56 protein-coding genes, 3 tRNA genes and 1 riboswitch (1 of these 60 only partly in view) are annotated in these 55,140 nt (G+C 77.4%); of the genes, 22 read left to right on the top strand and 37 right to left on the bottom strand.

Annotated features, from left to right (window positions below; genetic code table 11):
- Positions 1-72: 72 nt before the first annotated feature.
- The 5 genes from Q0789_RS13365 to Q0789_RS13385 form a co-directional block, all read right to left on the bottom strand.
- Complete coding sequence (locus Q0789_RS13365) at positions 73-459, bottom strand: CrcB family protein (RefSeq protein ID WP_298806012.1); 387 nt, start codon at positions 457-459, stop codon at positions 73-75.
- A complete protein-coding gene (locus Q0789_RS13370; RefSeq protein ID WP_298806014.1) occupies positions 456-890 on the bottom strand; it encodes a CrcB family protein in 435 nt (144 codons plus the stop codon). The genes Q0789_RS13365 and Q0789_RS13370 overlap by 4 nt, the downstream gene beginning before the upstream one ends.
- A gap of 38 nt (positions 891-928) precedes the next feature.
- Positions 929-1,414 (bottom strand): hypothetical protein, encoded by a 486-nt coding sequence (locus Q0789_RS13375; protein ID WP_298806016.1) that lies wholly within the window; start codon positions 1,412-1,414, stop codon positions 929-931.
- A gap of 128 nt (positions 1,415-1,542) precedes the next feature.
- Positions 1,543-2,295 (bottom strand): hypothetical protein, encoded by a 753-nt coding sequence (locus tag Q0789_RS13380; RefSeq protein WP_298806018.1) that lies wholly within the window; start codon positions 2,293-2,295, stop codon positions 1,543-1,545.
- Between the two features lie 360 nt (positions 2,296-2,655).
- On the bottom strand, positions 2,656-3,597 hold the full coding sequence (locus Q0789_RS13385) for a LysR family transcriptional regulator (protein WP_298806020.1): 942 nt from the start codon (positions 3,595-3,597) through the stop codon (positions 2,656-2,658).
- A gap of 103 nt (positions 3,598-3,700) precedes the next feature.
- On the opposite strand from Q0789_RS13385, the gene Q0789_RS13390 reads away from it, so the two are divergent.
- The gene (locus Q0789_RS13390) at positions 3,701-4,876 is read left to right on the top strand and encodes a hypothetical protein (RefSeq protein ID WP_298806022.1); all 1,176 of its coding nucleotides are present in this window, start codon (positions 3,701-3,703) and stop codon (positions 4,874-4,876) included.
- 149 nt (positions 4,877-5,025) lie between these two features.
- Entirely contained in the window at positions 5,026-5,916 is an 891-nt protein-coding gene (locus tag Q0789_RS13395) for a siderophore-interacting protein (RefSeq protein ID WP_298806024.1), read from the top strand.
- Between the two features lie 30 nt (positions 5,917-5,946).
- Here Q0789_RS13395 and cobA read toward each other — a convergent pair whose 3' ends face one another.
- The 3 genes from cobA to Q0789_RS13410 are packed head-to-tail and all read right to left on the bottom strand — an operon-like array spanning position 5,947 to position 9,906.
- A complete protein-coding gene (cobA, locus tag Q0789_RS13400) occupies positions 5,947-7,257 on the bottom strand; it encodes a uroporphyrinogen-III C-methyltransferase (RefSeq protein ID WP_298806026.1) in 1,311 nt (436 codons plus the stop codon).
- 40 nt (positions 7,258-7,297) lie between these two features.
- Complete coding sequence (locus Q0789_RS13405; RefSeq protein WP_298806028.1) at positions 7,298-8,185, bottom strand: phosphoadenylyl-sulfate reductase; 888 nt, start codon at positions 8,183-8,185, stop codon at positions 7,298-7,300.
- The gene (locus Q0789_RS13410; RefSeq protein ID WP_298806030.1) at positions 8,182-9,906 is read right to left on the bottom strand and encodes a nitrite/sulfite reductase; all 1,725 of its coding nucleotides are present in this window, start codon (positions 9,904-9,906) and stop codon (positions 8,182-8,184) included. Before Q0789_RS13410 ends, Q0789_RS13405 begins: the two co-directional genes overlap by 4 nt.
- A 171-nt stretch (positions 9,907-10,077) precedes the next feature.
- Here Q0789_RS13410 and Q0789_RS13415 point away from each other — a divergent pair, with 171 nt between their 5' ends.
- Entirely contained in the window at positions 10,078-11,157 is a 1,080-nt protein-coding gene (locus tag Q0789_RS13415; RefSeq protein ID WP_298806032.1) for a DNA topoisomerase IB, read from the top strand.
- Between the two features lie 22 nt (positions 11,158-11,179).
- Here Q0789_RS13415 and Q0789_RS13420 read toward each other — a convergent pair whose 3' ends face one another.
- On the bottom strand, positions 11,180-11,572 hold the full coding sequence (locus tag Q0789_RS13420) for a metallopeptidase family protein (protein ID WP_298806143.1): 393 nt from the start codon (positions 11,570-11,572) through the stop codon (positions 11,180-11,182).
- Positions 11,573-11,804: 232 nt separating this feature from the next.
- Here Q0789_RS13420 and Q0789_RS13425 point away from each other — a divergent pair.
- From Q0789_RS13425 to Q0789_RS13435, 3 genes are all read left to right on the top strand, one after another.
- Positions 11,805-11,877, top strand: a tRNA-Glu gene (locus Q0789_RS13425).
- Between the two features lie 53 nt (positions 11,878-11,930).
- Positions 11,931-12,007, top strand: a tRNA-Asp gene (locus Q0789_RS13430).
- 52 nt (positions 12,008-12,059) lie between these two features.
- Positions 12,060-12,135: transfer RNA gene (locus Q0789_RS13435), tRNA-Phe, on the top strand.
- 196 nt (positions 12,136-12,331) lie between these two features.
- On the opposite strand, the gene Q0789_RS13440 is transcribed toward Q0789_RS13435, so the two are convergent.
- Positions 12,332-12,817 (bottom strand): C40 family peptidase, encoded by a 486-nt coding sequence (locus tag Q0789_RS13440; protein WP_298806035.1) that lies wholly within the window; start codon positions 12,815-12,817, stop codon positions 12,332-12,334.
- 30 nt (positions 12,818-12,847) lie between these two features.
- Positions 12,848-12,919, bottom strand: a riboswitch (cyclic di-AMP (ydaO/yuaA leader).
- Between the two features lie 346 nt (positions 12,920-13,265).
- On the opposite strand from Q0789_RS13440, the gene Q0789_RS13445 reads away from it, so the two are divergent.
- Both Q0789_RS13445 and Q0789_RS13450 read left to right on the top strand, forming a co-directional pair.
- Entirely contained in the window at positions 13,266-13,580 is a 315-nt protein-coding gene (locus Q0789_RS13445; RefSeq protein WP_298806037.1) for a hypothetical protein, read from the top strand.
- 2 nt (positions 13,581-13,582) lie between these two features.
- Positions 13,583-14,263: a haloacid dehalogenase type II gene (locus Q0789_RS13450; protein ID WP_298806039.1), complete on the top strand. Its 681-nt coding sequence runs from the start codon at positions 13,583-13,585 to the stop codon at positions 14,261-14,263.
- On the opposite strand, the gene Q0789_RS13455 is transcribed toward Q0789_RS13450, so the two are convergent.
- The 5 genes from Q0789_RS13455 to Q0789_RS13475 all read right to left on the bottom strand — a co-directional run bounded on the left by Q0789_RS13455 (position 14,217) and on the right by Q0789_RS13475 (position 18,037).
- Positions 14,217-15,074: a precorrin-6A/cobalt-precorrin-6A reductase gene (locus Q0789_RS13455; protein ID WP_298806041.1), complete on the bottom strand. Its 858-nt coding sequence runs from the start codon at positions 15,072-15,074 to the stop codon at positions 14,217-14,219. The genes Q0789_RS13450 and Q0789_RS13455 overlap by 47 nt on opposite strands.
- Before the next feature lie 93 nt (positions 15,075-15,167).
- Positions 15,168-15,404 carry an antitoxin gene (locus Q0789_RS13460; RefSeq protein WP_298806043.1) on the bottom strand — a complete coding sequence of 79 codons (237 nt, stop codon included), beginning with the start codon at positions 15,402-15,404 and terminating at the stop codon, positions 15,168-15,170.
- Between the two features lie 139 nt (positions 15,405-15,543).
- Positions 15,544-16,920, bottom strand: coding sequence for an ATP-dependent 6-phosphofructokinase (locus tag Q0789_RS13465; protein ID WP_298806045.1), 1,377 nt, complete (start codon positions 16,918-16,920; stop codon positions 15,544-15,546).
- Between the two features lie 152 nt (positions 16,921-17,072).
- Positions 17,073-17,576 (bottom strand): peptide deformylase, encoded by a 504-nt coding sequence (gene def, locus Q0789_RS13470; RefSeq protein ID WP_363325938.1) that lies wholly within the window; start codon positions 17,574-17,576, stop codon positions 17,073-17,075.
- Positions 17,577-17,824: 248 nt separating this feature from the next.
- Entirely contained in the window at positions 17,825-18,037 is a 213-nt protein-coding gene (locus Q0789_RS13475; RefSeq protein ID WP_298806053.1) for a BldC family transcriptional regulator, read from the bottom strand.
- Between the two features lie 539 nt (positions 18,038-18,576).
- On the opposite strand from Q0789_RS13475, the gene Q0789_RS13480 reads away from it, so the two are divergent.
- Entirely contained in the window at positions 18,577-18,771 is a 195-nt protein-coding gene (locus tag Q0789_RS13480) for a DUF3073 domain-containing protein (RefSeq protein WP_298806055.1), read from the top strand.
- 159 nt (positions 18,772-18,930) lie between these two features.
- Here Q0789_RS13480 and purM read toward each other — a convergent pair whose 3' ends face one another.
- On the bottom strand, positions 18,931-20,049 hold the full coding sequence (gene purM / locus Q0789_RS13485) for a phosphoribosylformylglycinamidine cyclo-ligase (RefSeq protein ID WP_298806057.1): 1,119 nt from the start codon (positions 20,047-20,049) through the stop codon (positions 18,931-18,933).
- A complete protein-coding gene (gene purF / locus Q0789_RS13490) occupies positions 20,046-21,620 on the bottom strand; it encodes an amidophosphoribosyltransferase (RefSeq protein ID WP_298806058.1) in 1,575 nt (524 codons plus the stop codon). Before purF ends, purM begins: the two co-directional genes overlap by 4 nt.
- Positions 21,621-21,792: 172 nt before the next feature.
- Here purF and Q0789_RS13495 point away from each other — a divergent pair, with 172 nt between their 5' ends.
- Positions 21,793-22,083: a hypothetical protein gene (locus Q0789_RS13495; protein WP_298806060.1), complete on the top strand. Its 291-nt coding sequence runs from the start codon at positions 21,793-21,795 to the stop codon at positions 22,081-22,083.
- Positions 22,084-22,125: 42 nt separating this feature from the next.
- Here Q0789_RS13495 and Q0789_RS13500 read toward each other — a convergent pair whose 3' ends face one another.
- The 4 genes from Q0789_RS13500 to purL all read right to left on the bottom strand — a co-directional run bounded on the left by Q0789_RS13500 (position 22,126) and on the right by purL (position 26,581).
- Positions 22,126-23,319 carry an RtcB family protein gene (locus Q0789_RS13500; protein WP_298806062.1) on the bottom strand — a complete coding sequence of 398 codons (1,194 nt, stop codon included), beginning with the start codon at positions 23,317-23,319 and terminating at the stop codon, positions 22,126-22,128.
- Positions 23,320-23,455: 136 nt separating this feature from the next.
- A complete protein-coding gene (locus Q0789_RS13505; RefSeq protein WP_298806064.1) occupies positions 23,456-23,785 on the bottom strand; it encodes a hypothetical protein in 330 nt (109 codons plus the stop codon).
- An 82-nt stretch (positions 23,786-23,867) separates the two neighbouring features.
- Positions 23,868-24,242 carry a sterol carrier family protein gene (locus Q0789_RS13510; RefSeq protein ID WP_298806066.1) on the bottom strand — a complete coding sequence of 125 codons (375 nt, stop codon included), beginning with the start codon at positions 24,240-24,242 and terminating at the stop codon, positions 23,868-23,870.
- Entirely contained in the window at positions 24,242-26,581 is a 2,340-nt protein-coding gene (purL, locus tag Q0789_RS13515) for a phosphoribosylformylglycinamidine synthase subunit PurL (RefSeq protein WP_298806068.1), read from the bottom strand. Before purL ends, Q0789_RS13510 begins: the two co-directional genes overlap by 1 nt.
- Positions 26,582-26,695: 114 nt before the next feature.
- Here purL and Q0789_RS13520 point away from each other — a divergent pair, with 114 nt between their 5' ends.
- Positions 26,696-27,577 carry a M15 family metallopeptidase gene (locus tag Q0789_RS13520; RefSeq protein ID WP_298806069.1) on the top strand — a complete coding sequence of 294 codons (882 nt, stop codon included), beginning with the start codon at positions 26,696-26,698 and terminating at the stop codon, positions 27,575-27,577.
- A gap of 197 nt (positions 27,578-27,774) precedes the next feature.
- On the opposite strand, the gene purQ is transcribed toward Q0789_RS13520, so the two are convergent.
- The 4 genes from purQ to Q0789_RS13540 form a co-directional block, all read right to left on the bottom strand.
- On the bottom strand, positions 27,775-28,479 hold the full coding sequence (gene purQ / locus Q0789_RS13525) for a phosphoribosylformylglycinamidine synthase subunit PurQ (protein ID WP_171202975.1): 705 nt from the start codon (positions 28,477-28,479) through the stop codon (positions 27,775-27,777).
- Positions 28,479-28,766, bottom strand: coding sequence for a phosphoribosylformylglycinamidine synthase subunit PurS (gene purS, locus Q0789_RS13530; protein ID WP_298806071.1), 288 nt, complete (start codon positions 28,764-28,766; stop codon positions 28,479-28,481). The genes purQ and purS overlap by 1 nt, the downstream gene beginning before the upstream one ends.
- 98 nt (positions 28,767-28,864) lie before the next feature.
- The gene (locus tag Q0789_RS13535; protein WP_298806073.1) at positions 28,865-29,479 is read right to left on the bottom strand and encodes a DUF305 domain-containing protein; all 615 of its coding nucleotides are present in this window, start codon (positions 29,477-29,479) and stop codon (positions 28,865-28,867) included.
- 164 nt (positions 29,480-29,643) lie between these two features.
- Complete coding sequence (locus Q0789_RS13540) at positions 29,644-30,276, bottom strand: DUF3105 domain-containing protein (RefSeq protein WP_298806075.1); 633 nt, start codon at positions 30,274-30,276, stop codon at positions 29,644-29,646.
- A 165-nt stretch (positions 30,277-30,441) separates the two neighbouring features.
- Here Q0789_RS13540 and Q0789_RS13545 point away from each other — a divergent pair, with 165 nt between their 5' ends.
- Both Q0789_RS13545 and Q0789_RS13550 read left to right on the top strand, forming a co-directional pair.
- The gene (locus tag Q0789_RS13545) at positions 30,442-31,104 is read left to right on the top strand and encodes an MBL fold metallo-hydrolase (protein WP_298806077.1); all 663 of its coding nucleotides are present in this window, start codon (positions 30,442-30,444) and stop codon (positions 31,102-31,104) included.
- Complete coding sequence (locus tag Q0789_RS13550; protein ID WP_298806079.1) at positions 31,101-31,628, top strand: DUF1990 domain-containing protein; 528 nt, start codon at positions 31,101-31,103, stop codon at positions 31,626-31,628. Before Q0789_RS13545 ends, Q0789_RS13550 begins: the two co-directional genes overlap by 4 nt.
- 58 nt (positions 31,629-31,686) lie before the next feature.
- Here Q0789_RS13550 and Q0789_RS13555 read toward each other — a convergent pair whose 3' ends face one another.
- The 4 genes from Q0789_RS13555 to purD form a co-directional block, all read right to left on the bottom strand.
- The gene (locus tag Q0789_RS13555) at positions 31,687-33,138 is read right to left on the bottom strand and encodes an NAD(P)/FAD-dependent oxidoreductase (RefSeq protein WP_298806081.1); all 1,452 of its coding nucleotides are present in this window, start codon (positions 33,136-33,138) and stop codon (positions 31,687-31,689) included.
- A 106-nt stretch (positions 33,139-33,244) separates the two neighbouring features.
- Positions 33,245-34,285: a DUF3500 domain-containing protein gene (locus tag Q0789_RS13560; RefSeq protein WP_298806083.1), complete on the bottom strand. Its 1,041-nt coding sequence runs from the start codon at positions 34,283-34,285 to the stop codon at positions 33,245-33,247.
- Between the two features lie 70 nt (positions 34,286-34,355).
- Positions 34,356-35,327: a phosphoribosylaminoimidazolesuccinocarboxamide synthase gene (locus Q0789_RS13565; RefSeq protein ID WP_298806085.1), complete on the bottom strand. Its 972-nt coding sequence runs from the start codon at positions 35,325-35,327 to the stop codon at positions 34,356-34,358.
- On the bottom strand, positions 35,324-36,607 hold the full coding sequence (purD, locus tag Q0789_RS13570; protein ID WP_298806087.1) for a phosphoribosylamine--glycine ligase: 1,284 nt from the start codon (positions 36,605-36,607) through the stop codon (positions 35,324-35,326). The genes Q0789_RS13565 and purD overlap by 4 nt, the downstream gene beginning before the upstream one ends.
- A 268-nt stretch (positions 36,608-36,875) precedes the next feature.
- On the opposite strand from purD, the gene Q0789_RS13575 reads away from it, so the two are divergent.
- From Q0789_RS13575 to Q0789_RS13595, 5 genes are all read left to right on the top strand, one after another.
- Entirely contained in the window at positions 36,876-38,246 is a 1,371-nt protein-coding gene (locus Q0789_RS13575; protein WP_298806089.1) for a sugar ABC transporter substrate-binding protein, read from the top strand.
- 317 nt (positions 38,247-38,563) lie between these two features.
- Positions 38,564-39,415, top strand: a complete 852-nt coding sequence (locus Q0789_RS13580) for a sugar ABC transporter permease (RefSeq protein WP_366917740.1) — start codon at positions 38,564-38,566, stop codon at positions 39,413-39,415.
- Complete coding sequence (locus tag Q0789_RS13585) at positions 39,415-40,377, top strand: carbohydrate ABC transporter permease (protein ID WP_298806093.1); 963 nt, start codon at positions 39,415-39,417, stop codon at positions 40,375-40,377. Before Q0789_RS13580 ends, Q0789_RS13585 begins: the two co-directional genes overlap by 1 nt.
- Before the next feature lie 94 nt (positions 40,378-40,471).
- Positions 40,472-41,980, top strand: a complete 1,509-nt coding sequence (locus tag Q0789_RS13590; RefSeq protein ID WP_298806095.1) for a mannitol dehydrogenase family protein — start codon at positions 40,472-40,474, stop codon at positions 41,978-41,980.
- Positions 41,981-42,036: 56 nt separating this feature from the next.
- Positions 42,037-43,035, top strand: coding sequence for a hydroxyacid dehydrogenase (locus Q0789_RS13595; RefSeq protein WP_298806097.1), 999 nt, complete (start codon positions 42,037-42,039; stop codon positions 43,033-43,035).
- Between the two features lie 41 nt (positions 43,036-43,076).
- Here the strand turns inward: Q0789_RS13595 and Q0789_RS13600 are convergent, their stop codons facing one another.
- The 3 genes from Q0789_RS13600 to Q0789_RS13610 form a co-directional block, all read right to left on the bottom strand.
- Complete coding sequence (locus Q0789_RS13600; RefSeq protein WP_298806099.1) at positions 43,077-43,961, bottom strand: sugar phosphate isomerase/epimerase; 885 nt, start codon at positions 43,959-43,961, stop codon at positions 43,077-43,079.
- On the bottom strand, positions 43,958-45,124 hold the full coding sequence (locus tag Q0789_RS13605) for a dihydrodipicolinate synthase family protein (protein WP_366917741.1): 1,167 nt from the start codon (positions 45,122-45,124) through the stop codon (positions 43,958-43,960). Before Q0789_RS13605 ends, Q0789_RS13600 begins: the two co-directional genes overlap by 4 nt.
- Positions 45,125-45,231: 107 nt before the next feature.
- Positions 45,232-46,383, bottom strand: coding sequence for a Gfo/Idh/MocA family oxidoreductase (locus tag Q0789_RS13610; RefSeq protein WP_298806102.1), 1,152 nt, complete (start codon positions 46,381-46,383; stop codon positions 45,232-45,234).
- A gap of 311 nt (positions 46,384-46,694) precedes the next feature.
- Between Q0789_RS13610 and Q0789_RS13615 the strand changes: the two genes are divergently transcribed.
- The 4 genes from Q0789_RS13615 (at position 46,695) to Q0789_RS13630 (ending at position 50,211) form a co-directional block, all read left to right on the top strand.
- A complete protein-coding gene (locus tag Q0789_RS13615) occupies positions 46,695-47,783 on the top strand; it encodes a LacI family DNA-binding transcriptional regulator (protein WP_298806104.1) in 1,089 nt (362 codons plus the stop codon).
- Between the two features lie 9 nt (positions 47,784-47,792).
- Positions 47,793-48,950, top strand: coding sequence for a glycerate kinase (locus Q0789_RS13620; protein ID WP_298806106.1), 1,158 nt, complete (start codon positions 47,793-47,795; stop codon positions 48,948-48,950).
- A 71-nt stretch (positions 48,951-49,021) separates the two neighbouring features.
- Positions 49,022-49,366 carry an HNH endonuclease gene (locus Q0789_RS13625; protein ID WP_298806145.1) on the top strand — a complete coding sequence of 115 codons (345 nt, stop codon included), beginning with the start codon at positions 49,022-49,024 and terminating at the stop codon, positions 49,364-49,366.
- Positions 49,367-49,440: 74 nt separating this feature from the next.
- On the top strand, positions 49,441-50,211 hold the full coding sequence (locus tag Q0789_RS13630) for a VOC family protein (protein ID WP_298806107.1): 771 nt from the start codon (positions 49,441-49,443) through the stop codon (positions 50,209-50,211).
- A gap of 53 nt (positions 50,212-50,264) precedes the next feature.
- On the opposite strand, the gene Q0789_RS13635 is transcribed toward Q0789_RS13630, so the two are convergent.
- The 5 genes from Q0789_RS13635 to Q0789_RS13655 all read right to left on the bottom strand — a co-directional run.
- Positions 50,265-50,858, bottom strand: coding sequence for a hypothetical protein (locus Q0789_RS13635; RefSeq protein ID WP_298806108.1), 594 nt, complete (start codon positions 50,856-50,858; stop codon positions 50,265-50,267).
- 124 nt (positions 50,859-50,982) lie between these two features.
- On the bottom strand, positions 50,983-52,335 hold the full coding sequence (gene ilvA, locus Q0789_RS13640) for a threonine ammonia-lyase IlvA (RefSeq protein WP_363325934.1): 1,353 nt from the start codon (positions 52,333-52,335) through the stop codon (positions 50,983-50,985).
- A gap of 171 nt (positions 52,336-52,506) precedes the next feature.
- Positions 52,507-53,466, bottom strand: coding sequence for a bile acid:sodium symporter family protein (locus Q0789_RS13645; RefSeq protein WP_298806112.1), 960 nt, complete (start codon positions 53,464-53,466; stop codon positions 52,507-52,509).
- A 118-nt stretch (positions 53,467-53,584) separates the two neighbouring features.
- The gene (locus Q0789_RS13650; protein WP_363325933.1) at positions 53,585-54,808 is read right to left on the bottom strand and encodes an MFS transporter; all 1,224 of its coding nucleotides are present in this window, start codon (positions 54,806-54,808) and stop codon (positions 53,585-53,587) included.
- Positions 54,809-54,917: 109 nt separating this feature from the next.
- Positions 54,918-55,140, bottom strand: the end of a protein-coding gene (locus tag Q0789_RS13655) for a MarR family transcriptional regulator (protein ID WP_298806116.1). Its footprint extends 248 nt past the window's final position; only the last 223 of its 471 coding nucleotides appear in the window; its start codon lies off the right edge, out of view; the stop codon is at positions 54,918-54,920.

Here is a 55,140-nt window from a genome sequence, read left to right on the forward strand (position 1 = left end):
ACGCCCACCCGCCCGACGACGACTCCAGGCCCGCCACCGACCAGGCACCGCGACCTATCGGTGGATCAGGGCTCAGAGGGCGCGGCCGAGGACCAGTCCGAGCGCGGCCGCGAGGGTGCTGACGACGACGGTGGCGGCGGCCGCCGCGGCGGCGGCACCGACGCGGCGCTGCTCGAGCAGGCGCAGCACCTCGACGACGGCGGTGCCGAAGGTGGTGAAGCCGCCGCAGACGCCGGTGGCGAGCACGGCCGCCGCGGCGGCGTCGGACGCGGGCGCGGCGGGCCCGCCCAGCAGCCCGGTGACGAGACCGATGAGCAGCGAGCCGAGCACGTTGACGACCGCGGTCCCCCACGGCAGCCGGCCGCCGAGCCGGGTGCGCACCTCGCCGTCCACGACGACGCGCACGACGGCGCCCACCCCGCCGGCGAGGGCGACGAGCACGACGACCGCCCCGCTCACGAGCGCCGCCCCCGGGGCCACCGGGCGACCAGCGCGACGCCCGCGGCGGCGGCCGCGACGCCCACGACGAGCGTCGTCGCCGCGTAGGCGACGGCGAGCGCGGGGGCGCCCGCCTCACCCAGCCGCACCGTCTCGAGCGCCAGCGCGCTCGTCGTCGTGAGCCCGCCGAGCAGGCCGGAGCCCAGGACGACGCGCAGGGCGCGCCGGCGCCCGACGTCGGGCCCGGCGCGCACCAGCGCCTCGAGCAGGGCCCCCAGCAGGAGGGCGCCGACGGCGTTGACGAGCAGCGTCCCCCACGGCCAGCCGCTGGCCTCGTGCGGGAGGGCCCGCCCCGCGGCCCAGCGCAGCGCCGTGCCGGCGGACCCGCCGAGCAGGACCCCCAGGAGCAGGGACGGGGACCGGTGCGCCGGGCGCGCGTCGGGCTCGCTCATGCGGCGCTGATCAGCGGAGCGGGGTGCGGGACGTCGGCTCAGACGTCGGTGACGGTGAGCTCCCCGACCATGCTCGGGTGGGGGTCGCAGCGGTAGACGTAGTCGCCGGGCTGGAGGGAGACCCGCCACTGCGTCGTCGTGGTCTCCGGGACCGTCGTCGACTCGTCGACGCCGGGACCCTCGAGGTGGACGTTGTGCGAGGTCGCCGGGTCGTCCACCTCGACGACGTAGTCGCCCGCCGGCAGCTCGGTGACCTCCTGGCCGTCCGCGTCGACGAGGGAGATGACGTACGCCTCGGGGTCGTCCGGGGTGCCGACCGACGCACGCAGGACGGGGACGGACGCGTCCGCCGTCGCCGCACCGCCCTCGGAGGACGACCCGCCGGACGGGGCGGACGACGACGCGGACGACGGGGCGGACGACGGGGCTGCGGCCGGCGCGCCCGCCGGCTCCGACGCGTCGTCGCCGCAGCCGGCGGTCGCGAGGACCAGCAGAGCGGCGAGCGCCAGGGCGGGTGCGCGCACGGCGACCTCCGTGTGGGTCGGGACCGCGCGGGCGCGCGGCGCCGGACGCCCGCCCGGCGCGACGAGCATCCCCCACCCGCCGCCGCGCCCACCCGCCGGGGCCCCCGGGGACCGGGACCGGGACCTCCTCAGCGCGCGCCGGCCGCGCGGACGAGCTGGTCGAGGTACCGGCGACGGACGACGGCGTGGCGCTCGAGACCGGCGGTCGTCAGCAGCCCCCCGGCCGCCGCCAGGACCTCGGCGGCCCTCACCGCGGCCCCGTAGGCGACCGCGTCGGCGACGACGCCGGGCCCGACCCGCAGGTGCAGGGAGACGCGCTCCTCACCGGCGACGACCGAGCGGCTGACCCGCTCGCGGACCTGGCGCCGGACGCCGTCGAAGGCCCTGGCCGCCGCGTCGAGGCCGGCGGCGACCCTGACGACGTCGTCCGTCCGCTGCACCGAGGGCGCTCGCGTCCCGTCCCGGCCCCCCACGTCCAGCAGCACGAGCTGGAGCTCGCGCAGGAGGTCGTCCATGTGCTCCTTGGCCGCCAGCAGCTCCCGGGCCGGCACATCGGGCACCACGACGACGTCCTCCTCGTCCACGGCGCCCCCGACGGCGACGGCCCCACCGCCCGGCGCCTCGGCGGCCGGGCCCTCGTCGTCCCACGCCGCCAGGAGGTCCTCCACGCTGAGGTCGGCGTCGTCGACGGCCCGCCCGTCCACCTCGAACCACACGACCTTGCCGTCGCCCGTCTCCCGAGCCCCCCAGCCGGAGGAGAGCCTGCGCACCAGGAGCAGGCCCCGCCCCGTCGTCGCGGTCGCGCTGGGGGCGGTGGAGATCGGCAGGACGCCGGACCCGTCGGACACCTCGACCCGCGCCCCGGCCTCGGCCGGGTGCACGGCGACCTCGAAGCTCGTCCGGGCGTGCAGGACGGCGTTGCCCGCCAGCTCGGAGACCAGGAGCCCCGCGTCGTGGCCAGGTGCCCCAGGCCGACGGCCACCAGCGCGCCCTCGACGAGGCTGCGGGCTCCGCGCACCGCCTCGATGCGCGGGGGGAAGGTGCGCCTGGTCGACGACGTCGGCGCGCGCGGCGCGTCCTCGCGTCGTCCGCCCATGCCTGACCCACCCCCCCGAGCCCCGTACGACCGACGGTACTCGCGGCGACGCGGCGCAGGCCCCCGGCGACGTCCGCCCGTCGAGGAGGAGCGACCGGCCGTGGGCCGCGCCCGCCGGCGGTGCCGCGCGCGGGGACGGCGGAGCTCAGGCGGCGGGACCGTCCGCCGAGGCGAGCGCCAGCAGGTCGCGGGCGGCGCCCGCCGGGGGCGTCGCGCCGCCGCGCCAGACCGCGCGCAGCGTGCGCCGCAGGTCGACGCCGCGCACGGGGACGGCGACGAGGCGGCCGAGGGCCAGCTCGTCGGCGACGTCGAGGCTGCTCAGCGCCCCGGGTGCGACGCCCGCGACGACGGAGGCCCGCACCGCGGCCGCGCTGGCGAGGACGAGCGCGGGCTCGGCGACGTCGTGCCCCGCGGGCAGGGCCGCGGCGAGGGCCCGGCGCAGCGCCGACCGGGTGCCCGAGCCGCTCTCCCGGCTCACGAGCGGCGTCGCGGCGAGCTCGGCCGCGGCGATGCCGCTGCGGCGCCGCGCCCACGGGTGCTCCGGCGCGACGACGACGACGAGCCGGTCGGCCGCGACGGCGCGCGCGGCGAGCCCCTCGGGGGCCTCCGGGCCCTCCACGAAGCCGAGGTCGACCTCACCGGCCCGCACGAGCGCGGCGACCTCCTCGCTGTTCGTCGTCCGCAGCGCCACCTGGGCCGGGGCGCGACCCGCATCCCGCTCGCGCCGGGCCGCCTCGGCGAGCCAGCGCGGCACGAGGTGCTCGGCGGCCGTGAGCGAGGCGGCCAGGCGCAGGTGGGTGGCGGCGTCCTGGCGCAGCGCCGTCGCCGCCGCGTCGAGGTGGGCGGCGGCGTCGAGCACGGCGTCGGCCCACCGCGCCACGAGCTCGCCGGCGGGGGTCAGCCGCGAGCCGCGGGCCCCGCGCAGGACGAGCGGGACGCCGACGAGCGCCTCGGTCGAGCGCAGCCGCGCCGAGGCGGCCTGCTGGGTGGTGCCGCAGGCGGCGCCCGCCGCCCCCAGCGACCCGAGGTCGCGCACCGCGACGAGCAGCTGGAGGGCCCGCAGGTCGGGCACGCGGTCGCCGAGCACGCCCGAGCGTCGCACCGACGCCCGCCAGCCACAACCGGGGGATGTGGGTCCACGCCGCGCTGGGGGCTACCGGCCCGGCGCGACGCGGCGCAGGGTCGACGACGTGCCCGCCGCTCCCCCCGCTCCCGCCCCCGCCCCTCCCGCGACGCCGCCGGCGCCGCGCCGCCTGCTGCCCGCGCTCGAGCACCCGGGGCAGGCGCTCGAGCACGTCACGCCCAACTGGTTCGCCTCCGTCATGGGCACGGGCGTCGTCGCCGTCGCCGCGTCGTCGCTGCCCCTGCAGGGGGTGGTCCTCGACGCCGTCGCGCTCGTCGCCTGGCTGCTCGCCGCGACGCTCCTCGTCGTCCTGGCCGTCGCCTTCGCGCTGCACTGGCGGCGCCACCGGGCGCTCGCCGCCGGCTACGCGCGCCACCCCGTCATGGCCGGCTTCTACGGCGCCCCGGCGATGGCGCTGCTGACGACGGGCGCGGGCGCGCACCTCGTCGGCGAGCGGCTCCTCGGCGAGGCCGCGGGCGTCGCCGTCTTCGCCGTCCTCTGGGTGCTCGGGACGACGCTGGGCGTGGCGACGGCCGTGTGGGTGCCCTTCCGCACCGCCACCCGCGCGGGGGACGCCGCCGCGGCGGGCGAGCGGGCCGGCGAGCCGCTGCCCGCGTGGATGATGCCGGTGGTCCCGCCGATGGTGTCGGCGTCGACGGGCGCGCTGCTCGTGCCCGAGGTGCCGGCCGGCCAGCTGCGGCTCGCGCTGCTGCTGGCGTGCGCGGCCCTCTTCGGGCTGGGCCTGCTCGCGGGGCTCATGACGGCGACGCTCGTCCACGGGCGGCTCCTCACGGGCGGCCCGCTGCCCGTGCAGGCGGCGCCGACGACGTGGATCACCCTCGGCGTCGTCGGGCAGTCGGCCACCGCGGCGGTGCTCCTCGGCGGCGCGACCGCCGCGGTGGCGGGCGCGGGCTCGGACGCCGCGCGGGTCGTGCACGTCCTCGGCGTCGCCTACGCCGCCGCGATGGTCGGCTTCGGCGGCCTGCTCCTCTTCCTCGCGGCGGCGATGACGGCGCACGCCGCCCGCCGCGGCCTGCGCTTCTCGCTGACGTGGTGGAGCTTCACCTTCCCCGTCGGCACGTGCGTCACCGGCGCGAGCGGCCTGGCCGCCGCCACGGGCTCGACCGCCGCGGCCGCGCTCGCCGTGGGCCTCTTCTCGCTGCTCCTCCTGGCCTGGGCGCTCGTCGCCGGCCGGACGGCGCGCGGAGCCGCCAGCGGCGCGCTCCTCCTGCCGGCGGGCTGACGGGTCCCTCGAGCGCGCGGGCCGCGCGCGGGCACCCCGGGGCTGACAGCACCGCCGGAGGGACGTACCGTAGGGAAGGCAAGCCTCACCTGCGGTCGTCGCGGGTGGGCCCCCACCGCCGGCCTCCCGCGCCGGACCCGAGGAGCTTCATGACCACCACGACCGAGGCCCGCCCCGCCTCCGCACCGGCGCAGGCCGCGCCGCACCGGGAGCGGGTCGCGACGGCGCAGGCCGCCGGCCGGGCCGGGACGGCGCGCCGCCGCCCCGTGCGCGAGCGGCTCGCGGCCGTCGCCGTGCCGGTCCGGGTCAGCGCCGTCCGCCGCGTCACGCCGTCGGTCGTCCGGGTCACGCTCGCCGGGGAGGACCTGCGCGCGGCGCCCGCGCTGGGCGCCGACCAGTACTTCCGGCTCCTGCTGCCCCGCCCCGGCCAGGAGCGCCCGCGGCTGCCCGAGACGGAGCGGTGGTGGCCGGAGATGCAGGCCATGCCGGCCGACGAGCGCCCCGTGCTGCGCAACTACACGGTCCGCGACGCGCGCCCCGCGGACGGCGAGCTCGACGTCGACCTCGTGGCCCACGGCGAGACCGGCCCGGCGAGCACCTGGGCGCTGCGGGCCGCGCCCGGCGACGAGGTGGGCGTCATCGTGCAGGACACGTGCTTCGCGCCCCCGGCCGGCACGGGGCACGTGCTCCTCGTCGCCGACGCGACGGGCGTGCCCGCGGCCGCCGGCATCCTCGCCGCGCTGCCGTCCGGGACGACGGCGACGGTCCTCGTCGAGGTGCCCACCGCGCAGGACGCCCCCGACCTGCCCGTGCGCGACGGCGTCGAGGTGTCCTGGCGGGTCGCGGGCGACGCGGGCTCCCTGCTCGAGGACGTCGCGGCGCGCTCGCTGCCGACCGCGGGCGTCTACGCGTGGGTCGCCGGGGAGGCCGCCCTGGCGACCTCCGTCCGCCGCCACCTCGTGCGCGAGCGCGGCCTCGGCAAGGACGACGTGTACTTCTGCGGGTACTGGCGCGCCGACGCCCCCGCCTACGCGGACTGACCGGTCCGACCGGGCCGATCGGCCCCCCGCTCAGCCGGGCTGCGAGCCGGGCAGCGACCCGGACTGCGTGCCGTGCTGGGCCTCGGCGACGGCGCCCCACCCCGGGGCCAGGCGCACGACGTCGCCGACGACGACCACCGCCGGGGCGCGCACGCCCCGCTCGGCCGCGAGGTCGGCGATCGTCGCGAGGGTCCCGAGGGTCGTGCGCTGGCGCGGCCCGTACCCGTCCTCGACGACGGCGGCCGGGGTCGTCGGCGGGCGCCCCGTGGCCACGAGCGCGCGGGCCGACGCCGCGAGCGCGCTGACGCCCATGAGCAGGACCACGGTGTGCGCCTCCACCGGCACGCCCGCCAGCAGGGCCGGCGTCGCGGCGAGGTCCTCGTGGCCGGTGAGCACCGTGAAGCCGCGGGCGACGCCGCGGTGCGTCACGGGGATGCCGGCGGCCGCGGGCACCGACACCGCCGACGTGACCCCCGGGACGACCTCGACCTCGAGCCCGGCGGCGCGGCACGCCGCCAGCTCCTCCCCGCCGCGGCCGAAGACGTAGGGGTCGCCGCCCTTGAGCCGCACGACCGCCCGCCCGGCGAGCCCGTGCTCGACGAGGACCTCGTTGATGCGCTCCTGGGGCACCGGGTGGTTCCCCGGCGTCTTGCCGACGTCGACGACGAGCACGTCGTCGTCGAGCTCCTCGAGCACCGACCGGGGGCCCAGGCGGTCGACGACGACGACGTCCGCCTCGGCCAGCAGCCGTCGCCCGCGGGCCGTGAGCAGGCCCGGGTCGCCCGGCCCCCCGCCGACGAGCGCGACCCGCCCGGCTCCCCCAGACCCCGACCCCGACCGCGCCCCCGACCGCGCCCCCGACCGCCCCGGCGACCGGCGCAGCGGCAGGTCACCGGCCTGCAGGGCCGCCGCGACGCCGTCGCGCAGCCGCACCGCCCGCCGGGGGTCGCGGCCGGCGCTCACGGCCACGACGACGTCGTCGACGCGCGCCACCGACGGCGTCCACGCCGTGGCGCGATCCGCGTCCCCGCGGTCCACGCACCACGTGCGGCGGCGCTCCGCCTCGGCCGAGACGGCCGCGTCCACGGCCGGCAGGCCGGTCGCCGTGAACGCGAGCCAGGCGCCGTCGAGGTCGCCCTCGACGTAGGGCCGGCGCTCGAGGCGCACGCGCCCCGCGCCGGCCAGCGCCGCGAGGCCGGGCACGACCTCCGGGGCGACGACGACGACGTCGGCGCCCGCCGCGAGCAGCCCGTCGACGCTGCGCGCGGCCACCGCGCCGCCGCCCACGACGACGACGCGGCGGCCCCCGACGCGCAGGGACAGCGGGAGGAGGTCGCTCACGCGCCGGAGCGTGCCAGCCGGGGCCCGTGCTGCGGGCGGCTCAGGTGTGGATCCCGCACTCGGTCTTGCCGAGCCCGGCCCAGCGGCCCGACCGCGGGTCGGCCCCGGGCTCGACCCGCTGGGTGCACGGGGCGCAGCCGATCGAGGGGAACCCGTCGAGCAGCAGCGGGTTGAGCAGGACGCCGTGCTCCTCGGCGTAGCCGACGAGCTCGTCCCACGACCACGCCGCGATCGGGTTCACCTTGACGAGCCCGTGCTTCTCGTCGAACTGGACGACCGGCGCCCCGGTGCGCGTGGAGGCCTCCTCGCGCCGCACGCCCGTGACCCAGGCGTCGTAGCCCGCGAGCGCCGCCCGCAGCGGCTCCACCTTGCGCATCGCGCAGCACAGCCCCGGGTCGCGGTCGTGCAGCCGCGCGCCGTAGCGGGCGTCCTGCTCGGGCACCGTGAGGGCGGCCCGGACGTCGACGACCCGGACGTCCATCGTCTGCGCCACCGCGTCGCGCGTGCCGAGGGTCTCGGCGAAGTGGTAGCCCGTCTCGAGGAACAGCACGTCCACGCCGGGACGGGCGCGCGACGCCAGGTGCGGGAGGACGGCGTTGGCCATCGAGGAGGCCACCGCGACGCCGTCGCCCAGCTCCTCGGCGACCCAGGTGAGCACCGCGAGGGCGCCGTCGACGCCTCGCGCGTCGCCGAAGCGGCGCTGCCCCTCCTCGGCCAGGGCCCGCAGCTCGGACTCCGTGCGGGTGCGCCGCCGCGCCGGCCCGCCCGCAGGTGCCTGCTCGTGGGCGACCTGCTCGGTGGCGGGGGCGACGTCCGGGTCCGTGCTCGGCCCGGACCCGACGCCGGAGGCGTCGCCGGGCGCTGCGCCGTGGCGGCGCGGCCGCGCCACGCCCCGGTCGGTGCTCCTCTCGACGCCCTGCGCGGTCATCGCAGCTCCTCCTCGTCGACCCGGTGGGCCCACGTCGCGAAGGTCTCGTCGCCGTCGCGGCCCGCGTCGTAGCGCCGGACGACCCGCTCGACGTAGTCGACGAGGTCGTCCGCGGTGACCTTGAGGCCGCGCACGGTGCGTCCCAGCCCGGCCTCCTCCCGGTCCGCGGAGGCGAGCCCGCCCCCGAGGTGCACCTGGAAGCCTGGCACCTGCTCGCCGTCGTCGCCCGCGACGAGCTGGCCCTTGAGGCCGATGTCGGCGGTCTGGATGCGCGCGCAGGAGTTGGGGCAGCCGTTGACGTGCAGGCGCACCGGCGCCGGCAGGCCCGCCTGCACGTCGGCGAGGCGCTCGTCGAGCTCGGCGGCCGCGCGCGTCGCCGTGGCCTTCGTCTCGACGATGGCGAGCTTGCAGTACTCGATGCCCGTGCACGCCATCGTCGTGCGGCGGAAGAGGTCCGGCCGCGCCTCGAGGCCCAGGGCGGCGAGCCCGTCCACGACCTCCTCGACCTCGTCGGCGGGCACGTCGAGGACGACGAGCTTCTGGTGCGGGGTGAGGCGGACCCGGTGGCTGCCGTGCGCCTCGGCGAGGTCCGCGACGCCGGCGAGGACCTCGCCGCTGACCCGGCCGACCGACGGGGCGACGCCGACGTAGCGGCGCCCGTCCTTCTGCGGGTGGACGCCGACGTGGTCGCCGCTGCCGACGGGCGGGGGCGGCGGCGGGCCGTCGGGCAGCGCGCGGTGGAGGTACTCGTCCTGCAGCACCTGGCGGAAGCGCTCGGCGCCCCAGTCCGCGAGGAGGAACTTCAGGCGCGCCTTGTTGCGCAGGCGGCGGTAGCCGTAGTCGCGGAAGACCTGGACGACGGCGTGCCACACCTCGGGCACCTCGTCGGGGCGCACGAAGGCCCCGAGCCGCGAGGCTAGCCGCGCCGTCGTCGAGAGGCCGCCGCCGACGAAGAGGTCGTACCCGAGGCCGAGCTCGGGGTGCTCGACGGCGACGAAGGACACGTCGTTGATCTCGTGCACGACGTCCTGGCTCGGGTGGCCGGTGATCGCCGACTTGAACTTGCGGGGCAGGTTGGCCAGCTCGGGGTCGCCGATCCAGCGGCGCTGGATCTCCTCGATCTGCGGCGTCGGGTCGAGCAGCTCGTCGGCCGCCACGCCCGCCACCGGCGAGCCGAGGATGACGCGCGGGCAGTCGCCGCACGCCTCGGTCGTCCAGAGCCCGACGGCCTCCAGGCGGCGCCAGATCTCCGGCACGTCCTCGATGCGCACCCAGTGCAGCTGGACGTTCTGCCGGTCGCTGATGTCGGCGGTGCCCCGGGCGAACTCCGTCGAGACGCCGGCGACGACGCGCAGCTGCTCGGTGGTGAGCGCCCCGCCGTCCACGCGCACGCGCATCATGAAGTACTCGTCCTCGAGCTCGTGCGGCTCGAGCTGCGCCGTCCGCCCGCCGTCGATGCCGGGCTTGCGCTGGGTGTAGAGGCCCCACCAGCGCAGCCGGCCGCGCAGGTCGTCGGGGTCGATGCTCGCGAAGCCCTCCTTCGCGTAGACCTCCTCGACCCGCCGGCGCACGTTCAGCGCGGGGTCGTCCTGCTTGAACTGCTCGTTGTGGTTCAGCGGCGCCGTGCCGTCGACCGCCCACTGGCCCTGGGGCCGGGCGGCGCGGGCGGGACGGGCCGGGCGCGCCGGCGCGCCGGTGGCGGCGGGGGGAACGGCGTTCATGGGCGGGCGTCCCTCGGGTCGACGGGCGGCGGAGCCTGCCGGGCGGCGGGCTCTGCGAGCGGCTCCAGCAACCCCGCCAGCGTATGCACCATTCCGACCGACTCACTTCAGGTCCAGCATCCGGGACCGCGCCGGCTCGCGCGCCGACCGGCGCCGCCCGACCATCGGGGCATGCCGCGCCTGCGCACGTCCTCCCCCAACGACCCGGGGTGGACCCGCGTGAAGCACGGGAAGGGCTTCCGGTACCTCGACGCGCTGGGCGAGCCGCTCGCCCCCGACGCGCGGGCGCGCTGCGAGGAGCTCGTCATCCCGCCCGCGTGGACGGACGTGTGGATCTGCCCGTGGCCCAACGGCCACATCCAGGTCGTCGGCACCGACGCCGCCGGGCGCCGCCAGTACCGCTACCACGACGAGTGGCGCCGCCAGCGCGACCGCGCCAAGCACGACCGGGTCCTCGAGGTCGCCGAGCGCCTGCCCGCCGCGCGCGAGCGGGTCGCACGGGAGCTGCGCCAGCCGGGCATGCCCCGAGAGAGGGCCCTCGCCACCGCCTTCCGGCTCCTCGACCTCGGCTTCTTCCGCATCGGCGGCGAGAGCTACGCCGAGGCCAACGGCAGCTTCGGCCTCGCCACCATCGAGAAGCAGCACGTGGGCGTCGAGGGCGACAGGATCGTCTTCGACTACGTCGCCAAGTCCGGCAAGGACCGGCACATCGCCGTCGCCGACGCCGACGTCATCGACGCCGTCCAGACGCTGCGCCGGCGCCGGGGGCCGCGCACGGACGACCTCCTGGCGTGGAAGGACCGCGCCGGCTGGCACGACATCACGAGCACCGAGATCAACGCCTACGTCAAGGAGGTCGTCGGCGGCGACGTCTCGGCCAAGGACTTCCGCACCTGGCACGCCACCGTGCTCGCCGCCGTCGCCCTCGCCGTCTCGACCAACGCGGCGACGTCGGCGACGGCGCGCAAGCGGGCCGTCAGCCGGGCGATGCAGGAGGTCTCCATGTACCTCGGCAACACCCCGACGGTCGCCCGCACCAGCTACGTCGACCCGCGCGTCGTGGACCTCTTCGAGGACGGCGTGACGATCGAGAACGCCCTGGGGCTGCTCGGCGGCGACGTCGAGCCCGGCGAGCCGGCCACGCACGGCGACGTCGAGGCGGCCGTCCTCGCCCTCCTGCACGACGAGCCGGTGTCCGACCGCCGCGCCGCCCGCCAGGGGCGCCGGTCGCGCGAGCGCGCCGCCGCCTGAGCGGGCCGGGCCGGCGGCGGCGTCAGCCCCAGCCCAGCTCGTGCAGGCGCTCGTCGTCGATCCCGAAGTGGTGCGCCACCTCGTGCACGACGGTGACGGCGACCTCCTCCACGAGGTCGTCGACGTCGTCGCAGAGCCGCAGCAGCGGCCCCTTGAAGACGGTGATCCGGTCGGGCAGGGAGCCGGCGTCCCACCAGCCGTCGCGCTCGGTGAGGGGCGTGCCCTCGTAGAGACCGAGCAGCGTCGCCGCCGGGTCGTCCGGGTCGAGGTCCCCGGCGGCGCGGGCCTCGGCCAGCTGCTCCTCGTCCGGCTCGTCGGCCACGAGGACGACGACGTTGCTCATCGCCGCCGCCAGCTCCGGGGGGATGCGGTCGAGGCCGTCACCGACGGCGGCCTCGAACTCCTCGTCACCCATCTCCAGCACGGGCCGAGCCTGCCACCGGACCGCTCGGGGGCTCGCTCGGGGGCTCGCTCGTGGGCCCGCCGCCGGGCCCGCCGCCGGGACTCGTCCGCACCGCCGCCGGGGCCCGTCGGGGGCCGCCCGGGGGCCGCTTTGGAGAAGGGGCGCCCGGTCCCCTATGCTCCTGCACGTCCGAACGCGGCACGCCGCCGGAGGACGCCCCGGGCTCGCCGGGCGTGGGGGCACGGCCCTCATCGTCTAGCGGCCCAGGACACCGCTCTTTCACAGCGGCAGCACGGGTTCGAATCCCGTTGGGGGCACGCACGTCGCACCACCGCCCCGCTCGGGGCGCAGCACCACGGCCTCACCCAGAGGCCCCGTAGCGCAGTTGGTTAGCGCGCCGCCCTGTCACGGCGGAGGTCGCGGGTTCGAGTCCCGTCGGGGTCGCCAGCAGCACCCGGTCAGCCCGTCCCACCCGGTGGGCGCCGGCGCTGCCGCGCAGGGCCAGATAGCTCAGTTGGTAGAGCGTCCGACTGAAAATCGGAAGGTCGGCGGTTCGACCCCGCCTCTGGCCACCACGAGCAGCGCATCGACGAAGGCGGCCCCCCTCGAGGGTGGCCGCCTTCGTCGTGCGTCAGGGGTGCGCCCCGCGGCCGCGCCGGGACCGGTCTCCCGCTGCCGAGCCGCCGGCTCCCCGCGCCGCCCACGGGCTCGCGACGCGACGGAGCCCGCGACCTCTCGGTCGCGGGCTCCGTCGCTCGGGGTCGAGGCCGCTCAGGCGACGCGGCCCCAGGTGACGCCGCTCGTCGCCCAGATCGTGCGCTTGGAGACGACGCGACCCGGCTTCGGGGCGTCCCAGATCTGCCAGTTCCCGGCGTAGATGCCCACGTGGTAGACGGAGCCGCTCGAGCTGTGGAAGAAGACGAGGTCGCCGGGCTGGAGCGACTTCGTCGGGATCTTGGGGATCGCCGCCCGCTGCTGGGCCGCGGTGCGCGGCAGCGTGCGGCCGGCCTGCCGGTACGACCACTGGGTGAGGCCGGAGCAGTCGAAGCGGGTGGGGCCGGTGGCGCCGTAGACGTAGGGCATGCCGGCGCGGGTGGCCGCCGCGGCGACCGCCTTCCCGCCGGCCGTGGTGGCGGCCTCGGCGCTCGAGGCCGCAGGGCCGGCCGAGAAGCCGGCGAGGAGCGCCAGCGAGGCGACGAGGACGAGCAGCATGCGCGCGGGCGCGCGCAGGACGGTGCTGGGCAGGGCAGAGCTCATGGGGGTTTCCTCCGGGTACCGCCTGCGGGGGGTGACCTGTCGGGTTCGGGCTCCAGAGATGCCCGGCCGCTGCTGCGGCTTCACCCCGAGGACCCAGCTCCCGCTGGGCCCGGCGCGCCTGGTTCCTCCGCCCCTGCCGAGTCCTCCTGTGCTCAGGTCGCGCGCCGCGGCGGTGGCAGGGTTCGGCGTCCGCGCGGCCGCCCCGCCATCGGCGGGGTCTTCTGACGAAGTGGTCGGCGCGAGTGTGCCAGACCTTTACCCGATCGAGACAGGAGATGTCTCAAGCACGTCGTCCCGCTGCCGAAGGGGCGCACGAGGACCGTGGGGCGCGTGGGACCGGTCCGGCGACGTCCCGCCCGCGCGGCCGGGGCCGTGCGGCCCCAGGAGGGCGACGCAGGAGGGGGGCCCGGGAGAGCACCGCGGGAGGGCGGCCCGTCACACTCCTGCCGTGAGCACCCCGGCACCCGGTCCCGCCGACGACGACGAGGCGGCCTACCGCGCCGCCCGGCGGCGGGCCGCGCGGCAGCACCACCCCGACGTGGGCGGGAGCACCGAGGAGTACCTCGCCGCGCTGGCGGAGGTGGACCGCCGCTTCGGCCGGGCGCCGGACGGGCGCCTCCTCGGCCCCGACGTGGTCGTCGTGACGACGCTGCGGCGGCGGGCGCTGCGCGTGGCCCTGCGCGGGGCGCGCGACGCCTCGCGCGCCGTGCGCCGGCGGCTGCCCCCGGGCGTGCCCGGCTCGCGGCGCTACGGCAACCTCTGAGGGTGCCCGCCGCCGCGCTCCCCGACCTCGTCCTCCTCGACGTCAACGAGACCCTGTCGGACACCGCTCCGGTGGCCGCCGCCCTCGAGGAGGTCGGCGCTCCCGGCCACCTGGCGGCCACGTGGTTCGCCGGGGTGCTGCGCGACGGCTTCGCGCGCACGGCCGCCGGCGCCGCGGCCCCTTTCGCCGACGTCGCCCGCGGCGGGCTGCGGGCCGTCCTCGAGGGCGAGGTCGACGACGTCGACGCGGCCGCCGGCCACGTCATGGACGCCTTCCTGCACCTGCCGGCCCACGCCGACGTGGCGCCGGGCCTGGCCGCCCTGCACGCCCTCGGCCCGAGGGTCGCCACGCTCTCCAACGGCGCGGCCGCGGTCGCCGGGGCGCTGCTCGAGAGGGCCGGCGCGCGCGACCACGTCGACCTCCTCCTGTCGGTGGAGGACGCGCCGGGCGGGGCGTGGAAGCCCGCCCCCGCGGCCTACGCGCACGGGCTGGCGACCGCGGGGGCGGCGCCGGACCGCGCGCTCCTCGTCGCCGTGCACCCGTGGGACGTCGACGGCGCCGCCCGCGCCGGCCTGCGCACCGCGTGGGTCGACCGCGCGGGCCGGACCTACCCGGACCACCTGCTGGCGCCGGACCTCACCGTCCCGTCGCTGACGGCGCTGGCGGAGCGGCTGGCCGCCTGAGCGGCGCTCCCCCGCCGGCAGCACCGCCGCCCCCGGCCGCGCCGCCGTCGAGGACCTGCCGCACCCAGGCGGAGGCCGAGGCGGCGTCGGCCGCGCGCGCGGCCCGCTCGGCCCCCGGGGGCGCCGGCGGGCGCTGGACGACGACGACGGGCAGGTCGAGCTCGCGCGCCGCGACGAGGACCGCCGCCCCGCCGGGCCCCCCGCTGTCGGTCGTCACGACGACGCCGACGCCGCGGTCGACCATGAGCGCGACCTCGCCGTCCACGTCGCCGGCGCGCCGGCGGAGGACGACCTCGCACCCGGCCGGCAGCGGCGGTCGGGGCAGGCGCGGGACCCGCAGGACCAGCCGGGGACGCTCCAGCCGCCCGAGCGCCCCGAGGTCGCGGGCCCCGCCCGCCACCAGGGCGCGCTCCCACGGGCCGTCGCGCAGGACCTCCGCCGCCGCGTCGAGGTCCGGCACGGGTCGCCAGTCGTCTCCCGGCTGGGGCAGCCAGGCCGGGCGGTCGAGCAGGAGCAGGGGGACGTCGGCGGCGGCGCACGCCGCGACCGCGGTGCTCGTGATGCGGGCCGAGAAGGGCGACGTCGCGTCCACGACCGCTCGGACGTCGTGGTCGCGCAGCCACGCGGCGAGGCCCTCGGGGCCGCCGAAGCCGCCGCGGTGGACCTCGCCGGGCGGCGGGACGGGGACGTGCCGGTCGACGGGCAGCGAGCTGGTGACCCGGACCCCGGGCGCGTCCACGAGGTCCACGGCGAGCGCCTGGGCCACCGTCGTCCCGCCCAGCAGGAGGACGTGGTGGGCTGCGGGCTGCACGCCCCCATGCTCGGGCACCGCGCGCGGGCGCGGCGCGGCGGTCGCGCAACGATGCGGTGACGACCGCACGGCCGCCTCCCCGCCCGCCGGTGGCTACCGGGGGTCGCGCGGGCCGGTGCCGGCGGACCCGCCGCGCGAGCCGCCGTGACCGCTCGTGCCCAGCGCCTTGCCCAGGGCGTTCTTGGCCTTCGTCACCGTGGACGAGTGCTTGCCGCCGGTGCGCCGGTTGACGGCGTCGCCCGCCCGGTCCAGGCCGGAGGACACCTTGTCGGGGTTCTGCGACGCGTAGCTGCGCGCCTTCCCGACGAGCCGGCCGATGTTCAGCGCCACGAGGTGCTCCCTGTCCGCGCCCGCGGGCGCTCGTGCGTCGTGCGGGGCCGGGGCCGGCCCGCTCGCACCAGCGTCGCCGTCCTTCCCCGGCCCCGCCACCCGCGGCGGGCGGGGAGGACGGGTCGGCGGGGAGGGGCGGCTACTGCCCGCCGAAGGCGGGCACCTCGATGGACTCGGCGCCCTCGCCCAGCGACGCCGGCTGCCCGGTGGCCTCGAGCACGGACCACCACAGGTCGCCGTTGGGGTCCACGCGGTTGCGCGTGCTGACGGCGAGCTGGATGGGGATGTGGACGAAGCGCCGCCGCCACCGCCCGACGACCATGTTCGTGCGCCCGGCCATGGCGGCGTGCACGGCCGCGTGCGCGAGGCGCGTGCAGTAGACGCTGTCGTAGGGGTTGGCGGGCACGCTGCGGATGACGTAGCTCGGGTCGATGTAGCGGAGGTTGAGCTCCATGCCGTGGGCGGCGAAGTCCGCCGTGATGCGCTGGCGCAGCAGCCGGCCGACGTCCTGGAGCCGCTTGTTGCCGCTGGCGTCCACGAGCCCGCCCTCGGCCTCGGCCTCGGTGAAGAGCTCCTGCCCGGCGCCCTCCGCCGCCACGACGAGGGCGTGGCCCTGCGAGCGCACCTTCGCGCGCAGCACCTCGAGGAAGCCCCCCGGCCCGTCGAAGGCGAAGGGCACCTCGGGGATGAGGACGAAGTCGGCGTCGTTCTGCGCGAGGGCCGCGTAGCAGGCGATGAAGCCCGAGTGCCGGCCCATGAGCTTGACGACGCTCACGCCGCCGGGCGCCGAGCGCGCCTCGACCTTGGCGCTGCGGATGGAGCGCGTCGCCTCGGAGAACGCCGTCTGGAAGCCGAAGCTCTGGTCGAGGAAGGGGATGTCGTTGTCGATCGTCTTCGGCACGCCCACGACGCCGATGGGGCGGTCGCGGCGGCCGATCTCCTCGGCGATGCGCTGGGCGCCGCGCATCGAGCCGTCGCCACCGATGACGAAGAGGATGCTGATGCCCATCCGCTCGAGGCAGTCGACCACCTGGCCGATGTCCTGCTCGCCGCGCGAGCTGCCGAGGATGGTGCCGCCGAGCGCCGCGATGCCGTCGACCGACTCCACCGTCAGGTCCACGACGTCGTGGCCGTACTCGGGGATGAACCCCTGGTAGCCGTTGCGGAAGCCGTGGATGCGCCGCACCCCGTAGTGGGTCGTGAGCTCCGAGACGAGCGCGCGGATGACGTTGTTGATGCCCGGGCACAGGCCGCCGCAGGTGACGATGCCGACCCGCGTCTTGGACGGGTCGAAGAAGATCTTCCGGCGGGGGCCCGCGGCCTCGAGGCTCGGGAGCTCGCCCTCGCCGCGGCGCTCGGAGGACGAGCGCGTGTCGTCGAAGAGGATGCGGTCGCCCTCCTCCACCGCGTGGTGGCTCGTGCGACGCCGCTCCAGGAGGGGCGCGAGGGGGGACGGGACCGTCCGGGGCCCGAGGGTCCGGACCTCGAAGTCGATGTCCGCGTCGCTGCTCGCCATGCCGGGTCACCTCTCGCCGTCCGTGCTCGTGCCGGTCGGCGCCATCCTGGCGCATCCCGGAGGTGATCCCCGTCACACCCCTGCAGCTCCGCCCCCGCCGGCCCCCGGCCCGACCCCGGGGCCGTGCGACCTCGCGCCGGCCCGGCGCCGCGTCAGCGCGGCGCGAGGCCCGCGGCGCGCAGCACCTCGGCGCGCTCGTCGGCGTCGAGGCGGTCGACGTAGAGCAGCCCGTCGAGGTGGTCCACCTCGTGCTGCAGGCACACCGCCGCGAGGCCGGAGGCGGACACGCGCACGGGCTCGCCGCGGACGTCGACGCCGGTGACGACGGCGGAGGTCAGGCGCTCGACGGCGGCGACCTCGCCGGGCACGGACAGGCAGCCCTCGTCGTCCGTGGCGCGCCGCGCGAAGACGCCGGGCAGGCGCAGGACGGGGTTGACCACCGTCGCGACGACGCGCTCGCCGGCCGCGTCGGGGCAGTCCATGACGAACATCCGGGCGTCGACGCCGATCTGGTTGGCGGCGAGCCCGACGCCGTCGGCCGCGTGCATGCTCACCACCATGTCGGCCTCGAGCTGCGCCAGGTCCGCGTCGAACGCGGTGACGGGGGCGCAGGGGCGGTGGAGCACGGGGTCGCCGTCGAGGACGATCGGCCGCACCCGTCCGACGGGGCCGCCGTCACCGGCGCCCTGCGCGGGACCCGGGCCTGCCGGCGACGGGTCGGGCTGGGCGGGGGGCGGGGTGGTCCCGGACGGCACGGTCTCCTCCTGGCACGACGGCGCCGGAGGGTCCCGGCGCGGGCGCCCCATGCTAGGTCCGGGCCGCCGGCGCCGGGCCGCCCCTCCTCGCCGCCGAGCGGCGGGAGCGGCCGCCCCGGGGGCCCCGGGGAGCGCCCGGGGCCGCCGCCTCAGTCCTCGGTGGCGCGCGGCTGCGGGACGGCGCCGCCGAGCAGCTCGCGCACCTCGGCCTCGCGGTAGCGGCGGTGCCCGCCGAGGGTCCGGATCGAGGAGAGCTTGCCCGCCTTGGCCCAGCGGGTGACCGTCTTGGGGTCCACGCGGAAGAGCGCGGCGACCTCTGCGGGGGTGAGCAGGCTCTCGACCTCGTCGGTGCGAGCGGTCATGGCGTCCTCCTGGGGGGGCTCGGGCCGGCGCGGCGCCGACCCGTGGTGTCTCGGGCGTCGAGTGTGCTGTCGCAACCTGTGAGTCGCCATAGTCCGGAATGACTAGGTCCTGGGTGTTCGTCATCGACGGTGACGGGTCGGGGCGCTGGGTGACGGAAAGACGCTTTCCCGTGACCGCGGGTGATCTCCGACGCTCTGGGTCGTCACATCCGTGACCATCTCGTGATGCCGTCGTCCGTCTGATGAGAACAGCGCGTCACCCGGACGGACGCGGGAGGGCGCCGGACGGGTGAGGCGCACGACGCCGCCGGCGCGACGGCGCACCCCCGGTCGGCCCTCCCGACGGCGCTCGCCGACGGCCCGGGAGGCCGCACGGCGGGGTCGGGGACGGCGCGGACGGGCCGCCCCCGGGGCCCCGGACCGGTGTGCCGGAAGCGACGGCGAGGCTGTAGCGTGGCGGACGCGCAGAGATGACCAGGCCCCGGGGCCGCCGTCCTCGACGGCCTGCCCCGGCACGACGTTCAGAGGGGGTCGACGCCATGGGGCGCGGCCGTCAGAAGGCGAAGCAGACCAAGGTCGCTCGCCAGCTCAAGTACTACAGCCCGGAGACGGACTACAAGTCCCTCGAGCGCGAGCTCGGGCACTCCGGCGCGTCGTACGACCCGCCGGAGCGGGACAGCTCCGACGAGGACGACGACGGCTACGGCGGCTGGGCCTCCGGCTCCTCCCGCTGACACCTCTCACCGCACGAGCGCACCGTCGGCTGCGGCCGGCGGTGCGCTCGTGCGCGTCCGCACGGCGGGTGCGCCCCTCCGGCTGCCCCGGCCCCCGGGAGCCTGAGCCCGAGTGCCTGAGCTCGGGTCGTCCGACCCGGGTCGCCCGAGCCGGCTCGCTCACGCCGGGGGGTGCTCGCCCCGCAGGACGACGCTGCCGCCGTCGACGCCCTTGGCGCCGACGGTGACCTCGGGGCCGCGCCCGCCGTCGTCGGGGCCCACGCCCCCCGCCACCCAGGCGCTCACGCCGGCGGCCGCGAGGTCCGCCAGAGCGCCGTCGACGGCGTCGGGCGCCACGACGGCGACCATGCCGACCCCCATGTTGAGGGTGCGCTCCAGGTCGGCGCGGGGGACGCCGCCGAGGCGGCCGACCAGGCGGACGACCGGGGGCGGGGACCAGGTGCCGCGGTCGACCCCCGCCTGCAGGCCCGCGGGCAGGACGCGGCCGAGGTTGGCCGCGAGCCCGCCGCCGGTGACGTGGCTGAGGGCCCGCAGGTCCGCGCCGAGCCCGCGCGCGAGCGCGAGGCAGGGGCGCGTGTACAGGCGCGTGGGCTCGAGGAGCTCCTCCCCCAGGGTGCGCCCCAGCTCGTCGACGTGGCGCTCGAGGCCCCACCCGGCGTCGGCGACGACCCGGCGCACGAGCGAGTAGCCGTTGCTGTGGAGCCCCGAGCTCGCCATCGCGACGACGACGTCGCCGTCCCGCACGCGCTGGGGGCCGAGGACGTCGTCGGCCTCGACGACGCCGGTGGCGGCGCCCGCGACGTCGTACTCGTCGGGCTCCATCAGCCCGGGGTGCTCGGCCGTCTCGCCGCCGACGAGGGCGGTGCCGGTCTCCTCGCAGCCGCGGGCGACGCCGCGGACGAGGTCGGCGACGCGCTCGGGGTCGACGCGCCCGCAGGCGATGTAGTCGGTCATGAACAGGGGCCGCGCCCCGCTCACGACGATGTCGTCGACGACCATGGCCACGAGGTCGATCCCCACCGTGTCGTGGACGCCCATCGCCCGCGCCACGGCGATCTTCGTGCCGACGCCGTCCGTGCTCGTCGTCAGCAGCGGCCGGCGCATCCCGACGAGGGCGCTCGCGTCGAAGAGCCCGGCGAAGCCGCCGAGGCCGCCCACGACCTCGGGCCCGTGCGTGCGCGCCACCGCCTCGCGCATGAGCGCGACCGCGCGGTCGCCGGCCTCGACGTCGACGCCGGCGGCCGCGTACGTCGTGCCCGTCGGGGCGCCGCCGCTCACCGGCCGCGCCCCGCGACGGCGCCCTCGGCGTCCTTCACCGCGCCGCTCGGCGCGGCCGCCGCGGCGCCGAGGACGGCGTCGCCCTGCACCTCGGTGAGCCCCAGCTCGAGCTGGTGCTTGCCGAGGCGCTGGGCGTCCGGCAGCGGCACCGGGTACTCGCCCGTGAAGCACGCGGAGCAGAGGCGGTCGGCCGGCTGCTCGGTGGCCTCGACCATCGCCTCGTGGGAGATGTACCCCAGCGAGTCGGCGCCGATGCTGCTGCGGATCTCCTCGACGCCCAGGCCCGCGGCGATGAGCTCCGCGCGGCTGGCGAAGTCGATGCCGTAGAAGCACGGCCACGTGACGGGCGGCGACGAGATGCGCACGTGCACCTCGGCGGCTCCGGCCTCGCGCAGCATCCGCACGAGCGCCCGCTGGGTGTTGCCCCGCACCACGGAGTCGTCGACGACGACGAGCCGCTTGCCGCGGATGACGTCGCGCAGCGGGTTGAGCTTGAGGCGGATCCCCAGCTGGCGGATGGTCTGGTCGGGCTGGATGAAGGTCCGGCCGACGTAGCTGTTCTTGACGAGCCCCTGGCCGTAGGGGATGCCGGAGGCCTCGGCGTACCCGATGGCGGCGGGCGTGCCCGACTCCGGGGTGGGGATGACGAGGTCGGCCTCGACGGGGTGCTCGGCGGCGAGGCGGCGCCCCATCTCGACGCGGGCGGCGTGGACGACGCGTCCGGAGATCGTCGTGTCGGGGCGCGCCAGGTAGACGTACTCGAAGACGCAGCCCTTGGGCGTGCCCTCGGAGAAGCGGGTGCTGCGCAGGCCGTCCTCGTCGATCGCGACGAGCTCGCCGGGCTCGACCTCGCGGACGACGCTGGCGCCGACGATGTCGAGCGCCGCCGTCTCGGACGCCACGACCCAGCCGCGCTCGAGGCGCCCGAGGACGAGGGGGCGCACGCCGTGGCGGTCGCGGGCCGCGTAGAGCGTGCGCTCGTCCATGAAGACGAGGCTGAAGGCGCCCTCGAGCAGGGGCAGCACCTCCAGCGCCGTCGCCTCGAGCGTGCGGTCGGGGTGCCCGGCCAGCAGGGCCGTGACGAGCGCCGTGTCGGTGGTGTTGCCGCGCGCCAGCTCCCCGCTCGCCGCGGACTCGCCGGAGTCCCCCCGCATCTCGGCGACCATGTCCCGCAGCGCGTGGCTGTTGGTGAGGTTGCCGTTGTGCCCGAGGGCCACGGTGCCCGTCGCCGTCGCCCCCAGCGTCGGCTGGGCGTTCTCCCACCGGCTCGCGCCCGTCGTGGAGTAGCGCGTGTGGCCGATGGCGAGGGTGCCCTGGAGCGCGCGAAGGGCCGGCTCGTCGAAGACCTGGGACACGAGACCCATGTCCTTGTAGACGAGCAGCTGCGTGCCGGTGCTCACGGCGATGCCCGCGGACTCCTGCCCGCGGTGCTGCAGCGCGTAGATCCCGAAGTACGTCAGCCGCGCGACGTCCTCGTCGGGGGCCCAGACGCCGAAGACCCCGCAGGCGTCCTGCGGGCCCTTCTCGCCGGGGAGCAGGTCGTGGGTCAGCCGTCCGTCGCCACCGGGCACGGCGTCATGGTGGCACAGCGCGCGGCGCCGGCCGGACGCCCGAGGGCCGTCGGAAGCCGTCCACGAGCGTGACCGTGCACGGTCACGCTCGTGGACGGCTCCGCCGAGCACCCCCCGGACGGGTGAGGTCACGTCGATCGCCATCACGGACGGCTGGGCAGGGCTGTGGCGGTTGCTGCCGGACTGGGCCTTCTTCCCCGTCGTGCTGGCGGTCTCGCGCCAGGGCACCGAGGTCGGGCCCGACGTGCTGCGGCGGCGGCACGGCGTCGTCCGCCGGGCCTGGCGCCCGTGGGAGGACGTCGTCGAGGTCCGGCCCCCGGGGCGCTGGGACCAGTGGCCGGTCGCCGTCCTGGACCGCGAGCGCCTGGACCTGCGGGGCATGGCGACCGCCGACGTCGAGCGCCTCGCCGCCGCGCTCGAGGGGGCCCGCCGGCACGGGCCCGGGACGGCGGGCCGGGCGTGACGGACGGCGGGGTCCCCCGCCGTCCGTCAGCCCCCACGGCCCTCAGTCCCCCTTGACGTTCACCACCTGCCGCAGGACGTGGCGGACGTCGACGAGGCGGGCGGCGTCGGCCATGACGACGTCGACCGGCTTGTAGGCCTCCGGGTGCTCGTCGAGGAAGGCGTCCGACTCGCCCCACACGACGTCCCCCATGCGGGCGTCGAGGTCGCTGCGGGAGAAGCGCCTCCGCGCCGCGGAGCGCGACCACGCCCGCCCCGCCCCGTGGGGCGAGGAGTGCAGCGCGACCGGGTCGCCCCGGCCGACGACCACGTACGACGCGTCGCCCATCGAGCCCGGCACGAGGCCCGGCTCGCCCTCGCGGGCGCTGATGGCGCCCTTGCGGGAGAGCCACACCTCGCGCCCGAAGTGCCTCTCGCGCGCGGTGTAGTTGTGGTGGCAGCCGATGGTCTCCTCGCGGACGACGTCCTCCGGCCCGCCCAGCCCCAGGGCCTCGGCGAGCGCGGCGACGACCCGGTCCATCATCTCCTCGCGGTTGAGCGCGGCGAAGCGCTGCGCCCACAGGAGGGCCTCGACGTAGGCGTCGAACTCGGGCTCCCCCTCGACGAGGTAGGCCAGGTCGCGGTCGGGCAGGTCGTAGAAGCGCCGGGTCGCCTGCTCCTGGGCCACCCGGATGTGCCGCTGCGCCAGCTGGTTGCCGACGCCGCGCGACCCGGAGTGCAGGAATAGCCACACCCGCCCCTGCTCGTCCTCGGACACCTCGATGAAGTGGTTGCCCGAGCCGAGCGTCCCCAGCTGCCGCTCCCAGCGCCGCGAGACCTCGTCCGCCTGCTGCGCACCGGGCGTCCCCCGCAGCTCCGCGACGCGGGGTTCCGCCGTCGCCTCGACACCGCGGTTGCGCCCGCCCGCGGACAGCGGCACGCGCCGGCTGATGCCGGCGTGCAGCGCCCGGAGGTCGGTGCGGCGCAGCGTCTCGACGTCGTACGACGTCCGGACGGCGAGCATCCCGCAGCCGATGTCGACGCCCACGGCGGCGGGGATGATCGCGCCGTCGGTGGGGATGACGGAGCCGACCGTCGCCCCCTTGCCGAGGTGCGCGTCGGGCATGAGGGCGACGTGCGGGTGGACGAACGGCATGGTCGCCGTCGTGAGGGCCTGCTCGCGGGTGGCGTCGTCGAGGATCGACGCCCAGCTCATCAGGCGCGGGGAGAGCCGGTCGGGCCGGCCGTCGGTGGGCATGGGTCTGCTCTCTCGTGCGGGAGGAGCCGCACGGGTCCGCGCGGCCCGACGAGGATCGCCCCGTGACGGCGGGCCGTCACGCGAGTTCCGCGGCGGTGACCTCCCGGCACCGCCCGGGGGCCCGGGCCGCCGCGGCTCAGCCCCGGCGCGCCACGCGCTCGAGCAGGACGCCGACGAGCCCGCCGAGGAGGCCGAGCGAGAGGCCCAGGGCGGCGAGGAGGTAGCCGAAGACGGCGGCGCGGCTGTACGTCGCGCTCGGCTCGCTCGTCAGGGCGAGGACGAGCGCGAGCACCGCGCCGACGGCCACGCCGAGGCCGACGAGCACCCGGTAGCGGGGGGCGCGGCGGTAGCGCACGCGCTGCGCTCCGGCGAGGTCGGCCTCCGTGGGGGCCGGGCGCTCACCGGCGCCGTCGGTGCCGTCGGTGCGCCGGTCGTCGCCGTCGACCGGGGGCGGCTGCTCGCTCACGGCCGGGACGCTACCCGCCGTCGACGCGCCCCCTCCGAGGGCACCGGGCGCACGAGCCCGGTGCCTCCGGGACGGGCGGACGTCAGGCGCCGCCCGGCCACAGGGGCAGCACGTCGCCGAGCACCGCGCGCAGACCGCTCGCCGAGACGCGGCCCTGGGCCACGGCGTCGTCCCACCGCAGGCCGCCGGTGACGAGGCCGAGCCACGTGGCGGCGTCCGTCTCGACGACGTTGGGCGGCGTCCCCCGGGTGTGGCGGGGCCCCTCGACGCACTGCCCGACGCCGAAGGGCGGCACCCGCACCTCCACGCTGCTGCCGGGCACGCGCTCGGCCAGCTCCTCGAGGGACCCGCGCACGGCCAGCGCCGTCGCCGCGCGGTCCGCCCCGGCGGGGTCGGCCTCCCACGCGCGGACGGCGTCGCGGGCCCGCTCGGCGGTGATGCGGCGACGTGCGGGCATCAGGCGCCGAAGGCCTCGCGCAGCGTCGCCGTGGACGCGGCGCGCAGCTCAGCCACCGGCACGGTGAGGAGCCCCTGAACGTCGAGCGCGGCGGCCTCGCCCGGCTCGTCGACGACGCCCACGCGCAGCGCCGGCTGGCGGCGCGCGCTGCACACGTCGGTGAAGCGCACCTCCTCCGAGCGCGGCACGGAGACGAGCACGCGCGCCGTCGACTCCGAGAACAGCGCCGTCGCGGCGTCGACGCCGTCCCGCTCGCACAGCTCGTCGAGCCACACGCGCGCGCCGACGCCGTAGCGCAGGCAGCCCTCGACGACGGCCTGCGCCAGGCCGCCCTCGGAGAGGTCGTGCGCGGCGTCGACGAGCCCGTCGCGGCTGGCGTTGACGAGCACGTCCCCGAGCAGCCGCTCCGCCTCGAGGTCCACGGCCGGCGGCCGCCCGCCGAGGTGGCCGTGCTCGACCTCGGCCCACGCGGACCCGTCGAGCTCGAGCCGCGTGGTGCCGAGCAGGTAGAGCGCCTGGCCGGGCGCGCGCCAGCCGGACGGCGTGCGGCGGGCGACGTCGTCGAGCACGCCGAGGACGCCGACGACGGGCGTCGGGTGGATGGGCGTGTCGGCCGTCGAGTTGTAGAGCGAGACGTTGCCGCCGGTCACGGGCACGCCGAGCACCTGGCAGGCGTCGGCCAGGCCCGTGACCGCCTCCGAGAACTGCCACATGACGTCGGGGTCCTCGGGGCTGCCGAAGTTGAGGCAGTCGGTGACCGCGAGCGGCCGGGCGCCGACGGTGGCGACGTTGCGGTAGGCCTCGGCCAGCGCGAGCTGGGCGCCCGCGTAGGGGTCGAGGTAGCCGTAGCGGCCGTTCGCGTCGGTGGACACCGCGACCCCGAGGCCGGTGGCCTCGTCGACGCGGACGACCCCGGCGTCGTCGGGCGTGGCCAGCGCGGTGTTGCCGAGCACGTAGCGGTCGTACTGGTCGGTGACCCAGCCCTTGTCGGCGAGGTTCGGCGAGCCGACGAGGCGCAGGAGCGTCGCGCGCAGGTCCTCCCCCGACGTCGGGCGCGCCAGCGCGGCGGCCGAGTCGGCCTGCAGCGCGTCCTGCCACGACGGGCGCGCGTAGGGGCGCTCGTAGACGGGGCCGTCGTGCGCGACGGTCCGGGGCGGGACGTCGACGACGACCTCGCCGTGCCACGTGACGACGAGCCGACCGGTGTCCGTGACCTCGCCGAGGACGCTCGTCTCGACGTCCCAGCGCCGCACGACCTCGAGGAAGCGGTCGAGGTGCTCGGGGCGGACGACGGCCATCATCCGCTCCTGGCTCTCGCTCATGAGGATCTCCTCGGGGGAGAGCGAGGGGTCGCGCAGGAGCACGCGGTCGAGCTCGACGTGCATGCCGCCGTCGCCGGCGCTGGCGAGCTCGCTGGTGGCGCACGAGAGCCCGGCCCCGCCGAGGTCCTGGATGCCCTCGACGACGCCGGCGCCGAAGAGCTCGAGGCAGCACTCGATGAGGACCTTCTCGGCGAAGGGGTCGCCCACCTGCACGCTCGGGCGCTTGGCCGGGCCGGTCGCGTCGAAGGTCTCCGAGGCGAGCACCGACACTCCGCCGATGCCGTCGCCGCCCGTGCGGGCGCCGAAGAGGACGACCTTGTTGCCGGCGCCCGTGGCGTTGGCCAGGTGCAGGTCCTCGTGCCGCATGACGCCGACGGCGAGCGCGTTGACGAGCGGGTTGCCCTGGTAGACGGCGTCGAAGACGACCTCGCCGCCGATGTTCGGCAGGCCCAGGCAGTTGCCGTACCCGCCGACGCCCGCGACGACGCCGTGGACGACGCGCGCGGTGTCGGGGTGGTCGACCGCGCCGAAGCGCAGCTGGTCCATGACGGCGACCGGCCGCGCGCCCATGGCGAGGATGTCGCGGACGATGCCGCCGACGCCCGTGGCCGCGCCCTGGTGCGGCTCGACGAAGCTCGGGTGGTTGTGGCTCTCGACCTTGAAGGTGACCGCCCAGCCGTCGCCGATGTCGACGACGCCGGCGTTCTCCCCGATGCCGACCATGAGGTGCTCGCGCATCGCCTCGGTGGTCTTCTCGCCGAACTGCCGCAGGTGCACCTTGGAGGACTTGTAGGAGCAGTGCTCGCTCCACATCACCGAGTACATGGCGAGCTCGGCGGACGTCGGGCGCCGGCCGAGGATCTCGCGGATGCGGGCGTGCTCCTCCTCGCGCAGCCCCAGCTCGCGCCAGGGCTGGGCGACGTCGGGCGTGGCCGCCGCCCGCTCGACGGTGTCGACGGCTCCGCCGGACCCGCCCGTCGCGTCCGGTCGGGCGGTGGCGGTGGTCGGCTCGGCCATGGGCGCAGGCTACCGAGGCGCCGGGGCCCTCCCGCCCGCGCCGGAGGGCCGCGGTGACGCTCCGGGCCGCGTCGACGGCTCAGGTCGCGCGGACGACGTGCCGAGGACACCGGTGTGGAGGGCATCAGCGGCATCACCGCGCGCATGGCCGGCATCCAGGCGCAGATCGACGCGCTGGCCGTCGGGGGGCCGGGGCGCGCTGCCGCGCCGGTCGCGGCGAGCGCCCCCACCTCCAGCGCCGCGTCGTCGTCGGCCTTCTCCGACGCCCTCGCCCAGCAGCTGGGCCAGCAGGCCGGCCCGCAGCAGCCCGGCGGGACCGCGTCGTCGCTCGCCGCGGCGCTCGGCGCCGGCACGGGCGCAGGTGGCCTCGCCGCGGCACTGGCCGGCGGGACGACGGCGACCGCGGAGCCGGCCTTCACGACCACGACGACGAGCCTGTCCTCCGACGGCCTCGCCCAGCTGCTCGCCGCCCTGCCGGGCGCCCGCACCGGGGCCGGCGCGCCGTCGAGCTCGCCGACGGTCGGCGCCGTCGGTGCGGCGGGGGCGGCGTCGTCCGCGCCGGCCGTCGTCGGGAGGCTCGACGCCAGGGGCGTGCCGCTGGACCTGAAGGCTCACGGCAACGGGAAGGTGCCGGAGGGCCAGCTCGTCGAGATCGGCGGCGCCGGGTCGGGCGAGCGCCTGTGGGGCCCGGCCGCGGCCGCGTACGACCGCATGGCCGCCGCGGCACGGGCCGACGGCGTCACGTGGCGCGTCAACGACAGCTACCGGTCCTACGAGGACCAGGTCTCCATGGCCGCCCGCAAGGGCCTGCGCAGCGAGGGCGGCCTCGCCGCCGCGCCGGGCACGAGCAGCCACGGCTGGGGGATGGCCGTGGACCTCGGCCTCGACGGCCGCGCCCAGGTGTGGATGCGCGAGAACGCCGGCCGCTACGGCTTCGCCGAGACCGTCTCCGGCGAGCCCTGGCACTGGGGCTTCCGCCCGACCTCCGCCGCCTGACCCGTCCCTCTCGACCGCAACCTCCCCGGCGGCCCTCACCGCACTCTGTCGTCAGAGTGCCCCTGCGCCCGACGTCTCCCCGCACGTCGTCGTCGAAGTGCCGTGCAAGTGACCCCCTCGAGGGCGAAGTGCCGACGACGTGCGGGGAAGGCGGCCCCGCGGAGGCGAGGTGCCGACGACGTGCGGAGGGGGCCCGGTCAGGAGACGAGCTGGCGCAGCACCGAGGAGAAGAAGCGCAGGCCGTCGGTGCCGGCCGTGCCGGTGCGCGGGTCGGGGCCGTAGCCGGCCTCGACGGCGTGCTCGGGGTGCGGCATGAGGCCGACGACGTTGCCCGCGGCGTTGGCGACGCCGGCGATGTCGCGCGCGCTGCCGTTGGGGTTCCGGCCCCCCTCGGGGACGACGTACCGCAGCGCCACGAGACCCTCGCCCTCGAGGCGGTCGAGCGTCGCCTCGTCGGCCAGGTAGCCGCCCTCCCCGTTCTTGAGCGGGACGACGACCTCCTCGCCGGAGGCGTACTCGTGGGTCCACGCGGTCGCGGCGTTCTCCACGCGCAGGCGCTGGTCGGTGCAGACGAAGGTCCGGTGGTCGTTGCGCACGAGGGCCCCGGGCAGCAGGTGCGCCTCGCAGAGCACCTGGAAGCCGTTGCAGATGCCGAGCACCGGCAGCCCGCCGCGGGCGGCGTCGACGAGCGGCTCCATGACGGGCGCGAACCGGGCGATCGCCCCGCACCGCAGGTAGTCGCCGTAGGAGAAGCCACCGGGCAGGACGACGGCGTCGACGCCCTTGAGGTCGGCGTCCCCGTGCCAGAGCCGGACGGGCTCGCCGCCGGCGAGGCGGACGGCGCGCGCGGCGTCCCCGTCGTCGAGGGAGCCGGGGAAGGTGACGACGCCGACGCGGCCCATCAGGCGGTCCCGCCGGCGAGCGTCGTCGTGGCGGCGTCGGCCTCGACGGGGGCGACGCGGACGACGTCCTCGATGACGGGGTTCGAGAGGAGCACCTCGGCCGCGCGGGCGGCCTCCTCGAGCACCTCGGGCGTCACCTCGCCCTCGACCTCGAGCTCGAAGCGCTTGCCCTGCCGGACGCCGGTGAAGCGCCCGAAGCCGAGGCGCGGCAGCGCGCCCGCGACGGCCTTGCCCTGGGGGTCCAGGATCTCGGGCTTCGGCATGACCTCGACGACGACGCGACCCATGACGCAGACGCTACCGGGGCGCGGCCGCCGCCCCCGCCGCCGTCCGTGCTGCGGGAGCAGCGGGCTCGCCGCGGCGCGGTGGGCCCCGGAGGCCGGCGTCAGACGCCCGGTACGGGGCCGCCGCGCTCGGCGAGCATGTCCCGCAGGACGGTGAGCTCGGCCTCCTGGCCGGTCGCCATCGCGTCCGCCAGCGCCCGGACCTCCGGCTCGGAGGCCTCCTGCGCGGCGGCGCGCGCCATCTCCACGCCCGCGACGTGGTGCGGGATCATGAGCTGCAGGAAGATCCGCGCGGCGTCCTCGCCGTCCGCGGCCGCGAGGGCGTCCATCTGCGCGGCGCTCGCCATGCCCGGCATGTCGCCGACGGCGCCGAGCCCCTCGGCCGGCACCGCGCCGACGTGCCCCCCGTGGCCTCCCGCCGCGTGGCCCTCGAGCCCGGACATCCAGGCCATGACCGGCTCGGTGCGCCCCTGGCCGAGGCCCCAGAGCTCCCGCCAGCCGTACATCTGGCCGGCCTGCTGCTGCTGGGTGAGCGCGATGTCGAGGGCGAGGGTGCGCACGTCCTCGTCCTCGGCCCGGTCGCGCACGAGGGTCGACATCTGCACGGCCTGCCGGTGGTGGGCCTGCATGTCGAGGGCGAAGCCCGCGTCGACCGAGCCCGCCGCGGGGGCGGCGCCGCCCCCGGGGCCGTCGGACCCCCAGTGCAGGCCGAGCACGAGGCCGAGGACGACGAGCAGCCCCGCCGACGCCGCCGCGCCGGCGACGACGACGGCGCGGGTCGCACCCGTGAGGACGCCGTCGCCGCGCGGGCCCCCTCCGAGCCCCTCGTCCGGGCCCTCCCCGACCGGGCCCTCCCCGCTCTGCCCCGCCTCCGTGGACGTCAGGACAGGCCGCCCGTGCAGGCGGCGCCGGGCTCCGGCGTCTGCTCGCCCTGGACGTACTGGGCCAGGAAGGGCGCGATGCGCTCGTCCGAGGCGTCCTCGACGGCGAGCTGGGTGCCCCACGCGCTGAGCGTGACGGGGCTCTCCATGCCCGCGTAGGGGCTGACGAGCGTGTAGTCGTAGGGCTCGGCGGCCGCGACGAGCGCGTCCACCTGGTCCTGGGGCAGCGACGGGTCGTAGGTGATCCAGACCGCGCCGTGCTCGAGCGAGTGCACCGCGTTCACGTCGGGGACCGGCTCGGAGTAGACGCCGCAGTTCCACCAGACGGCGTTGTGGTCGCCGCCCACCGGGGGCGTCTGCGCGTAGTCGACCTCGCCCGTCACGTGCTCGCGCCCGAGGTCCTCGAAGGTCTGCACGCCGTCGACCGGCGCCTCGAGGGCGGCCTGCTCGGTCGCCCGCTGCTCGCGGGTGACGACGAGCACGACGGTCACCGCAGCGACGAGCGCGACGACGATCCCCGCCGTGACGCCGATGATGAGGCCGCGCTGCCGGCGCTCGCGCCGGGCCTGCTGCTCGCGGAGGGCGGCGGCGCGGGCCGCGCGCTCCTCGCGGGGACGGGTCGGTGAGGCCACGGGGGTCTCCTCGGCTGGGCTCGAGCGGGCCGGTGCGCACGGGGCGCGGGCCCCGTCGCGGCCCGCGGCGGACGACCTCCCCATGGTCGCACCACCGGCCCGGCCGCCGGGCGGCCACCCGCTGCACCGGGTGTGGCCCACGGGGTCCGGTGCCATCGTGGCGGCATGCGCATCACCCATCTGGGCCACTCGACGCTGCTCGTGGAGGCGGGCGGCGCCCGCGTCCTGCTCGACCCGGGGGCCTTCACCCCCGGCTGGGAGGACGTGCGCGACCTCGACGCCGTCGTCGTCACCCACGCCCACCCCGACCACCTCGACCCGGCCGAGGGCCGCTTCGAGGCGCTGCGCGACGGCAACCCGCGAGCGCGCGTCCTCGCCGAGCCGCAGACCGCCGCCGACGAGCGCTGGGGCGCCGAGCCGCTGCCCGCGGGCACGACGACGCGCGTCGCCGGCCTGCCGCTGCGGGCCGTGGGCGGGCAGCACGCCGTCATCCACGAGGACATCCCGCTCGTGGGCAACGTCGGCGTCCTCCTCGGCGGCGAGGGCAGCGGCGAGCCGGTCCTCTTCCACCCCGGCGACGCCTACGGCGCGGTGCCCGACGGCGTCGAGGTGCTCGCCGCGCCGCTGACGGCCCCGTGGACCTCGCTCAAGGAGACCGTCGCCTTCGTCCGCGCCGTCTCCCCGCGCGTCGTCGTGCCGATCCACGACGCCGTCGTCTCGGCGGCGGGCCGGGGGATCTACCTCGCGCAGCTCGACGCCCTGGGCCCCGACGGCGCGCGCGTCCTCGACCTCGCCGGCGCCGGGCCCACCGAGGTGCCGGCCCTGTGAGCCCCGCCCTCGACCTCGCCACCGCGAGCGCCGGCGACGGCCCCGACGTCTCGGCCGGCTGGAGCCCGGGCTGGCAGGACACGCGGCGCAGCGCCGTGGTCGGGCCGGCCTCGCCCGGCGGGGCGGCGGGGGCCTTCGCCCGCGCCCGGGCCGGGCTGCTCGGCTGGGAGGTGCAGCGGCTCGCGGGCGTGCGCGTGCCGCTCTCGACGCCGGACGCCGCGCCCGGCGTCGAGGTGCGCCAGAGCGCCGGGCCGGGCGGGCTGCTCGTCGCCCGCTGCCGGGTGACCGAGGTCGTCGACGAGCCCGGCCGGGCCGGCTTCACCTACGAGGCCCTCACCCCGCACCCCGAGGAGGGCGAGGAGTCCTTCCTCCTCCAGCGGCTCGGCGACCGGGTCGTCCTGACGGTCGCCTCGCGCTCGCGGCTCGCCTGGGCGCCCGCCCGCCTGGCGAGCCCCCTGGCCCGCGGCGCCCAGCGCCTCGCCGTCGCGCGGTACCTGCGCGCGGGGCGGCTCCTCGCCCGCTGACGCCTCCGCCGTCACCCGCCCGCCCGCCCCTGACGGGGGCGGGAGGGGGCGGGTCGGGTCAGAGGCCGTAGGCCTCGAGGAGGCGCAGCCAGACCTCGCTGATCGTCGGGTACGGCGGGACGGCGTGCCAGAGCCGGTCCAGCGGCACCTCGCCGGCGACGACGACGGCGGCCGACTGGCACAGCTCGGCGACGTCCTGCCCGACGAAGGTGACGCCGACGACGACCGAGCGGCTCTCGTCGACGACCATGCACGCCCAGCCGGTGTAGCCGTCCGCCTGCAGCGACGAGCCGGCGACGGCGATGTCGAGCTCGACGACGCGGACGTCGAGGCCGACGTCGCGGGCCTGCTGCGCCGTCAGGCCGACCGACGCGACCTCCGGGTCGGTGAAGACGACCTGCGTGACCGCCCGGTGCAGGGCGGTCGTCGCGTGCTTGCTCCAGGGCGCGGGCTCGCCGTCGGCCTCGCCGCGGGCGCGGGCCGCCACGACGTCGCCGACCGCGCGGGCGGCGTACTTGCCCATGTGCGTCAGCGGCGCGAGGCCCGTGACGTCGCCGGCCGCGTAGAGCCACCGGCCGTCGACGCCGCGGACCTGCCCGGCGGCGTCGATGTCGAGGGCCTGGCCCGGCTCGAGGCCGACGGTCTCCAGGCCCAGGTCGCCGGTCTGCGGGCCGCGGCCGGTCGCGACGAGCAGCTCGTCGCCGACGAGCACCCGGCCGTCGTCGAGGGTGAGGCGCACCTCGCCCTCGTCGCCGTCGCGCTCGACGGAGGAGGCCCGCGGGCCCATGACGACCTCGACGCCCTCCTCCCGCAGCGCGTCCGCGACGAGCTCGCCCGCGCGGGGCTCGAAGGCCGACAGCACGGCCGACCCCGCGACGAGCGTGACGTCGGAGCCGAGGCGCCGGTACGCCGTCGCCAGCTCGCTGCCGACGACGCCCGCGCCCAGCACGAGCAGCCGGGGCGGGACCGAGCGCGACGACGTGGCCTCGCGGCTCGTCCAGCACCTGACGCCGTCCAGCCCGTCGATCGGCGGCGCCTTCGGGGTCGACCCGACGGCCACGACGACGGCCTGCCGGGCGACGAGCGCCGTCGTGCCGCCGTCCGCGCCGGTGACGACGACGCGGCGCTCGCCGTCGAGCCGGGCCCGGCCGCGCAGCAGCTCGAGCCCCGCGCCCTCGACCCACTCGACCTGGCTGGAGTCGTCCCAGCCGCTCGTGAAGGAGGTGCGCCGCTCGAGGACGGCCTGCACGTCGACCTCGCCGGTGGCGGCGGCCGCGGCGCCGGGGACGCGCCGCGCCGCGGCGAGCGCGGCGGTCGGGCGCAGGAGCGCCTTGCTCGGCATGCACGCCCAGTAGGAGCACTCGCCGCCCACCAGCTCGTCCTCGACGACGACCACCTCGCCGAGGCCGCCCCGGTGGGCGCGGTCGGCGACGTTCTCTCCCGTCGACCCGCCGCCGATGACGACGACGTCGACCTCGCGCTCCTGCGTGCTCGGTGTCTGCTCGCTCATGCGGGCGACGATGCCCCAGCGAGGGCACCCCGGCACCTCGTCGCGCGCGACGGACCCGCTCGCCGCCGCCGTCCCGGACGCCGTCCGCGGTCGACGCGGGCGCCGGTCAGTGCCGGGCGCGCAGGTGCTCGCGGAGCAGGTCGCCGCCGAAGTCGTCGCGCAGGTGGCGCCAGACGGTGTGCACGTGGTCGGCGCCGTGCTGGGTGTCGTCGAGCTCGAGGAGCAGGCTCGGCGCCCGGACGGCGTAGTAGTGCCCTTCGCCGCGCTCCAGCGAGCCCAGCCAGGTCAGCTCGACGCCGCCGAGCCCGTCGGCGAGGACCTCCTCCCAGCACGCCGCCGCGTACGCCGCGGGCGCCCGGGCGAGGTAGCGCTGCACCAGCGCCTCGAGGGAGCGCTGCGCGACCGGCGGCATGTCGCGGTGGGCCAGCCCCCGGGGCAGCGCCCCGGGGTCGGCCACCGGGTCGGTCCCGGTGAGGACGTCGGCGGGCGCCGTCCCCGACGGCCGCGCGACGGCCAGGCGGTCGCCGTCGAGGGCGGCGAGCACGTCGCGCGCCAGGTCCTCCTCCGGCCCGAGCAGGCGCCACCCCGCGCGGGGGCCGCGCGGCACGACCGCCGGCTGCGCCCCGACGAAGTGCGGCGTGACGTGCACGCGCGCCTCGACGAGCGTGACGTGGACCGCGAGGTGGTGGCCGCTGACCCGCCACGCCCACGCCCCGTCGGCGGGGTCGCCCTCGAGCCGCAGCGCGTAGGGGTCGGGGTCGTCGCGGCCCTCGAGCGAGGCCGGGTCGAGCGGCGTGCCGGCCTCCCGGTGCTCGGCGGCCAGCTGCTGGCGCACCCGCTCGAGCTCCAGCGCCCCGGTGACGACGCCGCTGCCGCCGTCGCGGGCGTCGCCCGCCGTGGCGAGCAGCGCCAGCGCGGCCTCGCGCGCGCCGCCCTCGAGGTCGCCGAGCACGAGCCCGGGGTAGCGCCCGTCGACGTAGGTCCACTCCCGCCGCCGGGGGTCGTCGAGGGTGCCGCCGCGCAGCGCCTCGCGCTGCTCCGGGCCGAGCGCGTCGAGGAGCGCGCGCGCCGCCCCCGCGGCCGCGCCGGCGCTGGCGGGGTCGACGGGGGGTCCGGCGTCGACGGAGGGGCCGGGAGCGGTGGTCACGCCCCACCGTCGCCCCGGACCGCGCCCACGGCGACCGGGGCGCCCGCCCGGCGCGGGGATGGGCGCCGCCTCAGCCCCAGCGCCGCCCGGTGAGCCGCTCGTAGGCCTCGACGTAGCGCCCGCGCGTGGCCTCGACGACGTCGTCGGGCAGCGGCGGGGGCGGCGCGTCGGCCGCCCGGTCCCACCCGGAGGCGTCCGAGAGCAGCCAGTCGCGCACGAACTGCTTGTCGAAGGACGGCTGGGCGCGCCCGGGCGCCCACGCGGCGGCGTCCCAGAAGCGGGAGGAGTCGGGGGTGAGGACCTCGTCGGCCAGCACGAGCGCCCCCGGGGCGTCGGCGGAGGCGGCGTCGACGCCGGGCGGCAGCCCGAGCTCGATCTTCGTGTCGGCGAGCAGGACGCCGCGCTCGCGGGCCACCTCCTCGCCGAGGGCGTACAGGCGCAGCGTGACGTCGCGCGCGCGCTCGGCGAGGGCGGGGCCCAGCAGGTCGGCGACGACGGCGAAGCTGACGTTCTCGTCGTGGCCCACGTCGGCCTTGGTCGCCGGCGTGAAGACGGGGCGGTGCAGGCGCGAGCCGTCCTCGAGCCCGTCGGGCAGCTCGACGCCGCACACGGCTCCCGTGGCCCGGTAGTCGGCGAGGCCGGAGCCGGTGAGGTAGCCGCGGGCCACGCACTCCACGGGCAGCATCTCCAGGCGCCGGCAGCGGACGGCGCGGCCGGCGACCGCCGCGGGCACGCCCGAGGACGCGTCGTCGGGGCCGACCTCGGCGGACAGGACGTGGTCGGGGACGCCCAGCCCGGCGTCGGCCAGCCGCTCGAACCACCACAGCGACAGGGCCGTGAGGACGGCGCCCTTGTCGGGGACGGGCGTGGCGAGCACGTGGTCGAAGGCGCTGACGCGGTCGCTGGCGACGACGAGGAGGTCCCCCTCGCCGGGCGCCGCGGAGGCGGGCTCGTAGAGGTCGCGCACCTTGCCCGAGCGCACGTGGCGCCAGCCGGGCAGCTCGGGCGGCGCGGGGGCGGAGCCCGGGGCGGCGGCGCTCACGCGCGCACCCCCTCGGCCGCCCCGACGGCGATGTCCCCCCGGTGCTGCCCGCCGTCGAGGCCCACCTCGGCCACGGCGGCCGCCGCCGCCGCGCGGGCGTCGGCGAGCGTCGCGCCCGTGCCGACGAGCGAGAGCACGCGCCCGCCCGCGCTGACGAGCGTCCCGTCGGCGCCGGTCGCGGTGCCGGCGTGCAGCACCCGCGCGCCCGGGACGGCGGCCGCCGCCGCCAGGCCCGTCACGGCGTCGCCGGTGCGGGGGGACGCCGGGTAGCCGGCCGCCGCGAGGACGACGACGACCGCGGCGCCGTCGGACCACGTGAGCGGCTCGAGCTCGGCCAGGCGCCCGGTGGCGGCGGCGCGCAGCACCCCGCCGAGCGGCGTCCGCAGGCGCGGGAGGACCACCTGCGTCTCCGGGTCGCCGAAGCGCGCGTTGAACTCGACGACGCGCACGCCGCGCGAGGTGAGCGCCAGCCCGCAGTAGAGGACGCCCGCGAACGGCGTCCCGCGGCGCGCCATCTCGGCGACGACCGGCCGGGCCACGCGCTCGACCACCTCGTCGACGAGCCCGGGCGGCGCCCACGGCAGCGGCGAGTAGGCGCCCATGCCCCCCGTGTTGGGGCCCTCGTCGCCGTCGAGCAGGCGCTTGCTGTCCTGCGCGGGGGCGAGGGGCACGACGTCGGTGCCGTCGCACAGGACGAAGAGCGACACCTCGGGGCCGTCGAGGAACTCCTCGACGACGACCGCCGAGGCGCCCGCGCCGGGACGCCCCTCGAGGCAGGACCGCGCGTGCGCGAGCGCCTCCTCGCGGTCGCCGGTGACGACGACGCCCTTGCCGGCCGCCAGGCCGTCGTCCTTGACGACGTGGGGGGCGCCGAAGGCGTCGAGGGCGGCCGCGACCTGCCCGAGGTCGGTGCACACGCGGGCCATCGCCGTCGGCACGCCGGCCGAGGCCATGACCTCCTTGGCGAAGGCCTTGCTGCCCTCGAGCCGGGCCGCCGCGGCCGAGGGGCCGAAGCAGTCGACCCCGGCGGCGCGGACGGCGTCGGCGACGCCCGCCACGAGCGGCGCCTCCGGGCCGACGACGACGAGGTCCATCTCGCGCTCGCGTGCGAGGGCCGCGACGGCGGCGCCGTCGAGCGGGTCGACAGCCACCACCTCGGCGACGTCGGCGACGCCCGGCCCGCCCGGGGCGACGAGGACGTCCGAGACGTCGTCGTCGGCGGCGAGGGCGACGGCGAGGGCGTGCTCGCGAGCACCGGACCCGAGGACGAGGACGCGCACCCGCCGGAGCCTAGGGGCCGTCACGGGGCGGACCCCCGCGGGCGGGCGTCGGCCGCCGTCTACGCTCGCTCATCTGAGCGCACTTCGGTCACATCCGAGTCTCGGCCTTGACGCGCGGCCTCCCAGCCGGGTCTCATCTGCACCGGAGGCGGCACCCAGCCCGAGACGACGACGTCGCGATGACGCCCGAGCCCTCCTCGGCCGGCCCGCAGCCCGCACCCGACCAGCCACGGACCCGCACCCGCACGCTCCGGAAGGACACGACCGCATGACCGCACGACGACGTGCCCCCCTCGCGCTCGCCGCCATCTCCACGGTCGCCCTCGCCGCCACGGCGTGCGGCGGCGCCGGCGGCGGCGGTGGCGGCGGCGGGGGCGGCGACGCCTCCGGCGAGGCGCAGAGCATCAACGTGATCATGGTGAACAACCCGCAGATGGAGGACCTGCAGCAGCTCACCGCCGACAACTTCACGGCGGACACGGGCATCCAGGTCAACTTCACCGTCCAGCCCGAGAACGACGTCCGCGCCCAGATCGCGCAGGACTTCGCCGCCCAGGCCGGTCAGTACGACGTCGCCACCATCTCCAACTACGAGGTGCCGTTCTTCTCGGAGAACGGCTGGCTCGCCCCGCTGACCGACTACGCCGAGGGCGACGACGCGTTCGACCAGAGCGACATCCTCGAGCCCATCGCGGCGGGCCTCACCGGCTCCGACGGCGAGCTCTACGCCGAGCCGTTCTACGGCGAGTCCTCGTTCCTCATGTACCGCACCGACCTCTTCGAGGAGGCCGGGCTGACCATGCCGGACCAGCCGACGTGGCAGGAGGTCGCCGACCTGGCGGCGCAGATCGACGACCCGAGCGGCACCCGCGGCATCTGCCTGCGCGGCCTCCCGGGCTGGGGCCAGGTCTTCGCGCCCCTGACGACGGTGGTCAACACCTTCGGCGGCACGTGGTTCGACGAGGACTGGGACGCCCAGGTCAACGCGCCGGAGTTCGTCGAGGCCACGCAGTTCTACGTCGACCTCGTGACCCAGCACGGCGAGGCGGGCGCGGCGCAGGCCGGCTTCACCGAGTGCCTCAACGACATGACGCAGGGCAACGTGGCCATGTGGTACGACGCCACGTCGGCGGCCGGCTCCCTCGAGGCGGACGGCTCGCCGGTCGCCGGGCAGATCGGCTACGCGCCGGCCCCGGTCGTCGAGACCGACTCCAGCGGCTGGCTCTACAGCTGGGCCTGGGGCGTGCAGGCGGCGTCGGAGAAGCAGGACGCCGCGTGGAAGTTCATCTCCTGGGCCTCCAGCCAGGAGTACGAGGAGCTCGTCGGCTCCGAGCTCGGCTGGTCGCGCGTGCCGGCCGGCAAGCGCAGCTCGACCTACGAGAACCAGGACTACCTCGACATCGCCGGCGCCTTCGCCGAGGCCACCGAGGCGGCCATCTCCTCGGCCGACCCCAACGACCCGGGCGTGCAGCCGCGGCCGGCGCCGGGCATCCAGTTCGTCGCCATCCCCGAGTTCGCCGACCTGGCCACCGGCATCTCCGAGGGCATCAGCTCCAACATCGCCGGGCAGGGCTCGGTGCAGGAGACGCTCGACCAGGGCCAGGAGGACGCCCAGGCCGTGGCGGACCGCTACAAGTGACCTGACCGGGCCCGCCCCGAGCAGGCCAGCCCCGAGCAGGTCAGCACCGAGCAGGTCAGCACCGACGAGGACCGGCCCCGCCCCACGGCGGGGCCGGTCCCGCGCCCCGCACCGGGGCGCCCGCACCGACGGCCCCTCCACCCGCGCGCAGGGGCCCCCGCCGGTCCGAGCCCGCGCCGGCCCGACTCCCCACCGCAGGAGAGCCCATGAGCGTCAGCGAGACGACCGCAGAGCAGCGGACCGTCCTGCAGGACCCCTCACCGCAGGAGCAGCGCACCGCCTCCCGCAAGGCCGGCTGGGTCCGCCGAGCCCCCCTCATGCCGGCGCTGGTCTTCGTCATCATCATGACCCAGCTGCCGTTCGCGACGACCATCGTCATCTCGTTCATGAGCTGGAACGCGCTGCGCCCGAACGAGCGCGGCTTCGCCGGCTTCGGCAACTACGCGCAGGTCTTCAGCGACTCGGGCCTGCGGTCGTCGGTCTTCACGACGATCCTCCTGACGATCGTCGTCGTCGGCGTCAGCCTCGTCCTGGGCCTGCTCATCGCGCTGCTGCTCGACCGCCACTTCTTCGGCCGCGGCGTGGTCCGCACGCTGATGATCGCGCCCTTCCTCGTCGTCCCGGTCGCGGCGGCGCTGCTGTGGAAGCACGCCATCCTCAACCCGAGCTACGGCCTCATCAACGGCGTGCTCACGTGGGTGTGGGGGCTGTTCGGGAGCGAGAACCCGCCGCAGGTGGCCTGGCTCACCCAGTTCCCGCTGCTGTCGATCGAGGCGGCCCTCATCTGGCAGTGGACGCCCTTCATGATGCTCATCCTGCTGGCGGGCCTGCAGAGCCGGCCGGCCGAGGCCTTCGAGGCCGCCAAGATGGACGGCGCCAGCGCCGTGCAGGCCTTCCGCTACATCACGCTGCCCCACCTGCGCCGCTACATCGAGCTGGGCGCCACCCTCGGCGCCATCTTCATCGTCCAGAACTTCGACGCCGTCTTCACGATGACCTCGGGCGCGCTCGGCACCGCCAACCTGCCGTACACGATCTACCAGACCTTCTTCGTGCGGCAGGACTACGGCCTGGCCGCCGCCCAGGGCGTCATCGTCGTCATCGGCACGATCATCGTGGCGACCTTCGCCCTGCGCTCGGTCTCGTCGCTGCTCAAGGAGGAGAGCTGATGACCACCCCCGGGACATCTCACGGGACCCAGCACCAGTCCGAGCCCGGCAGCGCCCGCCGCACCGACGCGCAGGAGGTGGCCCCCACGGCCACCGCCGCCGAGGCCGACGCGGCGCCGCCGCGCCAGACCTACCGCAAGCACTCGCCGCTCAGCCGGCCCAACCCGCTGTGGGGCGTGCTGGCGTGGGTCGTCGGCCTGCTCTTCGCCTCGCCCGCGCTGTGGATGGTGCTCACCTCCTTCCACAGCGAGGTCGACGCCGCGACGAACCCGCCGTCGCTCTTCGCGCCGCTGACGCTCGACGGCTACCAGAGCTTCTTCGGCAACAGCAACGCGTGGCCGTCGCTCATCAACTCGGCGACCGCCTCGGTCGTGTCGACGGTGATCGTCCTCGTGCTGAGCATCCCGGCGGCCTACGCACTGTCGATCCGCCCCGTGAAGAAGTGGTCGGACGTCCTCTTCTTCCTGCTGTCGACGCGCTTCCTGCCGATCGTCGCCGCCGTCCTGCCGCTCTACGTCTTCGCGGTGTGGTCCGGCGCGCTCGACCAGATCGGCCTGCTCATCGCCCTGTACACGGCGATGAACCTGCCCATCGCCGTGTGGATGATGCGCTCGTTCCTCGCCGAGGTGCCGGTGGAGATGCTCGAGGCGGCGCAGCTCGACGGCGCCGGCCTCATCCGCACGCTGCGCAGCGTCGTCGCCCCGGTGGCCATGCCGGGCATCGCCGCGACCGCGCTCATCTGCTTCATCTTCAGCTGGCAGGAGCTGCTGCTCGCCCGGTCGCTCACGGGCGTCGTCGCGGGCACGGCCCCCGTCTTCCTCACGAGCTTCGTCACCAGCCAGGGCCTCTTCCTGGCGCAGGTGTCCGCCGCCGCGACGATCGTGTCGCTCCCGGTGCTCCTCGCCGGCTTCGCCGCGCAGGACAAGCTCGTCCAGGGCCTCTCCCTCGGCGCCGTCAAGTGAGTCGTCTGGTGCGCGGCCGCCCCGGGGCGGCCGCGCACCGGACCCCCGCGCCCGAGCCCGGCCCCCCGCTCCCCCACCCCGGAGGTCCTCCGCGATGACCGCCCCGACCGCCCTGTCCGCCGACACCCTCGCGTCGCTCGGCGACCGGCTGCCCGTCCCGTCCTACGACCGGGGGGCGGTGACCACCGGTGTCGTCCACTTCGGCGTGGGCGGCTTCCACCGCGCCCACCAGGCGATGTTCCTCGACCGGCTCATGGAGCGCGGCGAGGCCCTGGACTGGGGGATCTGCGGCGTCGGCGTCCTGCCGGGCGACCAGCGCATGGCCGAGATCATGGCGGCGCAGGACCACCTCTACACGCTCGTGCTCAAGCACCCCGACGGCACCTACGAGCCGCGCGTCGTCGGGTCGATCCACGACTACCTCTTCGCCCCGGACGACCCGGAGGCGGTGCTCGAGCGGATGGCCGACCCGGCCGTGCGCATCGTGTCGCTCACGGTCACCGAGGGCGGGTACCACGTGCACCCGGTCACCGGCGAGCTCGACACCCGCGACCCCCGCCTGCAGGCCGACCTCGCGGGCGACGCGGCCCCGCAGACGACGTTCGGCTTCATCACCGAGGCCCTGCGCCGCCGGCGCGAGCGCGGTACCGGGCCCTTCACCGTCATGTCCTGCGACAACATCCAGGGCAACGGCGACGTCGCCCACAAGATGATCACCGCCTACACGCGGGCCCGCGAGGAGCGCACGGGCGGGGACCTCGCCGACTGGGTGGAGGCCGAGGTGCCCTTCCCCAACTCGATGGTCGACCGCATCACGCCGGTGACGACGGACGAGGACCGCGCCGCCGTGGCCGAGCGGTTCGGCGTCGAGGACGCCTGGCCCGTCGTCGCGGAGCCCTTCGTGCAGTGGGTGCTCGAGGACCGCTTCGCCGCCGGCCGCCCCCCGCTGGAGGACGTCGGCGTGCAGGTCGTCGACGACGTCCACCCCTACGAGCTCATGAAGCTGCGGCTGCTCAACGCGAGCCACCAGGCGCTGTGCTACCTCGGCTACCTCTCGGGCCACCGCTACGCCCACGAGGTGTGCCAGGAGGACCTCTTCGCGCGCTTCCTCCTGGCGTACATGGACGACGAGGCCACCCCGACGCTGGAGCCGGTCCCCGGCGTCGACCTCGACGACTACAAGCCGGGGCTCGTGGACCGCTTCGCCAACCCGGAGGTCCGCGACACGCTCGCCCGCCTGTGCGCCGACTCGAGCAACCGCATCCCCACCTGGCTGCTGCCGGTGGTGCGCGAGAACCTCGCGGCCGGGCGGTCCGTGGACCACGCCGCGCTCGTCGTCGCGTCGTGGGCGCGCTACGCCGAGGGCGTCGACGAGGACGGGCAGCCGATCGAGGTCGTCGACGCCGACGCCGACGGGCGCACCGCCGCGGCGAGAGCCCAGACCCAGGGCGACGACCTCGCCTTCCTGCGCGACGCGGACCTCTTCGGCGACCTCGCCGAGCAGGAGGCCTTCACGACGCCGTACCGCGAGGCGCTGTCCTCCCTGCACGAGAAGGGCGCCCGCGCGACGCTCGAGGAGCACATGGCCCGCGCGCGCGTCTGAGCGTCCGGGTCCTCCCGCGGGCCGGGGGCGCCGGACGACGTCCCTAGCCTGCGGGGGTGCGCGTCCTCCTCGCCCTCCCGGAGCCCCTCCCCGGCCGCTTCTTCTCGCGCGCCGCGCGCGAGCGCCTGGCGGCGGTCGGCGAGGTCGACGTCCACCCGACGCCGGCGGACCACCGCTCCCCCGCGGCGACGGCGGCGCTCGCCGAGGCCGAGGTCCTCCTGACCGGCTGGGGCACCGACCTCCTCGACGAGGAGGTGCTCGCGACCGCGCCCCGCCTGCGCGCCGTCGTCCACAGCGCCGGGTCGGTCCGGCCGGTCGTCACGGCGGGCGTCGTCGGGCGCGGCGTGCTCGTGTCGAGCCAGGCGCGGCTCAACGCCCTGCCCGTGGCCGAGTACGCGCTCGCGACGATCCTGCTGTCCCTCAAGGGCGTCCTCGTGGCGCAGCGGCGCTACCGGGAGGCGCGCGGCGCCGTCGACGTGCGCGACCTCCTGTCCTCCCACGGCGTCCACGCCCGGCGCGTGGGCGTGGTCGGCGCGTCCGTGGTCGGCCGGCGCCTGCTCGAGCTGCTGCGCCCCTTCGACCTCGAGGTCGTCCTCGCCGACCCGACGCTCGGGGCCGAGGAGGCGGCCGCGCTCGGGGCCGAGCTCGTCGAGCTCGACGAGCTGCTGCGCACGAGCGACGTCGTCAGCCTGCACGCGCCCCTCCTGCCCTCGACCCGGGGCGTGCTCGACGCGCGGCGGCTGGCGCTCATGCCGGACGGGGCCGTGCTCGTCAACACCGCCCGCGGCGGCCTCGTCGACGAGGCGGCGCTCGTCGCCGAGCTCGTCGCCGAGCGGCTCTCGGCGGTCCTCGACGTCACGGAGCCCGAGGTCCCCGACCCGTCCTCGCCGCTGTGGTACCTGCCCGGCGTGCTCCTCACGCCCCACGTCGCGGGGGCGCTCGGCTCGGAGCTGCTGCGCCTCGGGGACGGAGCGGTCGAGGAGGTCGAGCGGCTCGCCGCCGGGCTCCCCCTCCTGCGGCCGGTGACGACCGAGGTCTACGACCGCCTCGCCTGAGGTGCGCCCGCCCCGCGGGGTGACCGGCGGGACGGGGCGCCTCACAGGTGCGGCAGGACGAGCTCGGCGTACCGCTCGACGACGCGGGCGAGCACCTCGTGCCCGTCGCTCGCCCAGACCTCGGCGTTGAAGACCTCGACCTCGACGTCACCGCCGTAGCCCGCCGCGGCGACCCAGCGGCTCACGGGGGCGAAGTCGACGACGCCGTCGCCCATGATCCCCCGCGAGAGCAGCGGGTCCTCGGCGATGGGCACGAGGAAGTCGCACACCTGATAGCTGCCGAGGCGGCCCTCGGCGCCGGCGCGGGCCACCGCCGCCTCGAGCTCCGGGTCCCACCAGACGTGGAAGGTGTCGACGACGACCGCCACGTCCTGCGCGGGGTGGGCCCCGGCCACGTCGAGGGCCTGGTCGAGCGTGGAGAGCACGGCGCGGTCGGCGCAGTACATGGGGTGCAGCGGCTCGAGCAGCAGCCGGACGCCGTGCTCGTGCGCGTGGGGGACGAGCTCGGCGAGCGCGTCGGCGGCGCGGGCGCGCGCGCCCAGGAGGTCGCGGTCCCCTTCCGGCAGGCCGCCGAGCACCATGACGAGGTCGCGCGTCCCGAGGGTCGCGGCCTCCTCGACGGCGCGGCGGTTGTCGTCGAGGGCCGCCCGGCGGTCGCCCGGGTCGGCGGCGGTGAGGAAGCCGCCGCGGCACAGGCTCGACACGCGCAGGCCCGCGTCACGCACGAGACGGGCGGCCCGCTCGAGGCCGGCCTCCTCGACGCGGTCGCGCCACAGCCCGACGGCGGGCAGGCCCGCCCGGGCGGCCCCCTCGACGGCCTGCTCGAGGGTCCACCGCTTCGTCGTCGCCGTGTTGAGCGACAGACGGGCGAGGTCGGCCGGGCGCTCGTCGGCGGGCGCCCGCTCCTCGCGGACCGGCGCGCTCACGCCTCCACCCCCGCCACGGCGAGGAGGGCGCGCACGCGCGCCGCCGCGAGGGCCGGGTCGCGCAGGAGCCCGGCCTCGTCGGCGAGCACGAGGGTGCGCGCCAGGTGCGGCAGCGAGCGGGCGGCGTGCATCCCGCCGACCATCGCGAAGGCCGGCTGGTGCCCGTTGACCCACGACAGGAAGGCGATGCCCGTCTTGTAGGACGACGTCGGCGCGGCGAAGACGTGGCGCCCGAGCTCCTGGGTCGACTCGAGCAGCGCGAGGGCGCGGGCGTCGTCACCCGCGTCCAGCGCCTGGAGCGCCTCGGAGGCGGCGGGGTAGATCGCCGCGAAGATCCCGAGGAGAGCGTCGGAGTGCCCGCCCTCGTCGCCGACGACCAGCTCGGGGTAGTTGAAGTCGTCGCCCGTGTACATGCGCACGCCCTCGGGGAGGCGCGGGCGCAGGGCCCGCTCGGGGGCCGCGTCGAGCAGCGACATCTTGATGCCGTCGACCTTCGCGGCCCGGTCCGCGACGAGCCCCGCGACGAGGTCCGACGCCGTCGCGACGTCGTCCGAGCCCCAGTACCCAGCCAGGGCCGGGTCGAACATCGGCCCGAGCCAGTGCAGGACGACGGGCGCCGGGGCCTCGTCGAGCAGCGTGCCGTAGACGTCGAGGTAGTCCTGCGGTCCCTCCGCGACGCGGGCCAGGGCGCGCGAGGCCATGAGGACGACCCCGGCCCCGGCGCCGGCCACGAGCTCGACCTGCTCCCGGTAGGCGTCGAGGACGGCGCGGACGCCCGCGTGTCCGGAGGGCAGAGCGGCGAGGTCGAGCTGGTCGGTGCCCGCGCCGCAGGCGACGAGCCCGCCGACGGAGGCCGCCTCGGCCGCCGAGCGGCGCACGAGCTCCCGGACGGCCGCCCAGTCGAGGCCCATGCCGCGCTGCGCGGTGTCCATGGCGTCCGCGACGCCGAGGCCGTGCGACCAGATCTCGTGCCGGTAGGCGAGGGTCGCGTCCCAGTCGACGTCCGCCGGCGCGCCGGGGACGTTGTCGGCGAGGGCCCGCGGGACGACGTGCGCCGCCGCGTAGGCCCGTCGCGAGGCGGGCGGACCGTCGGGCCGCGTCCAGCGCACGGGCTCGCGGAGCTCGTGCTCCACGAGGGCGCCGGAGGCGTCGGGCAGCCGCAGGACCAGGCCGGTGCCGGCCCGGGGCCCCAGCGGCTCCGCCGTCGGCCCGGTCGTGGAGGTGTCGCTCGTGGGGGCGCCGCTCGTGGGGGCCCCGGTCGCGAGGGCGGTCACAGCACGATCTCCGGGACCTCGAGGCGGCGGCCCTCGGCGGAGCTGCGGAGCCCCAGCTCGGCGAGCTGGACGCCGCGCGCGGCGGAGGCGAGGTCGTAGCGGTGCGGCCGCCCGGCGGCGACGTCGAGGAGGAACTCCTCCCACTGGCGCTTGAAGCCGTTGTCGAGCTCGGCGTTGGCGGGCACCTCGAGCCACTGGTCGCGGAACGGCTCCGTGACCGGCAGGTCGGGGTTCCACACCGGCATCGGCGTGTGCGAGCGGTGCTGCGCCATGCACCGGTTGAGGCCGGCGACGGCCGAGCCGTGCGTGCCGTCGACCTGGAACTCGACGAGCTCGTCGCGGAAGACGCGGACCGCCCAGGAGGAGTTGATCTGGGCGACGACGCCGCCCTCGACGTCGAAGATGCCGTACGCCGCGTCGTCGGCGGTCGCGGCGTACTCGCGCCCCTGCTCGTCCCACCGCGCCGGGATGTGCGTGGCCGTCCGGGCGGTCACGGTCTCGACCTTGCCGAGGATCCCCTCGAGCACGTAGTTCCAGTGGCAGAACATGTCGACGGTGATGCCGCCGCCGTCCTCCGCGCGGTAGTTCCAGCTGGGCCGCTGGGCGGGCTGGCCGTCGCCCTCGAAGACCCAGTACCCGAACTCCCCGCGCAGGGAGAGGATGCGGCCGAAGAAGCCCTCGTCGACGAGGCGGCGGAGCTTGACGAGCCCCGGCAGGTAGAGCTTGTCGTGGACGACGCCGACGGTGACGCCCGTCGTCATGGCGAGGCGCGCGAGGTCGACGGCCTCGTCGAGCGTCTCCGCGGTCGGCTTCTCGGTGAAGACGTGCTTGCCGGCCTTCATGGCGGCGGTGAGCGCGGCGGCGCGGCGCGAGGTGACCTGCGCGTCGAAGTAGACGTCGACCGACGGGTCGTTCACCACGCCGTCGACGTCCGTCGTCCACTCCTCGACGCCGTGGCGGGCGGCGAGCTCGCGCAGCTTGTCCTCGCTGCGCCCGACGAGCACGGGCTCGACCTGCACGCGCGAGCCGTCCGGCGCGACGACGCCCCCCGCCTCCCGGATGGGCAGGATCGAGCGCACGAGGTGCTGGCGGTAGCCCATGCGGCCGGTGACGCCGCTCATGGCGATGCGCAGGGTGCAGGTGGACATCGATGGCCTCCTCGGCGCGGGGACGGACGCCGCTGCAGGGCAGCGGCGACGGGCGGCACGGGCACCGCTGCCCCGGCCGTGGTTGGATAGCGCTTTCCTCACGATAGGCAGGCACCGGCACCCGGTCAAGGACGTCTCGTCCCCGCGCCCGTGCGAGGAGACGGCGGGAGGAGACGAGGACCGGTGGACGCGGTGACCGAGCGTGCGGAGCAGACCGGCGGGCGCGGCGACGGCCGGCCCGCCGTGCGCGTCGAGGGGCGGCGGGTCGAGGTCCTCTGGGACGGTGGGGCACGGTCTCCCCTGGAGGTGCCATGACCGACACCCGCAGCACCCCCCCGGCGGGCGGCGACGCGCCGGCCGCGACGCCGGACCGCCGGTCCCCCGTGACGCTGAGCGACGTGGCCCGGGCGTCGGGCGTCTCGCTGGCCACGGCGTCGCGCGCCGTCAACGGCAGCGCGCGCAAGGTCCGGCCCGACCTGCACGCCCGGGTCCTCGCCGCGGCCGCGCAGCTGGGCTACACCGCCAACGGCCCGGCGCAGGCGATGGCCCGCGGGCGCACGAGCGTGCTCGGCCTCGTCGTCCAGGACATCGCCGACCCGTACTTCTCGACGATGGCGGCCGGCGTCGTCCGCGGCGCCGAGCAGCGCGGCCTCGTCGTCACCATCGGCACGACGGGGCGCGACCCCGCCAAGGAGGCCCAGCACGTGGCGGCCCTGCGCGGGCAGCGCGCCAGCGCCGTCGTCGTCGTCGGCTCGCGCACGGACGACGCGGCGGTGCAGGCGCGCCTCGCCGAGGAGGTCGCCGCCTTCGAGGCCTCCGGCGGCCGCGCCGTCCTCGTGAGCCAGGAGTCGCTGCCCGTCGACACCCTCGTGGTGGAGAACGAGCAGGGGGCCGAGGCCCTGGCGCGGGCGCTCACCGAGCGCGGCCACGAGCGCTTCGCCGTGCTCGCCGGCCCGCCCGGGCTGCTGACGGCGCGCGACCGCCTCGCGGGCTTCCGCGCGGGCGCGGCGGCCGGCGGCGGGCGGGTGGTCGACGACCTCGTCCTCCACGGCGACTTCACCCGCGACGGGGGCCACGCGGCGATGCACCGGCTCCTCGACGCCGGCTTCGACCGCGGCTGCGTGCTGGCCGTCAACGACGTCATGGCCGTCGGCGCCATGGCGGCGCTGCGCGAGCGGGGCGTGGACCTGCCCGGCGCCGTCGCGGTCGCCGGCTTCGACGACATCTCGACGCTGCGGGACGTCACGCCGGCGCTGACGACGGTCCGCCTACCGCTGCAGGAGATCGGCGAGCGCGCCGTCGAGCTGCTGCTCGACGAGGAGGGCGGCGGGCCCCGCACGGTGCGGGTCCGGGGCGAGGTCGTGCTGCGCGCCAGCACCCCCGACCTGCGCCGCGGGTAGCGTCCGGCCGTGCGCGTCGTCGTCGCCGTCGACTCCTTCAAGGGCTCCCTCGGCAGCCGGGAGGCGGGTGAGGCGGTCGCCGCGGGCGTCCGCGCCGCCGCCCCGGGCGCCGAGGTCGCCGTCCTGCCCGTGGCGGACGGCGGCGAGGGCACCACCGCCTGCCTCGCCGACGCCTGGGGGGCCGGCCCGCGCGAGACCGCCACGACCGACGCGCTGGGCCGCCCCTGCCGCGCGGGCTGGGCCCTCTCGCCCGACGGCTCCACCGCCGTCGTGGAGCTCGCCGCCGCCAGCGGGCTCCCCGGCGTCGCGGACGTCGCGCCGCGCCCCCGGGACGCCACGACGCTCGGGACGGGCGCGCTGCTGCGAGCGGCGCTCGACGCGGGCGCGCGGGAGGTGGTGCTGTGCCTGGGCGGCAGCGCGACGACCGACGGCGGCGCCGGCCTGCTCACCGCGCTCGGCGGCCGGCTCCTCGACGGCGCCGGGCAGCCGCTGCCACCGGGCGGGGGCGCGCTCGCCGGCCTCGCGCGCGTCGACCTCGCCGGGCTGCACCCGCGGGCGCGGGAGGTGCGCTGGCGCCTGGCCTGCGACGTCACCAACCCGCTGCTCGGCCCGCGGGGGGCGGCGGCCGTCTACGGCCCGCAGAAGGGCGCGACCGCCGACGACGTCGCGGCCCTCGACGGCGCGCTCGCCCGGCTCGCCGAGGTCCTGCGCGAGGAGACCGGCGCCGAGGTCGCCGACCTGCCCGGCTGCGGCACCGCCGGCGGTGCACCGGCCTGCCTCGTCGCGGTCTGCGGGGCGCAGCTCGAGCCGGGGGCGCCACTGGTGCTCGGCGAGGCCGGCCTGCCGTCCCTGCTCGCGCGCGGGGCCGACCTCGTGCTCACGGGCGAGGGCTCCTGCGACGCGCAGTCGCTGCAGGGCAAGGTCGTCGACGGCGTCGCCGCCGCCGTGCGCGCCGAGCCGGCCAGCGCCGGCGCCGCCGTCGTCGTCCTGGCGGGGAGGGTGGACGTGGCCCCGGCCGAGCTCGCGGCCGCGGGCGTCGACGCCGCCTTCAGCATCGCCCCCGGCGCCGCCGCCCTCGCCGACCTCCAGCGCGACGCCGCGACGCTGCTCGCCGACCTCGCGGAGCGGGTCACCCGGCTCGTCGGCCGGACGGCGGTGCGCGGCTGAGCGGACGTCGCGAGCGGGACGCCACCGAGCCCGGGGCCGACCGGCCGGACGAGGAGCCGCGCGCGGCCCGCCTGGCGCGCGCCGTCGAGCGCGAGGGCGGCACGTGCGCCTGGTGCCGCCGCCCCTTCGGGCCGCTCGTGCCGCCCACGACCGACCACCTCGTGCCGCGCGTCCGCGGCGGCCCGTCCTGGTTGGAGAACGAGGTGGCGGCCTGCCGGCGCTGCAACGCCCAGCGCGGCCACGCCGGCGCCGCCGACTGGGTGCGCGAGTGCCGGGGGCGGGGCTGGGAGCCAGACGTGGAGCACCTCCTCGCCGTGCTCGCCGCGCTGCAGGGGGCCGTGGCCCGCCGCGGCGGGCAGCGCCGCGCCCGCGAGGCCGCCGACCGGCAGGCGCGCCGCCTCGAGCGGCTCCGCTGACCCCGGTCGGGGCGGGACGCACGAGGGGCCCCACGACCCTGGACAGCCCGTCGCGGGAGCGGTCTGATGCGCCCATGACGCTGCGCACCGAGCCCCGGCCCGCCGGCACGCCCTGCTGGATCGACGTGGCCGTCAGCGACGTGCGGGCGTCGTCGGACTTCTACGCCGCCGTCCTCGGCTGGGACGTGGCGGAACCGGACGAGCAGCACGGCGGCTACGTCATCGCCTCCGTCGACGGGGCTGCGGCGGCCGGCATCGGCCCGAAGCAGGACCCGGACGCCCCCAGCGCCTGGACCCTCCACCTCGCGACCGACGACGCCGACGCGACGGCGGCCGCGGCGGTCGAGCACGGCGGCGTCGTGCTGCTGCCGCCGGGCGACGTCGGGCCGCTCGGGCGGCTCGCGGTGCTCGCGGACCCCACCGGCGCGACCGTGGGCCTGTGGCAGGCCGGCACCCACATCGGGTGCGGCGTCGTCGACGCCCCGGGCGGGCTCGTGTGGGAGGACCTGCGCTCCCCCGCCCCCGACATCGCGCGCGCCTTCTACGCCGGCGTCTTCGGCTACAGCACCGAGGGCGTCGACATGGCGCCCGAGGACTACACGACCTTCGCCCTGCCCGCCGGCGACCCGCTCGGCGGCATCGGCGGCCTGATGGGCGCCGACGCGCCCCACTGGCTCGTCTACCTGGGCGTCGAGGACGCCGACGCGGCCGCCGCGGCGGCGGAGGCGTCCGGGGGCCGCGTGGTCTCCCCGGCCGTCGACACGCCCTTCGGCCGCATGGCCGTCCTCGCCGACCCCGACGGCGCCGTCTTCACGGCCATGGCCCTCGCGGACCCGCCGGCCTGAGGCCGGCGCGTCGCCGAGCGGCGCCCGCGGGCGGGAGGACCGACGGGCTCAGCTCACCAGCGGTGGGCGACGTCGAGGACGACCCTCGAGCCGGCGCCGTCGCGCAGGACGAAGGAGCGGAACGGCGTGCGGGCGCGCACGCCCACGCCGACCGTCGTCTGCCCCTCGAAGCTGCCCGCCCAGGCGACCTGGCGCAGGGCGCCCATGCCGGTGGTGGTGACGAGCTCGCGGGCGTCGGCCGGCGCGTAGGTGGGGCGGAAGCCCTCGTCGTGGCTGGGCGCCCCGACCACGACGACGAGCTGGGCGCCGCCCCGCAGCGGCACCGGCGCCCCCGAGCCGTCCTGGGTGACGCCGTCGACGTAGCGGACGGCGTGGCCGCCGACCTCCCCGCGGACGTCGACCACGAGCCGGTCGAAGCAGGCGTGGCGGCCCGCCCGGACGCCGGTCACGGCGCCGCTGCCGAGGCCGAGGGCGACCTCGTCCGTCGAGCCCCAGGCGGTGCGGCAGGTGGCCGCGTCCGCGGCGCCCGCCGCCGTCGGGGCCGCCAGCAGGCCGACCGCCAGCGCCAGCGCCGCGGCGCCGCGCACCGCGCGGCCCCGCCGTGCGCGAGCGCCCTCGACGAGCCCGGTCACCCCTGCTGCACCCATGACGCCCCCTCGCTGCGGCGTCGCCCCTCGGCTCGCCAGGAGCGGGACTGTAGTGACGCCCCGGGGCCGCCGCCGGGCGTTCACCCGTGCGGCCCAGCGCTCCCGGCTCGCTCGGGGGACGCGCTCAGAGGAGGTACTGGAAGACCTGGCTGCCCGGCTCGAGCCGCTCGACGTCGAGGCCGGTCTCGACCATGCGCCGCTCCAGGGGGGCGAGGTCCTCGGGGCGGGCGACCTCGACGCCGATGAGGGCGGGCCCGGTCTCCCGGCTGTTGCGCTTGACGTACTCGAAGCGGGTGATGTCGTCCTCCGGGCCGAGGACCTCGTCGAGGAAGCGGCGCAGCGCCCCCGGCTCCTGGGCGAACTGGACGAGGAAGTAGTGCTTGAGGCCCTCGTGGACGAGGGAGCGCTCGAGCACCTCCCCGTAGCGGCTGACGTCGTTGTTGCCCCCGGACAGCACGCAGACGACGTCCTGCCCCGGCTCGAGCGCGACCGGCGCCCCGAGGGCCGCGGTGGCGAGCGCCCCGGCGGGCTCGGCGATGACGCCGTCGACCTGGTACAGCCGCAGCATCTCCGTGCAGACGCGCCCCTCGGGGACGGCGACGAGCTCGGCGCCGCTGTCGCGCACGAGGGGCAGGGTCACGTGCCCCGCCGTCCGCACCGCGGCGCCGTCGACGAAGGTCTCGACGTCCCGCAGCGGCACGGGGCGTCCCGCGGCCAGCGCCGCGGCCATCGACGCGGCGCCCGCCGGCTCGACGCCGACGAGCCGGACGCCGGGGTGGCGCGCGGCCACCCACGTCGCCGTGCCGGCGAGCAGGCCCCCGCCGCCGACGGGGACGACGAGGACGTCGGGCACCCGCCCGGTCTGCTCGCGGTGCTGCTCGACCAGCTCGACGGCGACGGTGCCCTGGCCGGCGACCGTGCGGGGGTCGTCGAAGGCGGGCACGACGACGGCGCCGGTGCGCTCGGCCTCCTCGCGCGTGGCGGCGACGGCGTCGTCGTAGACGTCGCCGACGACGACCACCTCGACGGACGAGCCGCCGAGGGCCGCGATGCGCTCGCGCTTCTGGCGGGGCGTCGTGCGCGGCAGCAGCACGCGGCCGCGCACGCCGAGCTCCCGGCAGGCGGCGGCGACGCCCTGGCCGTGGTTGCCCGCGCTCGCGCAGACGACGCCGCGGGCCAGCTCCTCCGCGGAGAGCTGGGCGATGAGGTTGTAGGCGCCGCGCACCTTGTAGGAGCGCACGTCCTGGAGGTCCTCGCGCTTGAGGTGCACCCGCGCGCCCGTGGCCTCCGAGAGCCGGACGGACTCCTGCAGCGGCGTCCGCCGGACCACGCCGGCCAGGCGGCGGGCGGCGTCCTCCACCGCCTCCGGGGTGACGGGCGGCGCTGCCGCGGCTGCTGACCGGGGCGGCTCCGCCGCCGAGGGACCGGTCGCCGTCTCCCCTCGGGGCACGGCCGTGGTCGTCGTCGAGGCGTCGATGAGCCCTCTCCCGCGCTCGCGGCCGCGCCGCTCCGGCGGCCTCGTGGCGGGCGCCGCCCCGGCGAGCGCGGCCGGCTCGGCCCCGCGCCCACCGGTCGAGCGCCCGCCGTGGATGCTAGACGCGCCCGAGGAGCGGGACAGGAGGCGTCCGCCGACCGGTCACGCCGCCGGTCAGCCCTCGGTCGGCGCGGCGACCTGCGCGCGCTCGGGCGGGCGCCGCGCCCAGAAGGACGCCAGCGTGGAGCCCGAGAGGTTGTGCCAGACGGAGAAGAGCGCGGCGGGCAGGGCGGCCAGCGGCGCGAAGTGCGCCGTCGCGAGGGCCGCCGCGAGCCCGGAGTTCTGCATGCCGACCTCGATGCTCACCGCGCGGGACGCCGCCTCGCCGACGCCGGTGACCCGCCCGACGAGCCGCCCGAGCGCCAGCCCGAGGAGGTTGTGCAGCACGACGGCCAGCAGCACGAGCAGGCCGGCCGAGCGGACGGCGTCCGCGTTCGCCCCGACGACGGCGGAGACGACCACGACGATCCCCAGCACCGAGACGAGCGGCAGGAGCGGCAGCGCGCGCTCGACGAGCCCCGGCGCCAGGCGGCGCACGAGGGCGCCGGCGAGGACGGGCACGAGGACGACCTGGAGGATGGAGACGACGAGCGAGGAGGCCTGGACGTCGAGCGTCGAGCCGACGAGCCACAGCACGAGCAGGGGCGTGAGCACCGGCGCGAGGAGCGTCGAGACCGTCGTCATGGCGACGGACAGCGCGACGTCGCCGCGGGCGAGGTGGACGACGACGTTGGAGGCCGTGCCCCCCGGCGAGGCGCCGACGAGCACCATGCCGACGACGAGCAGCGGGTCGAGGTCGAGGGCCCGCGCGACGGCCCACCCCAGCAGCGGCATCACCGTGTACTGGGCCAGGACGCCGACGAGGACGGCGCGGGGCCGTCGCCCGAGCACGGCGAAGTCCGCCGGCCGGAGCGTCAGGCCCATCCCGAACATGATGACGCCGAGCAGCAGCGGCACCTGCGGCGCCAGCGACGCGGTGGGCCCGGGCAGCAGCAGCCCGAGGACGAGCCCGCCGACGACCAGCAGGGCGAACCACCGGCCGACGACCTCGGCCACGCGCACCAGGGCTCGCACGGCCCCTCCCTCCTGACGACCGGGCACCTGCCCGCGCGGACGACCGGACCTCCCCGCCCCGCGGGACCGCGGGGCGGCCGCAGGCTACGGAGGCCGCGGCGCGGCGCGCCCCGCCGTCTCAGCTGGCCTCGCCGACCGTGACGGCCTGGGCCTGCACGGCGGGCGGCACCTCCGCCCCGCCGGGCGCAGCGGCCCGGCCGGGCAGGCGGCCGAGGTGCCGGCGGCTCGCGGCGAGCACGAGGACGCCGACGAGCACGGCCGCCGCGCCGACAGCGAAGGGCACGTGGGGGCTGAGGCTCTCGCCGAGCCGGCCCGCCAGCCAGGGGGCCACCGCCCCGCCGCCGAAGCGCACGAAGCTGTAGGCGGCGGAGGCCGTGGAGCGCTCGACGGGCGCGACGAGCATGACCGCCTCGGTGATGAGCGTGTTGACGAGGCCGAGCGGGATCCCCGCGAGGACGACGCAGACGGCGAGGACGGCCTGCGAGCCCGTGAGCAGGGCCATGACGGCGAGGTCGACGGCGAAGAGCCCGAGCGCGAGGAGGATGCCCGGCACGGTCCCGACCCGCCGCTGGAGCCGCGGGGCGAGGAGGACCGAGCTCAGCGCCAGGCAGGCGCCCCAGCCGAAGAAGACGAGGCCGACGGCGTAGATGCCGAGGTCCAGGGGGAAGGGCGTGTAGGCGAGGAGCGTGAAGAAGCCGACGTTGTAGAGCAGCGCGGTGACGGCCACGGCGAGCAGCCCGCGGTGGCGCAGCGCGCGGAAGGGGTCGAGCGGCGTCGTCGCCCGCGCCGGCCTCGGCACCTCCGGGAGGAAGACGGCGACGGCGACCACGGCCACGGCCATGAGGACGGCGACGCCGAAGAAGGGGCCCCGCCACGAGATGCCGCCCAGCAGGCCGCCGAGCAGGGGGCCCGTGGCGATGCCGATCCCCAGCGCGGCCTCGTAGAGGATGATCGCGCCGGCCACGCCGCCGCTGGACGCGCCGACGATGGTCGCGAGCGCCGTCGCGATGAAGAGCGCGTTGCCGAGGCCCCAGCCCGCGCGGAAGCCGACGATCTCGCCGATGGTGCCGGAGGAGCCCGCGAGGGCGCTGAAGACGACGACGAGCGCCAGCCCGCCGAGCAGCGTCCGCTTCGGGCCGATGCGGCTGGAGATCGTCCCGGTCACGAGCATCGCGACACCGGTGACGGCCATGTAGCTCGTGAAGAGCAGCGAGACCTGCGACGGGGACGCGTCGAGCTCCTCGCCGATCGGCTTGAGGATGGGGTCGACGAGCCCGATCCCCATGAAGGCGATGACGCAGGCCGCCGCGACGGCCCAGACCGCTCGCGGCTGGTGGAGCAGGCCGCCCCCTCCGCCGTCGTGCGGCGTCGCGGGGGTGGTGGGCGTGGTCGAGGGCTCGGGTGCCACGGGGGCCTCCTAGGGAGTCGCTGCGGGAGGGGACGGCGAGGGGTCAGCCGCCCGGCGGGGCGTGCGCGACGAGGTCGCGCAGGACGGCGAGCCCGCGCGCGAGGTCCTCGTGCTGCTGCCCCGAGAGGGCCCCGAGGCGCGGGGCGAGCGCCCGGCCGACGGCGGCGCGCTGCTCGGCGAGGCGCTCCCGCCCCTCCGACGTGGTGGCGACGAGCGAGGCGCGCGCGTCCTCGGGGTCGGCGGACCGCTCGACCCAGCCGTGCCGC

The organism is uncultured Pseudokineococcus sp. (assembly GCF_947499845.1).
GTDB lineage: Bacteria > Actinomycetota > Actinomycetes > Actinomycetales > Quadrisphaeraceae > Pseudokineococcus.

Coding starts and splice junctions, on each gene's coding strand:
- Q0789_RS13555 (WP_298806081.1), bottom strand. CDS start 33,138: ATGAGCGAGCAGACACCGAGCACGCAGGAGCGCGAGGTCGACGTCGTC.
- Q0789_RS13475 (WP_298806053.1), bottom strand. CDS start 18,037: ATGACCGCTCGCACCGACGAGGTCGAGAGCCTGCTCACCCCCGCAGAG.
- Q0789_RS13590 (WP_298806095.1), top strand. CDS start 40,472: ATGACCGCCCCGACCGCCCTGTCCGCCGACACCCTCGCGTCGCTCGGC.
- Q0789_RS13510 (WP_298806066.1), bottom strand. CDS start 24,242: ATGCCCGCACGTCGCCGCATCACCGCCGAGCGGGCCCGCGACGCCGTC.
- Q0789_RS13585 (WP_298806093.1), top strand. CDS start 39,415: ATGACCACCCCCGGGACATCTCACGGGACCCAGCACCAGTCCGAGCCC.
- Q0789_RS13580 (WP_366917740.1), top strand. CDS start 38,564: ATGCCGGCGCTGGTCTTCGTCATCATCATGACCCAGCTGCCGTTCGCG.
- Q0789_RS13405 (WP_298806028.1), bottom strand. CDS start 8,185: ATGACCGCGCAGGGCGTCGAGAGGAGCACCGACCGGGGCGTGGCGCGG.
- Q0789_RS13480 (WP_298806055.1), top strand. CDS start 18,577: ATGGGGCGCGGCCGTCAGAAGGCGAAGCAGACCAAGGTCGCTCGCCAG.
- Q0789_RS13630 (WP_298806107.1), top strand. CDS start 49,441: ATGACGCTGCGCACCGAGCCCCGGCCCGCCGGCACGCCCTGCTGGATC.
- Q0789_RS13575 (WP_298806089.1), top strand. CDS start 36,876: ATGACCGCACGACGACGTGCCCCCCTCGCGCTCGCCGCCATCTCCACG.
- purL (WP_298806068.1), bottom strand. CDS start 26,581: ATGGCCGAGCCGACCACCGCCACCGCCCGACCGGACGCGACGGGCGGG.
- Q0789_RS13545 (WP_298806077.1), top strand. CDS start 30,442: ATGCGCATCACCCATCTGGGCCACTCGACGCTGCTCGTGGAGGCGGGC.
- purQ (WP_171202975.1), bottom strand. CDS start 28,479: ATGGGCCGCGTCGGCGTCGTCACCTTCCCCGGCTCCCTCGACGACGGG.
- Q0789_RS13420 (WP_298806143.1), bottom strand. CDS start 11,572: ATGGGTGACGAGGAGTTCGAGGCCGCCGTCGGTGACGGCCTCGACCGC.
- Q0789_RS13440 (WP_298806035.1), bottom strand. CDS start 12,817: ATGAGCTCTGCCCTGCCCAGCACCGTCCTGCGCGCGCCCGCGCGCATG.
- Q0789_RS13410 (WP_298806030.1), bottom strand. CDS start 9,906: ATGAACGCCGTTCCCCCCGCCGCCACCGGCGCGCCGGCGCGCCCGGCC.
- Q0789_RS13615 (WP_298806104.1), top strand. CDS start 46,695: ATGACCGACACCCGCAGCACCCCCCCGGCGGGCGGCGACGCGCCGGCC.
- Q0789_RS13635 (WP_298806108.1), bottom strand. CDS start 50,858: ATGGGTGCAGCAGGGGTGACCGGGCTCGTCGAGGGCGCTCGCGCACGG.
- Q0789_RS13415 (WP_298806032.1), top strand. CDS start 10,078: ATGCCGCGCCTGCGCACGTCCTCCCCCAACGACCCGGGGTGGACCCGC.
- Q0789_RS13370 (WP_298806014.1), bottom strand. CDS start 890: ATGAGCGAGCCCGACGCGCGCCCGGCGCACCGGTCCCCGTCCCTGCTC.
- Q0789_RS13395 (WP_298806024.1), top strand. CDS start 5,026: ATGACCACCACGACCGAGGCCCGCCCCGCCTCCGCACCGGCGCAGGCC.
- Q0789_RS13465 (WP_298806045.1), bottom strand. CDS start 16,920: ATGGCGAGCAGCGACGCGGACATCGACTTCGAGGTCCGGACCCTCGGG.
- purS (WP_298806071.1), bottom strand. CDS start 28,766: ATGGGTCGCGTCGTCGTCGAGGTCATGCCGAAGCCCGAGATCCTGGAC.
- Q0789_RS13500 (WP_298806062.1), bottom strand. CDS start 23,319: ATGCCCACCGACGGCCGGCCCGACCGGCTCTCCCCGCGCCTGATGAGC.
- Q0789_RS13610 (WP_298806102.1), bottom strand. CDS start 46,383: ATGTCCACCTGCACCCTGCGCATCGCCATGAGCGGCGTCACCGGCCGC.